A 41,133-nucleotide genomic window follows, 5' to 3' on the forward strand; every position below is an offset into this window, starting at 1 on the left:
AACATCCGGAACCGCTCTATTCGGTTCCGGATGTTCTATTTTTTCATATGCTCCGAGGGAGGGCGCTGCACGAAAAAAGGAATAGACCCGTGCAAACTTAAAGGGTTTTGTACATCCAGACGTGCGGGCAGCCCTCGTCCAGAAAGTGTTCTCCGGCCTCGGTATAGCCGTACTTTTCATAGAAGGCTTTGACACGTACCTGGGCGGCGAGACAAAGGGTTTTTCCCTGCAAGGAGCGGACCAGCTGTTCTGCTTCCTGCAGCAACTGCCCGCCAAAGGAACGGCCGCGGAATTCTTTGCGAACGGCCACCCGGCCAATCACGTGGGAGTTTTTGCTGCTGTTCCAGTACACACGGCAGGTACCGGCGGGGGCTCCGTCTTCGAATAAAACGATATGCCGCGCGATCGGGTCGATCTCGTCGAACTCAACCGCAAAGCCCTGTTCCTCCACAAAGACCTCCTGGCGGATCTGTGCCGCCTCCCGCGGAAGTTTTGTATACTGCCTGCATGCCAACATGGTATCGCCTCCTGCCGGAACCCCGGCCTGTATTGTTTTACTAATGTACCATGAAGCAGCACAGCAATGCAAGAGAACGGGTTATGTCTGCGGTACAAGCATATCGGCAGGAACTTGACAAAAGCATATGTATCGGATATAAGTATATATAGATAATCTATATATGGGAGGCGAGCCAATGCCCATCGAGAAAAGCCTTTTAACCGGGAGCACCACTACACTGATCCTTAAGCTGCTGGAAGAGCGGGATATGTACGGTTATGAGATGATCGAAACGCTGGCAGAGCGTTCCGACCATACCTTTGATTTCAAGGCTGGGACCCTTTATCCCATTCTGCACACGCTGGAAAAGCAGGCACTGGTGGAATCTTACGAAGAGCGAGCCCCGCAGGACCGCATTCGCAAGTACTATCATCTGACGGAGGCAGGGCGTCTGCGTTTGCAGGAAAAGCAGCAGGAATGGACCAGCTTTGTTACCGCCATGGAAAAAATTTTGAAAGGTGGTGCCGCGCATGCTGCCCAATGACAGAATTGCAGAGTATTGCAGGCAGGCGGCGGAGCAGATTCGTTGGAGGCGGGCCCGCCCGGCAGTGATGTGGGAGCTGGAGCAGCACCTGCAGGACCAGCAGGAGACCTATATCAGGCAAGGCTATGAACAGGAGCAGGCGGCTCGAATGGCCATCGAGCAGATGGGCGATGCCCGGGAAGTAGGCCGGGCACTGGATCGGGCACACCGTCCGCAAACACCCTGGTTCCCGCTGATTGCCGTGATAGTTCTGCTGGCACTGGGAGCGGCGCTCCAGGTTGCTTTGACGCAGCAGATGATGCCGCTGGCTTCCTATGCAGTGGCGGCGGGCCTGTTTGCCCTTGGCTATTTCGGGGATATTTCCTGGCTGGGTAAGCATGCAATGGAGCTTTATCTGGGTGTTCTGATCATTGCGGCCGCATTGTTGATTGGGGCTGAACCGGTGGCAGGAACTGCGGTTTTTCACTTGGACCCCATTTCTCTGCATCTTTGCTATATGGCACTCCTGTTCCCGCTGGTTTACGGGTTGTTTCTTTACGGGATGAAGGGGCTGGGTATGCGTGGAATTCTGTTCAGTGTTTTGGGATATCTGCCGTTCGCGCTGATTCTTTGGCTGGTTCCTACTCTGTCCGGGCTGCTGATTTACAGTGCATCGGCAGGAGTCATGCTGGCTGCGGCCATTCGAAAAAACTGGTTTGGAGCAAAGCTGGGCCACCCTGGGCTGCAAATCGCTGCACCGGTGCTGCTTCCGGTCGGTGCGCTGGCTGTCGCATTGTTATCTGTGGGAGGTGCGCGCCTGCAGGTGTTTTTGAACCCCTGGCAGGATGCGGCGGACGCTGGCCTGGTCTATTGCCGCTTGCGGGATGCTGTTGCGAAGGCTGCGTTCTGGGGAGAGGGCAATGCCGACCTTTCGATGATTCCGGACCTTTCCGAAAATTACGCACTGCTGTATGGAATCCAGGAATTTGGTCTGGGGGCTTTTGCCGGATTGATGCTTCTGGTGCTGGCGTTCGGGACATTCTGTATCATCGGGGCGATGCGGCAGCGAAGCATGCTGGGAACGCTGCTGGTATTGGCTGCCGCACTCACCGTTACATTGCAGGCCTTTGTGTATGCCTACGCGAACCTGGGCTATGGGCTCTGGGATACGTTGTCCTTTCCGTTTTTGTCCCGTGGCAACACGGCCCTGCAGTTGGATGCACTTCTGGTGGGATTGATGCTGGGAGCAATGCGCACAGGCGCATGGATAGGGGACCCAAAACAGCCGCAGCGAACCGTACGTTTTTTGCGGATTGAACGCTGAACACCACCGCATAGAAAACGGTGAAAAACAGATAAGGCTGGCGTTTTCTCTGCTGCTTGAGAAAACGCCAGCCTTGTGTTATTCGGCAGAGGGAATGCATTCCCGCACAAGAGCCTCAAAGACCCGGGCAAATTCCGCATCCTGTTCCTTGGTTCGTTTGGCAGGTCCCTTGGGGTGCTTGCCTGCCCGCAGAAGCCTTTTGTTCTGCCACTGGCGGTCCAGCAAAAGGTCGATGTTGTCTGCCGTATATTCCAGTCCGTTCTGGTTGAGTACGCGGGCCCGGCGCGCCAGACACATGCTGGCAAGTCCGTAATCCTGGGTGATAACGATGTCTCCGGGGCGGACCCGATTGACCAGCGCGAAATCCACGCTGTCCGCGCCTTTGTCAAAGACCAGTGTCTGCGCGTCATCCCGCTGAATCTGGTGAGCGGTATCGCATAAAATCAGCACGGGAACCTGCAGTGAACGGCAGATGCGCAGGGTGCAGTCCACCACGGGGCAGCCGTCGGCATCAATCAAAACAGTGAGCATTGTTATTCCTCCCGGAAATATTACCGGCGAACCGGCGGTGGGGCTGTATACAGAGTAGTTGCTTTTTAGTATACCACAGGAAACGGCGATTTGAACTGGAGAAAAAATTGTGCTATCATGCGAAAGGAATAATGTGTTACGCTGTGCCACGCAAATCGGCGGCGTTTCTGGAATCGAGGAATCAAATCGCATGCAAACAACGGAATCAAAATGGAGTGAACCGGGTTATCTGACCTGTGAAAAAAGGTGGATTTATTTCGCACTGATCACGGTGGCAGGCTTTTGGGGTGCCTATACCTATCTGCTGCGGGGCAACGTCTTCTGTAACGCGCAGACCGGCAATGTGGTGCTCATGGGCCTTGCTCTGGGCGCGGGAAAATGGAAGGAAACGCTGTACTATGTGATCCCCATCTCGGCCTATCTGATGGGAGCGTTTCTGTCCGAGCTGGTGCCGAATCCGGTCAAACACCGGCTGGCCATCCGGTGGGATACACTGCTGATTCTGGTGGAGATGCTGACGGTGTTGTTCCTGGGCTTTTTGCCGGACTCTGCCCCGGTGCAGATCACTCAGGTAATCATCAATTTTGTGGCATCCATGCAATACAATACATTCCGCCAGGCGGAGGGGATTCCGGTCGCCACCACCTTTGCCACCAACCATATCCGGCAGATCGGCATCGGCCTTGCAAGGGAAGTGAAACGCCGGCATACCGGCGATCATTCTCATCGGGAAAAACTCTTTGTTCATCTGCGGATGCTGCTCTTTTTCTTCTCAGGTGCATCGGTGGGCAGTCTGTTTGCACACCGGATGGGCGGTCGTTCCATCTGGCTCACACTGATTCCCCTCGCAGTGGTTTTTGTGGCTCTGCTCAAGGCGGATCTGGGCGAAGAGAAGGACCGCATGGAACAAAAACCGGCCGGGCATTGACCGGATCAATAGCAAGAACCCCCCGGTATCTTATGCCGCGGGGGTTCTTGCTTTCAGCAGGGGAGGCTGCGTATTTACGCGCCGTATTCGCCGTACTCACAGCCTACGCTTCCAGCCTCCATCTCATCAATGAACTGCCACCGGCCCTGCCGTTTTTCATACAGGCGCACGGTACCAAAGCCGTTTCCGCAATTCCAGAGGCGTGTATGCCGCTTGAAGCCATCGGGGGATTCGTAACTGATGAGCAGCATTTCCTCCTTGTTGCATGCAATTTCCGCTTCCATTTTGGCGCGGAAAGTGGTCTGTGTGACCTTCCAAAGAATTTGGGTATCGGTTTCGGTACAATCAAAAAAGGTTCGGCTTCCGGTCCAGAACTTGCTGAAATTGAATTCATAATCCCGGCCCTCGTAATAGAACTGCCCCAGAAGCTTGCGGTTCAAAGCGAAACCGAATACCTTTAATTTTGCAAGGTTTTATCGATTCCGTCCATACCGGGCAGATGAATAATACACCGGCCACGGCACCTCAGATGCCGGCATCAATGTTCGCTGGCTCCAGCTCCACGATGCGATCCAAAGAGATCTGGGTACCATCGGTGAAAAACAGGAGTCGGGCGGTTGGCTCGAATGTTCGGATTTTCTTGACAGCGGTTACATACGCCCCGCCTGCTTTGCGTTCATCCGGCACAAAATACCGAAGCTGGACCGCGGGCCTCTGGTCCAGCTGACGAAGCAGCTGCTGCATGACCCGATCCAGCTCAGCCTTCCGGTCCTCGGTCAGTACAATCTGCGCTTCGGTCTGACGCGCGGTTTCGTCAATGGCTGCATCGTATCCCACAAGGGCTGCAAAGGGCGAGAACTGTGCCGCCCGGTCCTCCATGGGCATCCGGGGCCGGGTGAGGGAAACATGGTGAGGAAGATGCAGAATGTCCTCATAGTGGTTTGTCATGCCTTGTGGCCTCCGATCTGTGCATTGCGCTCCCGTGCGGTTGCGCCCTCTTCCAGGCTCATGCCCTTGAGAATGGCGTTTTTGCCAAACTTCTTTTTGATGGACATCATCGTCTGCTGCATACGGTGTTCCTTTTCCAATTCGGCCTGGCGCGCTTTTTCCTCCTGTTCCCGAGCGGAATAATCGGTGAACAAATCCAGCTGTTCCGGGCCACTGTCCTTTTTCACGGCCTGCGATTCCGGAATCACATGATTGGCCGAAAGACTCAGCTTGCGGACCAGAAGCTCCGGTGGAGCGATTCGGTCAAAAAGAGCAGTGGCGGCTTCCAGCAGCTGCTTGCCGGAGGAGGTATGCCCGCCCAGATTCTCACTGCCGTGACCGTGTTTTGGGACCTGGCGGCCGTAGTGGTCGGTCACCACCGGACCCTGGTAACGCTTGCGGCGGGCCGGGTCGGTCAGGTTTTCAATATCAAAGCCCACGGTAAGCACCAGCTGGTCAGTCACAAGACCTTTGTCCACCAGGTCAAGGGCCAGCTGCTCTGCCATTTCCCGAAGTACCAGCCTTGCCTTCTGATGCGGGTAGGGGCATTGCAGCACCTGCCCGGAGCCAAGGCTGTTGCTTTGAGGCTTATAAGCCTTGATAGCTGCAATGGTGCAGGGCTCCCAGCCCCAGGCGTGGTCGATCAAAAGCTCGGCATTTTTGCCGAACAGGCTGTAAAGCAGGTCCTCGTTTTGCACGGAGCAGCGGGCCACATCGCCCATGGTGAAGATGCCGCATCGCTCCAGCTTGCGAGCATATCCTGGGCCAACACGCCAGAAATCCGTGAGCGGGCGATGGCTCCAGAGCTTTTGCCGGTAGCTCAGCTCATCCAGCTCGGCAATGCGCACACCGTTTTCGTCCGGCTGGATGTGCTTCGCACCGATGTCCATTGCCACCTTACTCAGAAACAGATTGGGGCCAATGCCCGCGGTGGCGGTGATGCCGGTGGTTTGCAAAACATCCAGAATCATTTTCCGGGCAAGCTCCCGGGCAGAGAGACCGTAGGTGTCCAGATAGCCGGTCACATCCATAAAGACCTCATCAATGGAATACACCACGATATCCTCGGGCGCGATGTATTTCAGATAGATGTTGTAGATCCGGGTGCTGTACTCCATATAATAAGCCATGCGAGGCGGGGCGATGATGTAATCCACCGCCAGAGCAGGGCAAGCCTTCAGCTCGCTGGCAAAGCAGGAGTTTCCCGTCAGCTGGCGGCCCGGAGCCAGAAGACGACGCCGGGCATTTTCCGCATTCACATGCTGAATCACTTCAAACAGCCGGGCCCGGCCGGGAATGCCGTAGGCTTTCAGCGAGGGGGTCACAGCAAGGCAGATGGTCTTTTCCGTGCGGCTTTCGTCCGCCACCACCAGATTGGTGTTCATGGGGTCCAGTCCCCGCTCCCGGCATTCCACCGAAGCATAGAAGGATTTCAGATCGATTGCAATATAGGTGCGCGATTTCATGTGTGGAATGCCTCCTTTCCGGCAGCTTGCCGTGCTTTCTCAGCAAAATTATAACATAAAAGATAAAAAGGAGTGAAGCCGGGGCTCACTCCTTTTTCGGCAGTTCCAAATCAGTCCAGCCCTTCGCAGGGGTAGGCTACGCCCATCTGAGCACGAAGCTGGTCCATCAGCTCCATGATGTGGACGGTTTCTCGGTGGGGCATGGAGGGACATTCCGGTTTCCCTTCCCGGATGCACTGTGCGGCTTCCAGTACTTCGTATTCGTAGCCGGTGAGCTGAGCAGGGCAGGAGAGCTGCCGGATCAGCCGGTGGTCGGCGTCGTAAACCGAGATGCTTTGAGGATTGTTGATGTTCTCCACCACCAGATAGCCACGGTCACCATAAATGCAGCCGTTGCGGTCGGATGCCACAGTAACGCCTGCAGTCAGGTGCGCGGCCCGGCCATCCTTCCAGGTCAGAACAATCTGATCGGTCATGTCCACACCACGCTCGTTTTTGGTGCAGCTGGCCTGGGCCTCGTCGGCAGGGCCGAATACCATCTCGGCGAAATTCAAGGTATAAACGCCCACATCCAGCAGTGCGCCGCCTGCCAGTGCCGGGTCCACAATTCGCGGCCGGTCACTCACCGGGTAGCACAGGTTGGCAGTAATCAGACTGGGCGTACCAATCAGCCCTTCGCCCAGAACCTGCCGGATCATCTGACGCATGGGCTGGTATCGGGTCCAGATGGCCTCGGTTACCAGTACGCCCTGCGCTTCGGCATAGCGGAGTGCCTCCTCTGCCTGGCGGGCGTTTACGGTGAACGCCTTCTCGCACAGTACATGTTTGCCGTGGGCGGCACAAAGCTTAATGTGCTGATAGTGGTGAGAATGAGGCGTTGCAATATACACCAGATCCAGCGCCGGGTCGGCCAGCATCTCTTCATAAGAACCGAAGGCCTTCTGCACACCGTATTGAGCGGCAAAAGCCTGCGCACGGGGAAGATCCCGGGCTGATACGGCGTAAAGGGTAATGTCTTTACAGCCGGATTCGGCAAGCATTCGGACGGTTTGGGCCATAGTTCCGGCAATGGAACCGGCCCCCAGAATACCAAAATTCATAAAAACTCCCTCCCTGCGGGTAACTGTACACAATGGTTTCAGTATACCCGAAGGGAGGGGATTCTGTCAAAAATCAGGTTGCACCAGGGAAGGGATTATTCCACATCCTGCAGCGCCTGCACACCTTCTTCGCCGGTGCGGACCTTCACAACCTGATCCACACTGTAAACGAAGATCTTACCGTCGCCCACATGGCCAGTGTACAGCACCTTTTTGGCTGCTTCGATCACATCGGCCACAGGAATGTGAGCCACAACGACCTCTACTTTTACCTTGGGCAGAACGGTTACGTCCATCTCAACGCCGCGGTATTTCTCGCCGGCGCCCTTCTGGATGCCGCAGCCCATTACCTGGGTGACGGTCATGCCGGTCACGCCCAGATCGTTCAACGCATTCTTCAGCCGCTCGTAGCGGGACAGGCGAGCAATGATGACTACCTTGTGGATGCCGGTGTTCAGGTCGGTGCTCTTCACAACCGGAACGGCAGCCGCTTTCTGGGCCTCGCTGGCAACGTGATAGTCCGGGGTACCCAGATCGGTGTTCTCATTTTCTACCATGCCACCAGCGGTAGCGTCCATGATGCTGAAGCCTGCATAAGCGGAGGCCAGACCGTGCTCCTTGGAATCCAGGCCTTCGATCTCTTCTTCCTGACTGACCCGCAGACCGATGGTGTGGTCAATGATCTTGAAGACAATGAACATGGTAACAGCGGTCCAGATGCCAACGGCCGCAACGCCCAGCAGCTGGACGCCCAGCAGGCCAAAGCCGCCGCCGTAGAATACGCCGTCCAGGGTGGATTCGGGGGCTGTGCTGGTGGCGAAGAGGCCGACTGCAATGGTGCCCCAAACGCCGTTCATGAAATGGACCGCAACCGCGCCGACGGGATCATCTACGTGCAGAACGTAATCGCAGAACCAGACACCGAAGACTACCAGCAGACCCGCCACCAGGCCGATGATGAACGCACCGAAAGCGTCGGTCACATCACAGGAAGCGGTAATGGCTACCAGACCGGCCAGAGAAGCATTCAGACACATGGATACATCCGGCTTGCCGTAACGAACCCAGGTGAAGATCATGCAAGCCACGGTAGCCACCGCGGGTGCGATGGTGGTGGTCATAAAGATGGATGCCAGTTGGGGACCGGTGGTGGCGGCAGCGCCGTTGAAGCCGTACCAGCCGAACCAGAGGATAAAGCAGCCCAGTGCGCCGATCACCAGGTTGTGGCCGGGAAAGGCGTGTACCTTGGTGACCTTGCCGTTTTTATCACGGCTGAACTTGCCGATTCGTCCACCCAGCATGGCCGCACCGATCAGTGCGGTGAGGCCGCCGCAGAAGTGAATGGCACAGGAGCCGGCGAAATCGTGGAAGCCCAGGCGGCTCAGCCAGCCACCGCCCCAGATCCAGTGCGCCTCAATGGGGTAGATCACCGCCGAGATTACAGCGGAGTACACGCAATAGGCAAGAAATTTGGTGCGCTCTGCCATTGCACCGGAAACGATGGTCGCCGCAGTGGCACAGAATACCAGGTTAAATACGAAGTTGGACCAATCGAAGTTGGCATAGTCAGTGAAGATTCCCAGGGTGGGCAGCCCCATAAAACCGCCCAGGGCATCCTCGCCCAGCAAGAGGCCGAAGCCCAGGAAGATGAACACCACCGTACCGATGCAAAAATCCATCAGGTTTTTCATGATGATGTTGCCTGCGTTCTTAGCGCGGGTGAAGCCGGTCTCCACCATGGCAAAGCCGGCCTGCATCCAGAATACCAGAGCCGCGCCGATCAAAAACCAGATTCCGAAAACCTGGTCGTTCACGCTCTGCGTGATCATGGTTATAAGTTCCTGCGTCATAACTTTCCCTCCTCAAACTCATTGCGGGCAAAACAAAAACGGCGTGCTGCGCGGTCAGGCTCCAAAACCGCGCAGCACGCCGTTGTGCTGCCTGCAGGGTGTGTGTCCACCGTGCCGGAAACGGCAAGTAGGCGAATAAAACGACAAAGGCGCTTTGCGGGGATTCTGTTCCCTTCAAAGCGCCTTTGCTGCCCTTATTCTAGTCCTGGAAAATGGGAAAGTCAAGAGATAATTTAAAAGAATAATGCATAGAAGCGATAAAGTGGTGAATTGAATAAAATGTATCCACCAGAGAGGAGTGGCCTTGTGAAACCGGCCGATGAAGGTTACGGTTCAGCAGCGCACAGCAACCTTGATGACCCCGTCCCGCCGGTGTTCAAACAAGTCGTAGGCAGCCTCGATGTCCGCCAGGGGATAGGTGTGAGTGATGAGCGGAGTGGTATCCAGCTTGCCCTGTGCGATCAGCTCCAGAGTTTCATGACAGTTGCAGCCGTCCACACCACCGGTTTTGAAGATCAGATTTTTGCCGTACATATCCGGCAGCGGCAGCGTCTGCGGCCCGTCATAGAGCGCTACAATGGTCACAATGGCGTTGGGCCGGGCACATTCCCAGGCAAGGCGGAAGGTTTCCGGCGCTCCGGCTACCTCCAGAACCACATCTGCGCCGCCGTGGTCGCTGTTTGCCTGCACGAATTCCGGCAGATTTTCGGGCTCGGCAGTGAGCACATCGGGATAATGCTCCCTGACAAAAGCCAGGCGTGCCGGGTCAATGTCGCACAGAATGACCCGCTTCGGATTTGCCAGTAAAACGCACTGCAGGGTACAAAGTCCAGTGGGGCCGCCACCCAGAATCAGGACGGTATCCTCTGGCTTAATCTCAGAGATCTGCGCCGCCCAATAGCCGGTGGCCAGCACATCCCCCACAAAGAGCGCTTGTTCATCGGTCACATTGTCCGGAATACGGTCCAGCCCCTGGTCTGCAAAGGGCACCCGTACATATTCCGCCTGACCACCGTCAATGCGGCAGCCCAGCGCCCAGCCGCCATTGGGGTCGGTGCAATTGTTGACCCAGCCGTTTTGGCAGAAAAAGCACTCGCCGCAGAAGGTCTCCACGTTCACGGTCACCCGGTCACCGGCGTGCACCTTGGTTACGGCGGACCCCACCTGCTCTACGATTCCCACCATCTCATGACCCACGGTGATACCCGGCACCGCCCGGGGCACCGAGCCGTGCTTGATGTGCAGGTCGCTGGTACAGATGCTGCAAAGAGTCACCTTTACAATGGCGTCACGGTCACTCTGCAGCTGCGGCAGCGGCTTTTCCTTCAGTTCAAATACGCCGGGGCGCACATAAGTATAAGCCAGCATGTAAAACACTCCTTTTCTTTGCAGGAAGAAATCTGAATATCTTGTTACCAGTTTACACCGGAATGCGGATTTTTTCCATACCTGTCAGAGTCGGCAAACCGCAGCTCCACGCAGCGTAGGTTGTTGTAGCCGGGGCGGTTTGCTATAATGAACCCTGCAAACAGAACGAAACAAGGAGAGCGAATATGGACGCATACGTAACCGGAGCCACCATCCGAAAACTGAGGGAAGCCAAAAAACTCACGCAGACACAGCTGGCTGAAAAACTGGATGTGAGCGACAAAGCAATATCAAAATGGGAAACCGGAAAAGGACTGCCGGATATCACATTGATCGAGCCCCTTGCGGCAGCATTGGGGGTCAGCCTGATGGAGCTGCTTTCCGGAGATAAAATCAGCAACCACAACCGAGCGGCGAATATGATGCGCACGGTGTTCTATGTCTGCCCTGTTTGCGGCAACGTGATTCCTGCCGCCGGGCAGGCGGCCATCAGTTGCTGTGGCATCCCGCTGCCGCAGCTTGAGCCGGAAGAAATGAACGGGGAACATATGGTGCAGATCGAATCTGTGGAAGATGAGCAGTTCATCACGTTGGATCATCCCATGAGCAAGACCCATTTTATTTCTTTTATTGCATGGATCTCCGGCGACCGGGTGGAGCTGGTCAAGCTGTATCCGGAAGGGAACGCCCAGTGCCGGCTGCACATGAGAGGACATGGATATCTGTATTTGTACTGCAACCGGCATGGGTTATTGCGCAAACGGCTGTGACAGCTTACCTGAGGGCAGAGCCCTTTCACAAAAAGCAGGGGATGGCATATAGTGGGATAACCAACACCAAAGTGTGGGGAATTCACATCACGGAGGTAATGAACCATGTCTATGCCGAGCATTGCACGCAATCCTGATCCCGTTACCATGCACCAGGCGATCACCGACCTGCTGGAAAGCATCGCTCTGGAGGAAACCGCCATGAGCCATATTCTGAACGCCGAGGGCGAGAAGCTGCAGAAAGCCATCGCCATGGAGGACATTGACTTCTGTCAGCTGATGGAGGTCAATGAGTCGGTGGCCAATATGGTCAACGTAATCGGCGGCCTGGAGAATATTCTGAAGGATAAGCTGGAATTCGTGGCCAACAACCTGTATTACCCCAATTGCGGCTGCGACGATGGCTGTAACAACAACTGTGGCTGCTGCTGAGTCGTAAGTTTTCCCGCGCCGGGTGTTCAGAGCCCGGCGCGGGATTTTTTTGCATAAATTTGAAAAACAGGTGTTGACAAGCGGCACAAAATCCGGTATGATATACAAGCGCGGTTGACGCGCACTGAAATACAGATGGAAAGATGGCTGAGCTGGTCTAAGGCGCACGACTGGAAATCGTGTGTGGGCCATAAACCCACCGAGGGTTCGAATCCCTCTCTTTCCGCCAGAAAATCCGTAGGCTGAGAGGCTTACGGATTTTTTTTTTTTGAAAAAAGTTAACCGGGGATTCGAACCCGAAAGGGTGATTGCCGTGAAGAAAACCTGCCGGTGGCAGGTTTTTAGGCGATCTGCGCGCCGGGGCTATGCTCCAAGTGCGGGAAGCTTTGCGCAGCAAAGATTTCCAAATCCCTCTCTTTCCGCCAGAAAAATCCGTAAGCTGAAAGGCTTGCGGATTTTTTCATTTGAAACAAAACACATGAACGACATATATGAAAATATCCCCCGGCGGTAAGGCCGGGGGATATTTAAAAGGCGGAGATTACTTCTCAGCGATGGCTTCGATCTCGCACAGTGCGCCCTTGGGCAGGTCCTTCACGGCCACGCAGCTACGGGCGGGCTTGGAGGTGAAGTACTTGGCGTACACTTCGTTGAAGGCGGCAAAGTCGCTCATGTTGGCCAGGAAGCAGGTGGTCTTCACGACCTTGTCCAGGCCGGAACCGGCAGCCTCCAGAATGGCGCCAACGTTCTTGCAGCTCCACTCAGCCTGAGCAGCGATGCCTTCGGGCATGGTGCCGGTAGCGGGGTCAACAGGCAGCTGGCCGGAGGTGATCACCAGATCACCCACAACAAAACCCTGAGAGTAGGGGCCAATGGCGCCGGGAGCGTTTTTGGTATCAATGATAGTCATGATAGAAGTCCTCCTTGGATCAAATCTTAGGGCAGTCCATTATGTGAAAAACACAATAATGAAGCTGCTTAACTACGTCTATAACTATAGCAACTTTGCAGTCAAAAAGCAATAGGTTTTGAGGCCGGTTCCGATTAAGCGGCTTCGCCCTTTGCCTTCACGGCCTTTACCAGCCAGTCCTTGCCCTCGACCATACGGGCTACCATCATGGAAGCGATGGTATCGCCGGAGGCGTTCAGGCAGGTGGCAGCGGGGTCAAACAGGAAGCCCAAGGTGGCGATCAGGGGGAAGGCCTCGGCGGGGAAGCCGAACATGCTTACGATGAGCATCTCGCCAACCAGGCCGCCGCCGGGAGCACCGGACAGAACGAATGCGGACAGAATCGCAACCACAATGGCCATGGCATAGGTGCTCACGCCGGTGAAAGACATGTTGAACACGCCGAACAGGAAGGCGATTTTTGTAATGGAGCTCAGCACAGAGCCATCCATATGCATGGTGCAGCCCATGGGCAGGACCAGGTCGCTTACGTCCTTGGGAACGCCGATCTTATCGCAGGTTTCTTTGTTAACGGGCAGAGTTGCGGCAGAGCTCTGGGTGGCAAAGGCAGTCACAGCGGGGGTGAAGATGTATTTCAGCATCCGTTTTACACCCAGCTTACCGGCGGCAAAGAAAGCATACAGGGGGAAGAATACCACCACATACAGCAGGCACAGGGGGTAGTAAACCACCATGGAACGGCCGTAGTCGCCGATGATCTGGGGGCCGTACTCGGCTACCAGGTTGGCAAAATAGGCACCCAGACCGATGGGGGCAATGGCCATGATCAGGCCGATGAACTTCATGATGACTTCATTCAGGTTGGCCAGCAGCTTGCCCACCGGGCTTTCATCGCCGCCGCAGGCGGAAACACAGAAGCCAAACAGAATAGCAAAGATGATCAGCGGCAGCATGTGATCCTTGCTCAGCAGGCCGGAGAAATCATCCACGGTGAGAGAACCGACGATCATATCGCTCACGCTCTGCATTTCACCCATTTCGCTGGTGCCCATCTGAATGTTGGTTCCGGCGGAGGGGCTGAACAGATTGACCCATACCAGAACGCAGACGCCGGCAATGGCACCGGTGGCCAGGAAGCTGAAGATAGTGCTGCCCAGAATTTTGCCCAGACGCTTCATGTTGGCCATGCTGCCAACGGCGGAAGCGATGGATACAAATACCAACGGTACAACGATGGTGAACATCAGGTTCAAAAAGATCTGGCCCACAGGCTTCAGAGCCTGACCCAGGCTGGGGGAGACCACGCCGATGATGGAACCGATGCCGATGCCGCCCAGCAGCAGGATGGGAAGTTTGTACTGCTGCCACAAGGACGCTTTCTTGGTGGTAGTGTTAGACATGATGATTCTCCTTTTCCTTTATCGTCCCGTCCGCACGGAACGTTGTTACGGGTTATAATGCCTTCACGGCCTCTTCCAGCTGCTTCATGGCCTGTTCCAGAACCTTGCGGGAGCAGGCGGCGTTCAAACGCATGAAACCGTTCAGGCTTCGGCCGAAGCTCCAGCCCTCGTTCAGGCCAAGACCTGCTTTTTCAATCATGAAGCGGCGCAGTTCTTCGTTCGTCATGCCCAGCTCCCGGCAATCCAGCCAGACCAGATAAGTGGCGTCCGGCAGATTGGGTTTGATCTGGGGAATGTGAGCGGCGCAGTAATCCCGAATGAAGTTGAAGTTGCCGTCGATGTACTCCAGCAGCTGATCCAGCCATTCCTCGCCTTCATTGAATGCGGCCTCCATGGCGGTCAGACTGAAGGCGTTGTTTCGATGGATGTCCATGTTCATCCAGGCTTTGTCATACAGCTCCTTCATCCGCATGTTGGGGAATACGGTGGTGGAGGCCTGCAGGCCCGCCAGGTTGAAGGTTTTGGTGCCGGAGATGCAGCTGATCACTTCACCGGCCACCTGCTCAGACAGGCTGGCGGTGGGGATATGGGTCTTGCCGTGGAAGATCAGGTCGGAATGAATCTCGTCGGAAACCATCAGCACGCTGTATTTGCGGCACAGGTCGGTCATACGGGTCAGTTCTTCGCAGGTCCATACGATACCCAGGGGATTGTGAGGACTGCACAGCAGGAACATGCTCACCTGGGGCAGCTTGGACTCAAAGTCTTCCCAGTCCACGGTCCACTTGCCGTCCTTTTCCACCAGTTGATTCTCCACCACGGTGCGGTTCCAGGCTTCGGTCACGTCGTAGAACTCACCGTAAACAGGGGTCTGGATCAGCACCTTGCTGCCTTCCGGAGTGAACAGCTTTACCAGCATGCTCAGTGCGGGCACAACGCCCAGGCTCCAGCTCACCAGGCTGCGGTCGATGGTCCAGCCATGGCGGCGCTGCTGCCAGTTGCAGATGGCCTCAAAGTAACTGGCCGGACGGCTGGTGTAACCCCAGATACCTTCCTGGGCTCGGGCTGTCAGGGCATCAATTACCGGCTGGGGCGACTTGAAGTCCATATCCGCAATCCACAGGGGAATTACCTTGTCGGTGCCGAATTTCTTGATTCGTTCATCGTACTTGGCGGCATTGTTTTTGCTGCGGTCCACAACGGTGTCAAAATCGTATTTCATAAAATCGGTTCCTGCCTTTCTGTTTGGGCACTCGGCCACGTTTCTCTGACCAGATTATAGCAAGGGGCGTGCCAAAAGCGAAAATGTGGGCAGGGTTACCAGCTATTTTGGCGTTTTAACAGTTTTAGACGGATACTTTGCAGCAGGTTGACGGCGGATTTCACGCAATGGGGAATTGTTTGGGAATAAGAAAAACGGGCCGGTCCGCAGAAAGCATCACGCGGTACCGGCCTGTTCCTTATATAAAAGGGAATCGATATTCAAAAATGGTTAACCAATAGATAGGGAATATTGGTCGTTTTTGAAATAATTATGGATTATTAAATGGTCGCAATTGGTTGTTAGTTGGATGATCGGCTAGCAATCGAAGGCCTTCTTCGGTCAGATGGCTGCCGCCGCGCCCACGCTCAATGCGCAGATAGCCCAATTGGGCCAGCTCACTCATCAGGCGGCGGACCTGTTGCTGGGAGAGCGGCCGATTCATATGCCGGGCGGCAGCGAGAAGACTGTCTCGCCCGGCGGGACGGCCCTGGCGTGCAGCCTGGTGAATCAGCTGCAGAACCATCCACTGCTCTTCGCTCAACTGAGGCGGAGGGGAGACCGGTTCCGGCGAAGAGGCTGGAACTGCCGCCGCCACGCTTACTGCGGGTGAAAGCCTGCCACTGGTGCTTCCGGCAGGCAGATAGTGAAAGGTGGGAGGCAGGTCCTCCGGCGTGATAACCTGGCTGCCGGTGTAGCTGAAATATTCCACCACGTTGCGCAGCTCCCGGATGTTTCCCCTCCACTGATGGGCCAGCAGCATCTGTTTCAGCTCCGGAGAAAGGGTGAATTCCACGCCGCTTTTCTTGCGGAAATGCTCAATGAGCAGCAGTAAATCACCCTCCCGCTGGCGCAGCGGAGGGATGAGGGCGGGCAGGGTGTTCAGCCGGTAGTACAGGTCCCGGCGGAAGCTGCCTTCCTCCACACGCTGCTCCAGGTCCTCGTTGGTGGCGGCTACAATGCGCACATCCACTCGGACGATTCGGTTACCTCCCACCGGCATGATTTCGTGTTCCTGCAGCACACGCAGTAATTTGCACTGCAGTGCAGGGCTCATGCCCTCCACCTCGTCCAAAAACAGGGTGCCTTGGTGTGCGAATTCGAACAAGCCGGGCTTTCCGCCTCTCCGCGCTCCGGTAAAGGCGCCATCCTCATAACCAAACAGTTCGCTTTCCAGAAGATTTTCAGGCATGGCCGCACAGTTGATGGCCACAAAAGGTCCCTGTGCCCGGGGGGATGCATTGTGCACCGCATGGGCGAACAACTCCTTGCCGGTGCCGGTTTCGCCAATCAGCAGAACAGGTAGGGAGGTGGCTGCCATCTTTTTCAGAATCTCGATGGTCCGCCGGATTGCAGGGGAGTCGCCGATTACATTTTCAAAGGTGTATTTGGCCCGGTATCCCTTGGGACTCAACTGACTGCGCAATTCGTTTTGCCGTTGCTCTGCGTCGCTGAAACGCTGGACCGTGGCGAATGCACCCAGGCAGACCCCGCCCCGCAGTACCGGAGCAACGGTCACAGTAAGGTTGGTGCCACCTGCCCGCACAACCTTGGCGGGAATTGCCTCCTTGCTTTTCAGGCATTGTTTGAAGGGAATAAAGGGATACACATCGCTGGCCCGGCGATGCAGCGCCAGGGAGTTGCTCACCTGGGTGATCTGCTCCAGCTTTTTGTTGCAGGCGAATACTTCGCCCTTCTCATTCACACCCACCAGCCCTTCGTCCAGAATGTCCATCAGGATATCGAACTGGCTTTCCAGCCGGCGGCTGCGGTTGAACAGCCGGTCAAAGCTGTAGGTGTTGGTGGCTACGATCTCCTGATAATGGTGGAAACGGGGCGTTTCCAGCAGATCCTCCAGGCCCAGCTTCAAAGCGGCTTCGGTCATGGTGGCGCTGGTGCAGACGCGCTGTCCGATATCAATAATTTCCTTCGCGCCTTCCGGAACATAGCGCTGCTCGCTGGGCGTAATTACATAATCATAAAGCGCCATGTCCGGTTCCGGGCAGCCCGGATGATACAGATCAAACTGCAGCTGATTCACGCCCAGCTGATTCAACCGGCTCACCGCTTCACGGCTCATCTTATCGCTCAGATTGACAAACAATACCCGGCTTCCGGCAGGAAGTTTTTGCAGGCGACGTACCACATCCCACAAAAAGGTCAGTTCGATCTCGGTAATCTCCGCGTCCAAAGGCAGATACTGACGTAAATCGTTTCCGGACTCAAAGGCGTCGGTGGAGGTCATATACAAATCATAGCGCCGCCGGGGCAGCTGATTCACGGACCCGTCGCGTACGCTGTAGACCTGTACGCTTACCTGGTCTCCAAACAGGTCTTTTACCTGTTTGCCGTAAAACCGGCCTGCCAGCGGGTCCCAGGAAATTACAGCAATGTTTTTCATGAACAACTCTCCTGTAACCAGTTTTTGCAACCAAATAAACCAATTATGCTTTCATTTTTAACCTATTCCATCCTTTTTGTCAAGAAGAAATTCCCGTAGAAATGTTTCTTCGTACATCGGCAATGTTGGCATGATTCTTGCTACAATGGGAGCAGAGAAATCAAACCGCGATACGGCGGCAGAACATAACAGGAAAAAGGAGAGCGAACAAAATGCTTACAAAACAGGAAATGCTGGATCTTCTTCATCAGGAAGTGGTACCCGCCCTGGGCTGCACTGAGCCCGTGTGTGTGGCCCTGGCCGCAGCGGATGCCTACCATGCCATCGGTGGGCAGATCGTATCGGTGAAGATGCAGGTGAATCCGGGCGTTTATAAAAACGGTATGTCGGTGGGCATTCCCGGCTTTGACCGGGTCGGCCTGAAATACGCCGCTGCCCTGGGTGCCTGCCTGGGAAATCCGGAAAAGGGACTGCAGCTGCTGGAAGAGATCACGCCCATTGTGAGCAAGGAAGCCACCCGTCTGGTGGAGGAAAAGCAGGTGAGTGTGACCATCGCGGAAGAGGAGACTCAGCTGTATGCTCACGCCGAGATCATCACCACCCGTGGCATCGGCATCAGCACCATCCGCAACACCCATTCCAATATTGTTTACACCAGTGCCAACAATCAGGTATTGTTTGAGAAGGAATATACTGTGGGCGGTGAGGACGAGCTGCACGAGAAGCTGAAGACCATGACCGTTGCGCAAATCCGTGAACTGGTGGACAGCGCCACTGAAGAGGAATTGGCCTTCATGCTGGATGGTGCCAAGATGAACGAAACCCTTGCGGACTACGGCCTGGAAAACCGGTTGGGCATCGGCATTGCCGACACCCTGAAGGCTCAGCTGCAGGGCGCCATGGGCGATAACCTGTTCAGCAACACCATGGTCCGTGTGGCTTCCAGCGCTGAGGGGCGTATGTCCGGCTGCCCCTACGCGGTCATGAGCAGCGCAGGCAGCGGCAACCATGGCATCACTGCCATCATTCCGGTTGTGGAGATGGCTAAGCACCTGAATGCCAGCCAGGAAGCGACTGTAAAGGCACTGGCCTTTTCACATATGCTGAACGTTTACATCAAGCTGTTTACCGGTAAGCTCAGCGCCACCTGTGGCTGCGGTGTGTCCGCCGCGGCTTCCGCCTCTGCCGCCATGGTCTGGCTGATGGGCGGCAACGATGCCCAGATGGGCGCAGCCATCATTAACATGAGCGGCAACCTGACCGGTATGATCTGTGACGGCGGCAAGATCGGCTGCGCGCTGAAACTGGCCACCGCATCCAACGCGGCGCTGATGAGTGCTTACCTGGCTATGGGCGGTGTTGTGGTCAGTGCCAGCGACGGCATCTGCGATACCACTCCCGAAAAAGCCATTCGCAATATGGGCCGCATCAGCAACCCGGGCATGACTGCTACCGACAAGACCATCCTGGATATCATGATGGAAAAAGACCGGGGCTGAACCTTTTTGATTATTTCTTTTCCCTTTCTCTCTTCTCATAAGAAAAACTGCCGCATCGGGCAAAACCGGTGCGGCAGTTTTTCGTTATATCAAAAAGAATGGTTTCACAACGGAAGAATCAGCTTTCCTGCTCCAGCAGGGCCAACAGTTCACCGGCGTTCTCGTCCGGCTTAACCTTTTCCTTGGCCCAGCGGATCACGCCTTCCTCGTCAATCAGATAAGTGGTGCGTACCACACCCATGCTTACCTTGCCGTAGAGTTTTTTCTCCTTCCACACATCATAAGCCTGAATGGCCTGCAGTTCCGGGTCGGAAAGCAGCACAAAGGGCAGATCATATTTCTGGGCAAATTTCAGATGAGAAGCAACACTGTCCTTGCTTACGCCGATTACCACGGTGTTCTTGGCGGAAAAATCCGAATGACGGGAGGCAAAGGCGCAGGCCTGACGGGTGCAGCCGGGGGTGTTGTCCCGGGGATAAAAATAAAGGACCACCTTTTTGCCCTTGAAATCCGCAAGGCTTACCGAGTTGCCGTTCTTGTCGGTCAGGGTGAAGGCGGGGGCTTGGGTTCCGATTTGCAGCATAAACAGTCGCTCCTTTTCGCTTTTTGATTTGGAAAATTAAATGGTCAAAATTGGTCAGTCAGACTTCCAGTTGGGGTCCTGTACAAAGACTAAATGGTCGGGGGAGGAGTGCTCAAGGGAATAGGCAAACCCAAACCGGCAGAAGGAACGCAGCTCCTCTGGGGTCTTGCAGTTCTGTTCTGCCGCATGGCGCACCATAGCACCCCGGGCCATCTTGGCGAAGGTGGCCTTCTCCTTCAGCTTTCCGCCGGTTTCCTGGGCGAAGGTCACCTGCACCCGGCGCACAGAAGCGGGCAGCTTGCCCAGCACGCATTTACTGTATTCCTTGGAGGCCAGGTCCACCAGACAGTCGGTTTCTTCGGCCAAAGCGTCTGCCAGGCGGCTGCTCCAGAATTCATACAGGGTTTTGCAGCGAAAGCCCACCGGTTTTGCCTGCATCTCCAGCCGGTAGGGAGTCACGCCGTCCATGGGGCGCAGCAGGCCGTACAGGCCGGAAAGAATTCGCAGATGCTCCTGTACATAGGAGAGTTCTTCTTCGGTGAACACACCGGGGGCCATGTACTGGTATTGAATGCCTTCGTAGGCAAAAAGCGCGGGGGTCAGCGTACGGCGTAAATCCATCTTCTGCAGACGCTCAAAGTTCGGCTCTGCCAGGGCGTCGCTGCAGTTCCAAAGGGCCTTACAGGCAGCATAGTCCAGACTTTGCAGATAGTTCTTCAATTCCTCAGCCTGCTCCAGAAAGCGGGGCAGATCGCGGGGCGCGAAGGAATCGGTATCCACATTCATGGTTTTGGCGGGGGAAATGATGAACTTCATGGCAGAGCCTCCTTTTCGTTCCTATTGTAGCAGAGGTGCGCAAAGTAAAATGTTGCCGTGGCAAAATCAGAAGCGCAGCCGCATATCGTACCAGACGGCACCTCCGTGCTGGGAGGCGGAAACACCCTCGTTTTCAAAGCCGAACCGGCGGTAAAAATCCAGCAGCTCCTGCTTGCAGGTAAGCACCACGCCCTGACGGCCCTGGGCCTTGGCGTCAGCAATCATCCGGCGCATCAGTGCGCTGGCATAGCCCTTGCCCTGGGCGGCGGGATGGGTTTCCACGCCGAAGAGCATCTGCCAGGCGCCCTGCTCGTTGTGCAGGCCTGCATTTTCGAACATCTCATCCTGCAAAAGGGGCGAGTCGCTTACGCAGCCGTTCACACAGGCCAGAATCTGCCCGTCCTCCTCCGCCAGCCAGAAATGCTCCGGAAACACCGCCAGCCGCTGGGCAAAGGAGGCGCGGGTAGCCGCCTCCACCGGCGGAAAGCACTGCTGCTCCAGTGCATCCAGAGCATCCAGATCGGTGGAACGAGCATATCGAATGGTCATAACAGGTCATCCTTTCGGTTAAGATCGATTATCAGTATACTACAAAATGGTTGAAAGGGGCAGGCCTTGCAGCCGCTTTTTCATGCACTTATGGTATAATGTGGGCTGTGAACAAACAAAAATAGGGAGTGCAAACCATGAACATCCAGATTTTCGGAACGAACAAAAGCTTTGACACCAAAAAGGCCCAGCGCTGGTTTAAAGAACGGGGAATCAAATTCCAGATGATCGACCTGAAGGAAAAGGGAATGAGCCGGGGCGAGTTCGACAACGTGTGCCGCGCACTGGGCGGCTGGCAGAGCCTGGTAGATGAGAACGCCAAAGACAAGGACACCCTGACTTTACTGCGTTTCCTGGCCCCGGAGCAGCAGGCGGACAAGCTGTTTGAAAACCAGCAGCTAATCCGCCAGCCCATCGTGCGCAACGGCCGGCAGGCCACCGTGGGCTGCTGCCCGGAGGTTTGGCAGACCTGGGAATAAAACACCAGACACCCAAAAATCTTTGCTGTTTCGCACAAGGAAGTGGGGGCTTTCTTGGTGGTTTCGCCGTTCCATTTTCGGTCCGTTTTTTGGTATCATGAAAGAAAAGAGCCCGCGACGGACGCAGAACGCACGGGCTTTCGGGAAGAAGGGAAATGCTCATGTCCAGAACACCACATTCCGGTTCGCTGCTGCCCGGGCGGCTGCATGCCACCGGCGAGGTGAACGGTTTTCAGATTCGCCCGGGCTTGTTTTTGTCCAATGGAGCCACGCTGGTGCCGGGAGGCGTCAGCTTTACCATCCATTCCTTTAACGGCACCGCCTGTGAGCTGTGTCTGTTTCACCAGGCGGACCAGGAGCCCTTCGCGGTGCTCCCTTTCCCGGAGGAGTGCCGAATGGGCGGCACCTATTCCATGATCGTGTTTGATCTGGATATTCAGGATATCGAATATGCCTACCGGATGGACGGCCCCTCTGATCCTGCCCGGGGTCTGATTTTCGACCGAACCAAATTCCTGCTGGACCCCTATGCCCGGGCGGTGACAGTCCAGAGCATCTGGGCGGGCGGCGAGCGGCTGGGACGCACCTATCATGCCCGGGTGGTGGAGGACACCTTCGACTGGGGGACGGTTCATAATCCACGCATTCCGTTTTCGGACATGATTATCTACGAGATGCATGTGCGCGGCTTCACGCAGCATGCCAGCTCCCAGGTGAAATTCCCCGGTACCTTCGCGGGCTTGGAGGAAAAGATCCCCTATCTGCTGGAGCTGGGGGTGAACGCGGTGGAGCTGATGCCGGTATTCGAGTTTGATGAAAAAGCCGAGGAGCGGGTGGTGAACGGTCAGAAGCTGCGAAATTACTGGGGATATAACCCCATCTGCTTTTTCGCGCCCAATCTGGACTACACCGCTGAGCCGGAGCTGAACCGGGAAAGTATGGAGCTCAAACGCCTGATCCGCAGCCTGAATGAAAACGGGATTGAGGTCATTCTGGACGTGGTGTTCAACCACACTGCCGAGGGCGACGAGACCGGTCCGTTCTTTTCCTTCAAGGGCCTGGATAACAACATCTATTACATGCTCACGCCGGATGGCCGGTACTACAATTTTTCCGGGGTGGGCAATACCCTGAACTGCAACCACCCTCAGGTGCGCCAGTTTATTCTGGACTGCCTGCGTTACTGGACGGTGGAATACCGGGTGGACGGCTTCCGCTTTGACCTGGCCTCCATTCTGGGGCGGGATGAGACCGGCAGCCCGCTGTCCAAGCCGCCGCTGCTGGAAAGTCTGGCCTTCGACCCGGTGCTCAGCCACGTGAAGCTCATCGCGGAGGCCTGGGACGCGGGCGGATTGTATCAGGTTGGAAGTTTCCCCTCCTGGAACCGATGGAGCGAATGGAACGGCAAATACCGTGATGACCTGCGCAAATTCTTAAAGGGTGACGGGGGAATGGCCGAAGCGGCGGTGCAGCGCATCTGCGGCTCGCCGGATCTTTATCCGCCGGACAAGCGTCCAAACGCCACGGTGAACTTCATCACCTGCCACGACGGCTTTACCCTATATGACTTGTACGCTTACAACGCAAAGCACAACGAGGCCAACGGCTGGAACAACACCGATGGCTTTGACGACAACAACAGCTGGAACTGCGGAGAGGAGGGCCCCAGCCAGAATCCTGCGGTGAATGCACTGCGGGATCGGCTGCGTAAAAACGCCCTGACCGTGCTGCTGTGCAGTCGGGGCGCGGCCATGTTCCTGGCAGGAGATGAGTTCGGCAACAGCCAGAGCGGCAACAACAATGCCTATTGCCAGGACAACGAGATTTCCTGGTTGAACTGGGAACAGCTGGAACGAAACCGGGATTTCTTCGATTTTACCCGGCGTCTGATCGCGCTGCGCAAGGCGCACCCGGTGCTGCGGGCAGCCACCGCGCTCAGCCGCTGCGGCTGGAAGGATCTTTCGCTGCACAACAACGGCAAGGCCTGGAACAGCGAGTTTTTGCCTGAGACACGCCAGATTGGCGTGTTGTTCGCCGGCAGAGATGCGGCCGATGAAAACGACGATATTCTGTTGCTGGCGCTGAATATGCACTGGGAAACCCATACGCAGCAGCTGCCCACGCCGCCCAAGGGGTTTTGCTGGCATCTGGTGCTGCACACCAGCGAGGAGAATCCCTTTGAACCTGCTGGCTTCAACGGCGCTTCGCTGGAGATGGGGCCCCGCAGCGCGGCGGTGTTCCGGCTGATTCCGCCGGGCGGTATAATTTGATGCAGGCGCGAAAATGGTGTATACTATACCATTGAGGTGAAAAAACAAATGGCAACTTATCTGGTTGATACCGAAAACGTGGGCACCGCCTGGCTGGCCGTGGCGGAACGGATGCGCCCCGAAGATAAAATGTGTGTGTTCGCCTTTTCCGGCGACGCAAAGCTGAGCATCAATTTTTCCATGCTGGAGACCTGTATGCGGGCCTCCGGTCAGATCGAGATCGTCTGGTGCGGCGAGAAGGTCCGTACCAAAAACGCAATGGATTTTGCCATCGCGTCCTATGTGGGCCTGTGCGCCGCCGGCGGCGAAGGTGAAATTTACATCGTCTCCAACGACAGCGACTACGAGGTGCTGTCCGGCTTCTGGGCCCAGCGGGGTGTAACGGTGGAAAAGCTGGCGGTGGGCCAAGGCTATGCCCACGCCAAGGAGATGGCTGCCCGTCCGGCTCAGCCGGTGCGTGAGCCGGAGCTGAACCCCCGCAAAAAGCGCATCCGGGTGCTGCTGAACGGCGACAGTGAGGCCGCCGAACTGGTTTACCGGGTGTGCGAAACGATCCCGGAAAACGCCAAGAAGAAGGGCAAGCGCTTTCTGGAGGCGCTGGAAAAGGAACCCCGCTTCAAAAAAATGGCCGAGAAGAAGAAAAAGAGCATCATGGAAAAAGCCAACGGAGTCACCGGCATCTACTTCGACCGGCAGGAAAAGCTGCGGGAGCCCTGAGCAGGCTTTCCGCCACATACAACGAAAAAGGACTGGCAGCATAATCGCTGCCGGTCCTTTTTTGTATGAATCAGAATCCCAGGCATTCCGGGCATTCGGCCCACAGGCGGGGCAGAATGGCGGCCAGATTGGAGAATTCCTTGATGTTGTGGGCAAACAGGCCCTGGGGCACGATCTCGGGCAGACGCACGCCCTCCGGCAGAATCTTTTTGTAAACGCCGTCAATCAGCGCGTAGCCGATCCAGAACCGGGAGCAGAACATCACGCCGTCCTTGTAGGGATACCACTTGTGGGTCATGGCGGCGGCACAGTTGCCCTCGCCGATGGCGCACACCAGCGACTGGCACTGTTCACTGCCCACCAGCGCCGGATCATAACCGAAGTCCGCCGGGCTCTTGAAGCATAGCTTCAGAAATTCCGGGCCGGGGCCCACATCCTCCAGGATGTAGTGGTTTACGCCCCAGGTCTTCTGGTTCACAGGCACCGCCGGGTCGCAGACGTAGTCCGCACGGTCTGCCCGGGCAAAATAGTGGTCCTCCTTGTCCCAGATCTTGTAGCGCAGGTCGGAACCCACACTGTGCCAGGGGAACCACCAGTCCAGCATCTCGCTTGTTACACCGGGCATGTAGGTCTGGTTGCACACAAAACCAGTGCCGTCCGGCATAACGCCGTAGCCCAGCTGGCAGAATTCGCCGTCCTGCCCGGCCAGGAACAGGTTACGCTGCTCAAAGGGTACCGCGGGCAGGGCAGAGGGGCCGCTTTTCAGGATTTCCAGCTTGTCTGTCGGAATCTCGGCCAGCGGCTGTTCAAAGAATTTGTAGTAGGGCAGAGCCATTTCCTCGCGGCTCACGCCGACTGCTTTGTTCATACCATGTCACCTCTTGGAATCGGAGTTTTTGTCAAACAGACGCATCAGCTGCTTTTGGACCAGGTTCAAAAACACGCCCACATACCACACACCCACCAGCATGGCCACGCCGATCTGAATGGGCAGGCTGCCCATTCCGGCAAAGCCTACGGGGGAAAGGATGGTCAGCCCGATGGCCCAGCCGCACAGCCAGGCGGGGCAGAAGATGAACCGGGGTGCCAGCGCGCTCAGCAGCACCGCCAGACCGCCCAGCACGAACAGGGTGCAGAACAGGTTCAGGTCCGCGCCCAGAGGCAGGTGATCCATGAGCCAGAGCGCCAGGCAGGCCCAGGCATCACCCAGAAGAAACCCTGCGGAAATACGTCCCGCGTCGCTGGCCTTGTCGCCGTTGGCGGCGCACAGCCCGGCACAGATCAGTGCCACCGCGCCGGTAGTCACGTTCAGGTAGGGCGCTGCCACCGCCCAGATGGGCGGCAGCAGCGCGATGCAGAATGCAAGGGTCAGAGTTTGTGCTTTGTTATGCATGCCGGCCCCTCCGGTTACTGGCAGTCGGCAATGTACTGGGCAGCACTTTCGCCCGCCATACGGCCGGTGTTCACCGCGAAGCCCATGGAGTTGCCGGGCAGGGTGAAGTTGTAGCTGTCGCCGTAGATGGTGTTGGCGTCGGAACCGGCGCTGTACAGGCCCTCGATGGGCATGTGGTTCTTGTCCAGAACCTCGCAGTACCGGTTGATACGCACGCCGCCCACGGTGCCGTAGGCGCCCAGGTAATATTTGCCCACCAGGTACTTGCCCTTGCCGGTGATGGGGTGCAGGTACTTCTGGGACTTATGGAACTTGCTGTCCACGCCGCAGCGGCACATAGCGTTGTACTCGTCGATGGTGTTCTGCAGCACATCCGGGTCAATGCCCAGCTTCTCGGCCAGCTCGCGCACAGTGGTTGCCTCGAAGTAAGCCTCGTAGCCTTGCTCCACAGCCTGTGCGGCCTGACCCTCGAAGGCCAGGAAGGCCTCGGCGGGATGCACGATGTCCACGATGTCAGGGCCATTCTTCTTGTACTCCTTCAGAATGCCCTCATCCATGATGCAGTAGCCGTAGTTGCCGGGCTGCAGAGCCAGGGCGTTGCCCGCATAGGTGGTGTTGCCCAGGTAACCCTCGTTCATGAAGCGCTCGCCCAGCTGGTTTACCATCAGGTTGGGCTGACGCAGCACGGCGTCCAGCAGGAACCAGTTCAGGTTATCGGGCAGCTGGTAGATGGCTTCGATGTTGGCGCCGAACTTCTCTGCGCCCACTTCCCACATCATCTTCAGACCGTCGCCGGTGATGCCGGGAATGCGGAAGGGGAAGTAGTCCTGACCGATGTGCAGGCCGAATTCCTTCTCGATCATCTCGGGGTTGTTACCGAAGCCGCCGGTGGCCACAATCACAGCCTTGCCGCGCACTTCCAGGCCGTTGCCGTCCTTGTCCACGGCCACAGCGCCGCAGACCTTACCCTCTTCGGTGATCAGGGAGGTGGCAGCGGTCTCCAGCAGGATCTCGCAGCCCAGCTCCTTGGCGCGCTGGGTCATGGCCTTTACCATGGCGCTGGCGGCACGGGGACCGATCACGCCGTTTTCCGGCTTGACAATGTGCCAGGTGGCTTCGGATTCCTTGAAGTAGCGGAAGGCGCCGGCGAATTCCACGCCCATCTCCTCCAGCCATTCAATGGTGTCGGCACTCTTGTGGAAGTAAGCCTGCACCAGATCCTCGTCCGCCCGGTAGTGGGTGTATTCCATGTGCATCTGAATGGCCTTGTCCACGCCCAGGTTGTTGAAGGCGGCCTTCTGGATCTTGGTGTCGATGCCAAGGGGGCCCATGCCCATGTTGGCAGCGCCGCCGGTGGCGCTGGATTTCTCCAGGATCACAGTCTTCATACCCTGCTCGCCCGCGGCGATGGCAGCGGCCAGACCGGCGGGGCCGCCGGCCACGATGACGATATCAGTTTCGATGGTTTTCATGATATTCACCTCAATATGTTTGGGTTGGTTGACGGGAGCCGCCGGGGTTTCCACCGGGGCGGCCTGGGGCTTGGCGGAGCGGGCGAACACCCGCTTGCGCTTGGCGGCGGCAGGCAGAGGAGCGGACTCGCTTTCCGCCTGTGCGGCGGGAGCCGCGCCCTTCACGGGAACGGGGGAGGAGGGCAGCTTGGGCAGGCGGCCGCTGGTGCGCTTGATGGCCTGCTGTTCGCAGACGGTCAGACATTCGCCGCACCGGCTGCAGTCGAAGCTGTCGATCACGGCCACCAGTCCCTCGCCGCCCTCGATGCACTGCTTGGGGCAGGCGGGCAGGCACTTGCCGCAGCCATTGCACAGCTGAGGGTCCACATAGAACTGGGTCAGCGCCAGGCAGGCATTGGCGGCACATTCCTTGCGGCGCACGTGAGCCTGGGTTTCGGCGGCAAAGGCATCCATTGCGCTGAGGGCAGGCAGAGCGGCCTCCTCGCCCAGTGTGCAGTTGCAGGAAACGGTCATCGCCTGGCCGATCTCCTCCGCCAGGTCCAGATCACCGGCCTTTGCGCGACCCAGCGAAATGCGCTCGAAAATTTCATTCAGCTGATACAGGCCCTCCCGGCAGAAGGTGCACTTGCCGCAGCTCTGGCGGCGCAGGGTGAGCATCTCCTTTTTGGCCAGGTCCACCGGGCAGTCCCGGTCGGTCATGGGGCGCAGCACGCCGCTGCGGCTGGCAAGGCTGGACAGCGTCATGCCCTCCAGCTGCTGGGTGGAATAGAACCGATGATCGACCAGCAAGCCCTTGCCGGCGGGAACAATCTCAGTCAACAGGGTATCAGCAGGTAACTCAGTGGGAGTGGCATCACCCACGGCCACGAGGAGGCCGGGCTGTGCACCGGTCAGCCGGTCGGCCATGGCGGCCAGCTGCTCCAGATCCAAAAACAGGTCGGTCTTGTGCAGCGCCTTGTTCACCAGCGCAGCCTGGGTGATTTCCAGCGGCAGATCCACCGTGCCCGCGTTGGCCAGCAGAGTCTGGCGGTCCACCTCACAGCGAACCACCAGCTCTGCGCCGGAGGCTCCGGTGAGCAGGGCGGCAATCTTCAAACCGGCCACCACACCGGCGGGATTGGTGTGCAGCAGCATGTTCTTCATGCCTTCGGTGTCCGCATTGTACAGTGCGCCCACCACCCGGCCGGATACCGGGGCCATGGTGCCGAACAGCTCTTCCAGCCGGGCGCGGTCGCAGCCGCGCAGCTGAACCAAAGCATCGGTGTTGTTCATCAGCAGGCTCATTGCTGTGCCTCCTTTCCGTTCTGATCGTAATCGCTCCAGATGCGGGGCGGGGTAATGGTGAACCGCAGGTCACACTGCAGGCAACGACCGGCCTCCTGGCGCACGCCGTCATCGGCCAGACCGAAGCTTACCGCGTCGAAGTTGTTCTCGCGCAGCGCCGCCTCACGTACAACCTCGGGCTGGCGGGTCTGATGGCCGAAGCCCTCGATGCGGCCCAGGAAGGCATCGGGCATCTCCACCGGAGCAAGCACCTCGGAGATGTCGCCGCTGCCGCCCAGGGCCTTGTCAATCTCACTGGCAGCGTCACGACCGGCGGCAACCGCCTGAATCACAGTGCGGGTACCGTATACCGCATCGCCGCAGGCGTAGATGCCGGGCACGCTGGTGCGCAGGCTGCCGGGCTGCACGGCGATGGAATTGCCGCGGCCCAGCTCCAGGCCCGCTTCGGGACTGATCTGGGTACGCTGGCCTACCGCGAAGATCACGGTGTCGGCTTCGATCACATGCTCGGAGTTTTCTTCCTTTTCGATCACCGCGCGGCGGTTTTCATCAAAGGTGAAGGATTTTACATTGCAGAACCGCACGCCGGAAACCCGGTCCGGGCCCAGAATGGCCTCGAAGGTGTGGGCGGGATGAATCTGAATGCCCTCCTCCTGGGCCTGTTCGATTTCCTCCTCGTCGGCGGTCATCTTCTCCCGGGCTTCCAGGCAGGCCAGGTGAATTTCCTCGGCGCCCAGGCGGCGGGCAGTGCGGGCGCAGTCAAAGGCAACGTTGCCGCCGCCCAGCACGATGACCCGCTTGCCCATGCCGGTCTCCACGCCCATGGAAGCATCCCGCAGGAAATCGCTGTTCAGCAGCACGCCCGGCAGCTCGCTGCCCTCCATGGGCAGGCGAACACCTTGGTGGGTGCCCAGAGCCAGCAGCACGGCGTCATATTCCGCGGCCAGTGCCTTGAAATCGCTCACGCGGCAGCCGGTCTCCACCGAAACGCCTGCATCGGTCAGGTAGGCGGCTTCCTTGGCCACCACCTCGCGGGGCAGACGGTAGGAGGGGATGCCGTAGGCCATCTGGCCACCCAGGGTGGGGTAGGCCTCCTTCAGGGTCACGCTGTGGCCCTGCTTGGCCAGGTAATAAGCAGCGGTCATACCGGCAGGACCACCGCCCACCACACAGACCCGCTTACCGGTGGCGGGCAGATGCTTACTGTTCTTCTTCCACAGTTCTCCGCCCGCATGCTCGGCAGCGTAGCGCTTGATGTTCCGGATGGAAACCGGCTCGTTCACCTCACCGCGGCGGCAGTTGCTCTCGCAAGGGTGAGCGCACACGCGGCCCAGGCACTCCGGGAAGGGCAGTCGCTCGTGAACTACGGCCAGAGCCTTTTCCCAGCGGCCTTCCTTGGCCAGACGCACATAGCGGGGCACATCGGTGTGGGCCGGGCAGGTGGCCTGGCAGGGAATCAGGGTATCCTTTTTCTCCACAGGGGTGAACTCCACCAGATCCCGGATGGTGCCGGTGGGACAGACCTCGGCGCAGGCGCCGCAGAAGCGGCAATCCGCGTCGGTGAGCAGCTTGTCGTGCAGGGTGCCCACATAGGTTTCCAGCTCTTTTTTGTTGTACTGCAGCACACCCACGCCCCGCAGATCGCCGCAGGCCCGCACACAGCGGCCGCACAGCACGCAGCGGTTCATGTCGTGGATGAGCAGCGGGTTTTTGTCGTTCTGAGCGAAGCCCTTGATGCGGGTGCTCATGCGGGTGGCGGAAACACCCATGTACTGAATCAGGGTCTGCAGCTCGCACCGGCCGTATTTTGGGCAGGTGGAGCAATCCTCCGGATGGGCAGCCAGCAGCAGCTCCATGGCCAGCTTGCGCAGGTCGTGGATGCGGGGGCTGTCGGTGGTGACCTTCATGCCCTCGGTTGCCTTCAGCTTGCAGGAGGGCTGCACGCCCTCCATCTCCTCCACCTCAACGATGCACAACCGGCAGGAGCCCAGGTCCGGCAGATCGGGGTGGTGGCACAGATGGGGAATATAGATCCCGTTCTGCAGGGCAGCTTCCAGCAGATTCATGCTCTCGGGCACGGTCAGCTGTCTGCCGTCAATCTCGATCGTAACGCTCATGTTTGGCGCTCCTTTCCAGGGCTCAGTCAATGCCCTTGAATTTCTTTTCCACGTACTTCTGCTTGCGCTGCTGTACCAGCTGGATTTTGGCAGGGTCGGAGAAGAAGCCGCCCTGAGTCTGGGCAATCTCTTCCAAATGCTTGGCGCGTCCGGCCACGGTGGTGCGGTCCTTCAGCAGGCCGTCCTCCTGGATCACAAACTTCCACTTGCCGTCCTCGGCCTGCTCCAGGGTGCCGCCCGCGCCGCACACCTGGCACTCGATGGGATAGTGCAGGCCGTCCCACTGCTTTTCGCCCAGCACCAGAGCGTTGCAGTGGCAGTTGGGGCACCAGCCCATGTCTTCCTCGCCCAGCCACTTGCGCTCCTCAGCGGGAGTGGCGGCAGCCTGCATGATGTGCTCACCCAGCAGGCGGGCGCGGGCCATCAGCTCATCATCCAGCAGGCACTGAGCGGGAGCGGGAACGCGGGTGGCCAGGACCATATCAACAACCTTCATATCGGTGGTGAACATGGTGGCCTGCAGGCCTTCCAGCGCCATGGACTGCCAGGCGCGGGTGGAACCGCCCACCGAGATCAGACCCACCACACGGTCGCGGTGCTCAATGGCGCCGATGGTTTCCAGGAAGGAGGTTTCGTAGCTCAGGCTGCGGTGAGCAAAGGTCAGGTAAGCGGAAGCGGGCATCAGGTCGTAGGTGGGTACCGAAAAAATCACCGCGTCCTGGGCGAGCATTACGTCCATAATCTTCTTTTTGTCGTCTTTGGCATCCAGGGTGCAGCCTACGTATTTGCCCTGAGACATGGCCTTGGTGCAGGCGGTGCAGCCGGTGCAGTCCAGGATGTTGAAATCCCGCAGGTTGATCATGATCACCTCAGCGCCGGCCTCCTCGCAGGCAGTGAGGGCTTCCTTCAGCAGAATCTCACTGTTGCCGTTTTTGCGGCCGGCGGTGATACCCATTACTTTGATACTCATTGGTCGTTGTTCTCCTTTCTCTCTCAAACACAGGATGGCAAAAAAACGAAAATATGCTATACTGAAAACAGTTGCACAGCATCTTTGCGATTATTTTAACAGCGATTTTTTCGCTTGAATACCATTAAAACCCGAGGCTTTGCTGCTTATCCAACAAACGCCTGCGGGGTGTTGCTTATCTCGAAAAAAGCCAAAGAAAGAGGTCGGATCGTTCATGAATAAAACGGATTTGCGCGTGGTCAAAACCTTGGCACAGATTGACCGTGCGCTGCTGGAATGCCTGGAGCAAACACCCCTGCAAAAGCTCACGGTGGACCAGCTGTGCCAGCAGGCACTGATCAACCGGTCCACCTTTTATAAGTATTATCAGGATAAATACGACCTGATGGACCAGTACCTGGCCCGTACGCTGCAGGAGTTTCGCCGCCAGATGGATGTGGCCTTTGTGGAGGCCTCGTCACAGAACATCCACAGCCTGGTGTACCAGAAGAATTTTGAGCGGGCGCTGCAATATCTGCACAAAAACAAGGCCCGCTATACGCTGCTGTGGAGTGGTGCCATCAACCGGCCGGTCTTCACCGAGATGGTGCAGGTCATCCACGACAACATTCTGGAAAAGCTGCGCTCCTGCGGGCTGCAGGGCACGCAGGAGCGATATGTGGATTTGTATGCCCAGATGTTTGCCTCCAATACCATGACGCTGGTGCGCTGGTGGTTCCAGTACGAGAGCGAAATCAGTATGGAGGAAGTACAGCAGATTATGGTGAACAACATGAAGGAGGGCATTTTCGGCGCGTTCCGCCAAACAGTGGACAGCGCACAGAAAAGCCCGCGGAAATAAACGAAAAACCAGAGCCGCCCTGCGAACATCGCAGAGCGGCTCTGGTTTTATTTTGCAAGAAACAGAAAGAGAGGCGGGTTTGTCAGGCCAGCGGCAGTGTGACCTGGAACTGGGTGCTATAGCCGGGCTGAGGAGGCTGCACCAGCTGAATCGTACCGCCGTGTGCGGTTACAATTTTATGGCTGATGGCAAGGCCCAGGCCAGAGCCCTGCCGGGTGTTGCGGGATTCATCTCCCACAACAAAGGGGTCGAAGATCCGGTCGGCCAGCTCCGGCGGAATGCCCACGCCGTTGTCGGCTAAGGTCAGCACAGCCTGACCGTTCCGGCATTGCAGCTGGAAAAACAGGGCGGTCCCGGAGGGATTGTGTTTTATGGCATTGGACACAATGTTTTCCAGCACCCGAAGGAAAGCGGTCTTGTCCAGCATGCACCAGATGGCTTCATCCGGGATCTCAATCTCGGGCACAAATCCTCCCAGTTCCAGCTCGTTGTATTTGGAGGCCAGATACTCCCGCAGCACCTCGCACAGATCCAGCCGTTTGGTCTGCAAGGTGAATTGAGGGTGTTCCAGCTTGCTGTACTCATGGAAGGTATCAATCAGCCCGGTGAGCCGGTTGGACTTCTGATAGATGGTGTCCAGATAATCCGGCAGCTTTTCCGGAGGGATCAACCCATCACAAATGGCCTTTGCATAGCCCTGAATCACCGTGATCGGCGTCTTCAAATCATGGGAAATGTCGGCCAGCAGCTTTTGTCGGTTGTCCTCCAGGGCTTTTCGCTGGCGTTCGCTTTCAGCAAGCTGGGCGGAAAGCTGATTGAATGCGCTGCAGATCTGCTCAAACTCCCGTGGTCCTCGACACTGAATAGGCTCCGGGTCGTTCTGCTGGGCCAGTTCGGTAAATCCCTGCTCCAAGCGTTTCAGAGGACCGCATACCTTGCGGCTGAGCCAGAGGGCCATTGCAAGCAGTACCAGAACATAAAGCCCCAAAAATAGAAGCAGGGTACGGCTCCAGATCATATCCAGGTGAGCATATTCCTCGTTGCGCAGAATCTGTTCGTACAAGATCAGCCATCGGCTTTGGCCATCTGCGCTTTCGAAGGGGTATTTCCAGATGTAGTAGCCTTGAGGCAGCGTTTGTGTCAGGTAACCATAGGCCTCATCACTCAAAACCTCGGTATTCACACCGGGAATGGATCCGTATAGAATTTTATGGTCAGCATCAAGTACCACGGGCGTCTGATGGAATATGCCGGAATAGCCGTCGCTTGCCACCAGTGTCATCTGGTGGCCATGTTCATCGTACCAATGAGTGACCGTAGGGTAGACATACTGCCCCTGCAGGGGGATGCAGGCCAGCGCTTCCGGGGGGATATCCTCATGGGACTTTCCGTACAAAATCCGACCGGTATTGTCCGTTACCGCAATGCTTCCGGTTTTTCCCAGAAGAGTGCGCACCGGGAACTGGTCATACTGTTCTGCCTGCAGAATGTCGTTGTATTCGCTCAGATCCCGCTCGGAAAGGCTGATTACCGTAGTGCTGCTTTCCATCAGTGCCCAAAAGAGCAGGGCGATTGCTGCGATTACCAGAAACAGGGTATAGGCCCCGAAGCAGCGCAGCAGGACCGAAAAATAACTGGATTTAGTACGTTTACACCGCTTCAATTTTATATCCCAACCCTCTCACAGTTTTGATGAAGCACGGATGCCGCGGGTCATCTTCGATCTTGTCCCGCAGTTTGGAGATGTGCACCATCATGGTGTTTTCGTCGCTTTCAAAATAGGCTCCACTTACGGCTTCGTAAAGCTGGACCTTGGTGAAGATCCGCCCCGGCGAGCGCATCAGGCAGCAGAGAATCTTGTATTCGGTAGGAGTCAGCGCGATGGGGACGCCGTTTTTGGTCAGGCTCATGGCATCCAGGTCCAGCCGCAGCGGCCCCAGTAAAAGCACATTGCTGCCGGACGGAACAGGGGAGACAGGGTTCAGCTGATAAAAACGGCGCAGGTTGGCTTTGACCCGGGCAGTGATCTCCAGCGGATTGAAGGGTTTGGTCAGGTAGTCATCCGCCCCCAGCTCCAGGCCCAGAATCTTGTCGTTGTCGGTGTTCTTGGCGGAAAGAATCAGAATCGGCATATTGCTGATGGCCCGCAATTCGCGGGTGAGCTCATAGCCATTCATGCGGGGCATCATGATATCCAGCACCGCCATGTCGATGAGTTCGGTGCGCGCCAGCTCCAGAGCAGCGGCTCCATCCGGAGCGCAGAGCACCCGGTAACCGCTGCTTTCCAGATACAGCTTGACCAGATTGGTGATGTCCTGGTCGTCTTCCGCGATCAAAATGGTGTGCGGCATAAATCGTGACCTCCGTTTAAAAATCGGGCCGGAGCCATTGCTCCGGCCCGTTACTTTTATTGTACATCAGGCAGCAGCCTGTGAAAAGAAAAACTTATTCGTACCGCAGCGCGTCGATGGGGTCCAGCCGGGCGGCACGCTTGGCGGGGTAGTAGCCGAAGAATACACCGATGGCCATGGAAAAGAGCACAGCCACCAGCGCGGCGGTGAGCGAGGGCTTGACCGGGTAGTGCATCATCATGGCGCCGGCGCTGCCAAGGCCCACGCCCAGGATTACGCCGATCAAGCCGCCGATCAGGCAGATGATAATTGCCTCCACGATGAACTGAAACAGAATCACCCGTCCCTTTGCGCCCAGAGCCATGCGAATGCCGATCTCCCGGGTACGTTCTGTCACCGAAACCATCATAATGTTCATCACGCCGATGCCGCCTACCAGCAGGCTGATGGCCGCGATGGCGCTGATGCCAAGCTTCACACTCTGGGTCATCTTGTTCATGGATTTCACGATATCGTCCAGACTGGAAACCGAGACGGTGAAGTTGGGATTGTGGCTGTAGAAGCTGTTGAAGAACTCCCGGGTGCGGTCCATAAAGATCTGATTGTTCACATCCTCCCGGGACTGCAGGGTTACGGTCTGATAACCGCTGTCCCGCTGCAACAACTGGAAGCCGCTGCCCACCGGGATATAGATATTGGTGTCCAGATTCCGGGTTACAGTCTGACCTGCCGGCGGTTTGTACTCGTAGACACCCACAATATAAAGCCGCAGGGGAATGCCGGAAACGTCAGTTTTGAAGCTTTTTCCCAGTGCACCTTCCGGAGTGGTTTTGTTGCCGAAATACTGGGTAACAAAACGATCACTCACCACGGCAACTGCCCGATGGTTAGCGCTGTCTGCGTCGGTAACAAAGCGCCCGGCCAACAAAGTCATTTTGTCCAGAGTTTGCTGTCCGGGGGAAACGCCCATCAGCTGGCCGGAAGCCTTGTGGCGGCCGGAAACAACACTGATGCTGCCGAAGCTTTCGTTCACAGCCAATGCCTGCAGCTGATCGGCAAATTTTTTCTGATACTCCTGCAGCATAGCATCGGTGATGCGGTCGCCGGCAGAGGGCTCCTTATATTCATAGGATTCCAGTGCCTTGTCCAGATCTTCACTGTCCTCAAAGGAACCAAATGCAAAGGGGTCGTCCTTCTGTACTACAGACAGGGTCACGTTCCGTGCGCCAAAGCCGGACATCTCTTCGGCCAGAGAGCCGGAAAGCGAGTCGCCTACCGTAATGATGGCAATCACCGCGCTGATGCCGATGATGATGCCCAGCATGGTCAGCAATGCGCGAAGCTTATTAGCCCGCAGGCTGGTAAGCGCCAGACGTACATTTTCAAAGATTGGCATGCCCGTACGCCTCCTTTCGCTGGTCAGATATGATATTGCCGTCTTTCAGGGTGATCACCCGGGGACATTCTGCGGCAAGCTCTTGGCTGTGGGTAATGAGAACAATGGTCTTGCCCTGCTGGCGGTGCAGGGTATGGAAAATATCCATCACATGACGGCTGGTTTCGGAATCCAGCGCGCCGGTGGGTTCGTCCGCCAGCAGGATGGCCGGGTCGTTTACCAGACTGCGGGCAATAGCCACTCGCTGTTTCTGGCCGCCGGAAAGCTCGTTGGGCTGATGAAAGCGGCGCTGCTCCATGCCCACCATAGCCAACAGTTCCCGGGCGCGCTGTTCCCGTTGCCGGGCACCGACTCCGGCGTAGAGCATGGGCAGCTCCACATTCCGCTGCGCAGTAGTACGCCCGATCAGATTGAAGTTCTGAAATACAAACCCGATCTTCTTGTTGCGAACCTCGCTCATCTCGTCGCGGCTGGCCCGTTGAACGTCCACGCCGTCCAGCCGGTAACTGCCCGCTGTGGGCTGATCCAATACGCCAATGATGTTCATCAGAGTGGACTTGCCACTGCCGGATTCACCGACGATGGCGACAAATTCACCGGGATATACGGTCAGGTCGATGCCGTGCAGAATCTCCAGCTCGTTTTCCTTGCCCACGTTATAAGTTTTTACAATGCCCTGCATCTCGATCAGCGGGGCCTGGAAGGACTGGTTCATTCTGCCACCTCCCCGGTGGAAGTGCTTTCAGCGCTTGCAGAGGTTTCAGCACTGGAGCTGTCTGCATCGCCCATGGGCATGGGAGCGCCGGTATCCGGCATCTGGGAGGCATCGGCCAGAACCTCCAAGCCATCCTGCAGGGAAGCGCCGCTGACCTCGATCGCATAGTCGTTTTTCATGCCGGTGGTCACGGTTACGGGGGAGAAAGTTCCTTCACCCTGGCGGACATAGATCACATCCTGACCGTCATCACCGGCCGTCACCGCGTCCAGAGGCACGGAATATACATTGCTCTTGGAGGCCAGAATGATCTCGGCTTTGGCTTTGCTGCCGATAAAGATATTTTCCGGGGTCTGGATAGCGATATCTGCCGCAAAACCGGACGAGGAACCGCTGCTTTCTCCATCGCCGCTTCCGGCAGTGGGGGAAATACGGGATACGGTACCCTGAATTGCGCCGCTGGCCGCATCGCTGGTAATGGTGGCGGGCATACCTACCTTCACTTTGTTGATGGCATATTCCGGAATGCTCACCGAAAGCACCAGCTGATCGGTGGACTGGATGGTAGCCACATCACCCTTGCAGATGCTGCCCACGTTTACCTTCAGATCGGTGATCTTGCCGCTGGTTTCTGCTTTCAGAACGGTGTCCTCCAGGCTTTTCTTCAGATCGTCCAGCGCCTTGCTGTCTACACCTTTTTTCAGCTGTTTATCCGCATCCTGCAGGGCAGTGAGCGCAGTGTTGATGGTAGTGTCGCAGGCGTCCAACGCCTGGAAACGGGCCGCATCCGCCTGTTTATAGGCGTTTTCCGCGGTATCCCGTTCCGCTGCGGCTGCGTCATAAGCCTCTTTGGCGGTGTTATATGCCTGGGTATAGCTGTCGTAGCTGTACAGGGTGCGGGCGCTTTCCAAAGCGGCATTCTTCTCATTTAGAACTGTATCTGCATTCTGATAGGCAAGGTAGGCATCGCCCTCGGTAGCGCCGCCCGCAGCGATCCAGGCGTCATAGGCCTGCTGACGTGCGTCTGTTGCCGCATCCACCTCTCTCTGTGCACCGGACACTGCCTGTTCCATTACCTGATAGTTTGCTTTGGCCGCATCGTAGGCGGGGGTAACGGCGCTTAACGCACTGGCCGCCTTATCCCGGGCAGCGCGTGCTGCCTCTACCAGCGTATCCTGATTCTTCTTTTCGTTATCCTTGGCTCGGCGGGCTTCCTCCACCTGAGCAGCTGCTTTGTTGTAGGCGTCCTGCAGACGCTGCTTTTCCTCGCCGATTTCCTTTTCTTTATCTTGAATGGCTTTTCGGATGTCGGCATCATCCAGCGTGCAGATCACATCGCCCTTGTTCACTTGGTCGCCCACCTTCACGTTCAGTGCAGTGACCTTGTTACTCAGACCGGTGGTCACCGAGGAAACCTGTGCGCTCTGTACGACACCGGAAACGTTTACGGACTCGTTCAAGTCCTCTTTTTTCAGGAACACTGTGCGTGCATAGGCCAGATTTTCCTCCGTATTGTCTTTAGAGGCGGAGATCCGGGCCCGCAGTGTGAAAGTGCCGCCTGCTGCCAGAATGGCCACTACCAGAATCGCGGCTGCCGCACGCTTGTGTTTTAAAATAGGGGAGAATATCTTGATCGCCATATCGCTTCGACTCCTTTTTGTGTGGGTTTTGCTTTCTACAGCAAAAAGGATATCGCAGTAATCTTTAGCAGGCCTTTAAAGAAATCTTAAGATTTGTAAAGATTTGACTCCTGTCGGGTCTCTTGGGTAAAAGCAATGAAGTTTTTGGCCGCGGCTCCGGTATAATGCCCTCGCAGCGTTACAGCGCAGATTTCACTATAAAGCTCTTTTGTCTGCAGGGGATGCATCTCTGCGCCGGGCCAGAGGTCACGTGCAGCAGACAGCGGTGCACATGCTACACCCAGTCCCTCCTGTGCCAGCCGCAGGGCAGTGCGGGAATCTTCACTGCAGCAGAGCACCGTGGGTTCGAAACCAACCTCGGCGAAATAGCGCATCAGCACAGGCTCCCAGCGCCGGTAAAGCAGCAGCGGCATGTTTGCCAGCGCAGACGGGGCAATCGGTCCGCAAAGGCCCTGGAAGAAATGCGCCTGTCCCACGGTGCACATGGGCTCACTGCAAATGGGATGAATTTCCAATCCCTGGCCGGAGAAAGGGCGGCGCACCAAAGCCAGATCGATGCGATGATTGCGAACCAGTTCCAGCAGCTGGTAGGAATCCCGTTCGGTCAGCTCCAGCCGCACTTGCGGGTAACTGTTGTGGAACAAGGCTACCCAGCGGGGCAAAAGAGTGGTGTTCAGCGAGGAGACCGACCCGATGCGCAGCAGTCCCCGGCCTCCGGCCTGAAGGTCTGCCATCTCCCGTTTCAGGTCGGCACATTGCTGCAGAATGCCTTGTGCCCGTTCGTAAAAAAGTTCACCGGACGGAGTCATGCGCAGATGGCGGGTGTCACGTTCAAATAATGGACAGCCCAGTTCCTCCTCCAGTTTTTGCAGCTGCAAACTGAGCGGAGGCTGCGACATGTGCAGTTTTTGTGCGGCTGCAGTGATGGTTCCAGACTGGGCAATGGCAACAAAATAGGCAAGTTGACGCAGTTCCATAAAAGCACCTCATTATTTATATGGATAACATATAAATAACACATAAATAAAATGTTTTCAATATTGCTTTGAATGTGCTATCATGGTACCGTGAAATCAAATAAGGGAGGCTTCTTTTCGATGAGGAACATGAAGATCCTGGGCGAGCTGTTTCTTACCTTTATGCAGGTGGGCGGTCTGACTTTTGGCGGCGGCTATGCCATGCTGCCGATCCTGCAGCGCGAGGTGGTGGAAAAACGAGGATGGGCTACGGATGAAGAACTCACCGACTATTTTGCGGTGGGGCAATGCACTCCCGGCATCATTGCGGTGAATACCGCCACATTCGTGGGACAAAAGCAGGCGGGAGTGCTGGGCGGCATCGTGGCGACTCTGGGAATCGTGGCACCGTCGCTGGTGATCATTTCCGTCCTGGCCGGCTTCATCAATACCTTCGCAGAGCTGGCGGTGGTAAAAAATGCTTTTGCCGGTATTCGTGTTTGCGTTTGTGTGCTGATTTTCAACGCAGTCTGCAAGCTGTGGAAGGGCTCAGTGAAAAGCAAGTTGGCGCTGGCAATTTTTGCGGTGGTCACGCTGGGGTCGCTGTTCTTTGATCTTTCCCCGGTACTCTTTGTGGTAGTGGCTGCTGTGTTGGGGATTTGTCTGGAGCAGTTCGCCCCGGCAGCCCGCAAAAGTAAAAAGGAGGGAGAGGTATGATTCTGCTGCTGCGGCTCTATTGGGAGTTTTTCAAAACCGGTCTGTTTGCAGTAGGCGGTGGTTTGGCCACGCTGCCCTTTCTTTCCCAGATGGCGGATAAAACCGGCTGGTTTACGCAAGGTCAGCTGATGGACATGGTGGCGGTGTCGGAATCTACCCCCGGTCCGATTGGCATCAATACAGCCACCTACGTGGGTTTCACTACAAGCGGCGTTCCCGGTGCACTGGCGGCAACTCTGGGGCTTGTTACGCCGTCCATCCTGATTATCCTGGCCATCGCCTCGTTTCTGAAGGCGTTCCGCTCCAACCGTTATGTGGATGCAGTGTTTCGCTGTTTGCGGCCTGCTTCCACCGGACTGATTGCAGCATCCGGCCTTTCGGTGGCGGCCATTACCTTTTATACGGCCGCCCCGGCGGGAATTCTGGCGGGCATTCAGTGGAAAGCCGTTATCCTAGCGGTTCTCTTGCTGCTGGTTACACGAGTGATTCCACAAACAAAGAAGCTTCATCCGGTGGTTTGGATCGCATTGTCCGCGCTGGCAGGGATTGTGTTTTCCTTTGCGGGAGTATAACACTATAAGATATAGAAAAAAGGCGCAGCTTACAAAAAGCTGCGCC

General features: G+C 56.9%; 39 protein-coding genes and 1 tRNA gene. 14 read left to right on the forward strand and 26 right to left on the reverse strand.

Annotated elements, in window-relative coordinates:
- Window positions 1-97: 97 nt before the first annotated feature.
- Window positions 98-451 carry a GNAT family N-acetyltransferase gene (locus PH256_RS13855; protein ID WP_270914642.1) on the reverse strand — a complete coding sequence of 118 codons (354 nt, stop codon included), beginning with the start codon at window positions 449-451 and terminating at the stop codon, window positions 98-100.
- A gap of 244 nt (window positions 452-695) precedes the next feature.
- Between PH256_RS13855 and PH256_RS13860 the strand changes: the two genes are divergently transcribed.
- Window positions 696-1,043, forward strand: a complete 348-nt coding sequence (locus PH256_RS13860) for a PadR family transcriptional regulator (protein WP_270914643.1) — start codon at window positions 696-698, stop codon at window positions 1,041-1,043.
- A complete protein-coding gene (locus tag PH256_RS13865; protein ID WP_270914644.1) occupies window positions 1,030-2,346 on the forward strand; it encodes a permease prefix domain 1-containing protein in 1,317 nt (438 codons plus the stop codon). The genes PH256_RS13860 and PH256_RS13865 overlap by 14 nt, the downstream gene beginning before the upstream one ends.
- Window positions 2,347-2,424: 78 nt before the next feature.
- Here the strand turns inward: PH256_RS13865 and PH256_RS13870 are convergent, their stop codons facing one another.
- Window positions 2,425-2,877 (reverse strand): YaiI/YqxD family protein, encoded by a 453-nt coding sequence (locus PH256_RS13870; RefSeq protein ID WP_270914645.1) that lies wholly within the window; start codon window positions 2,875-2,877, stop codon window positions 2,425-2,427.
- 190 nt (window positions 2,878-3,067) lie between these two features.
- Here PH256_RS13870 and PH256_RS13875 point away from each other — a divergent pair, with 190 nt between their 5' ends.
- Window positions 3,068-3,805 carry a YoaK family protein gene (locus tag PH256_RS13875; RefSeq protein WP_270914646.1) on the forward strand — a complete coding sequence of 246 codons (738 nt, stop codon included), beginning with the start codon at window positions 3,068-3,070 and terminating at the stop codon, window positions 3,803-3,805.
- 74 nt (window positions 3,806-3,879) lie between these two features.
- Here the strand turns inward: PH256_RS13875 and PH256_RS13880 are convergent, their stop codons facing one another.
- From PH256_RS13880 to PH256_RS13905, 6 genes are all read right to left on the reverse strand, one after another.
- Window positions 3,880-4,245, reverse strand: a complete 366-nt coding sequence (locus PH256_RS13880; RefSeq protein ID WP_270914647.1) for a hypothetical protein — start codon at window positions 4,243-4,245, stop codon at window positions 3,880-3,882.
- A gap of 85 nt (window positions 4,246-4,330) precedes the next feature.
- Complete coding sequence (locus PH256_RS13885) at window positions 4,331-4,753, reverse strand: hypothetical protein (protein WP_270914648.1); 423 nt, start codon at window positions 4,751-4,753, stop codon at window positions 4,331-4,333.
- The gene (locus tag PH256_RS13890) at window positions 4,750-6,258 is read right to left on the reverse strand and encodes a Y-family DNA polymerase (RefSeq protein WP_270914649.1); all 1,509 of its coding nucleotides are present in this window, start codon (window positions 6,256-6,258) and stop codon (window positions 4,750-4,752) included. Before PH256_RS13890 ends, PH256_RS13885 begins: the two co-directional genes overlap by 4 nt.
- A gap of 110 nt (window positions 6,259-6,368) precedes the next feature.
- Window positions 6,369-7,358: a Gfo/Idh/MocA family protein gene (locus PH256_RS13895; RefSeq protein ID WP_270914650.1), complete on the reverse strand. Its 990-nt coding sequence runs from the start codon at window positions 7,356-7,358 to the stop codon at window positions 6,369-6,371.
- A gap of 95 nt (window positions 7,359-7,453) precedes the next feature.
- Window positions 7,454-9,208, reverse strand: a complete 1,755-nt coding sequence (locus PH256_RS13900) for an ammonium transporter (protein ID WP_270914651.1) — start codon at window positions 9,206-9,208, stop codon at window positions 7,454-7,456.
- Window positions 9,209-9,541: 333 nt separating this feature from the next.
- A complete protein-coding gene (locus tag PH256_RS13905) occupies window positions 9,542-10,576 on the reverse strand; it encodes an alcohol dehydrogenase (RefSeq protein WP_270914652.1) in 1,035 nt (344 codons plus the stop codon).
- Between the two features lie 185 nt (window positions 10,577-10,761).
- On the opposite strand from PH256_RS13905, the gene PH256_RS13910 reads away from it, so the two are divergent.
- From PH256_RS13910 to PH256_RS13925, 4 genes are all read left to right on the forward strand, one after another.
- Window positions 10,762-11,346, forward strand: a complete 585-nt coding sequence (locus PH256_RS13910) for a helix-turn-helix domain-containing protein (protein WP_270914653.1) — start codon at window positions 10,762-10,764, stop codon at window positions 11,344-11,346.
- A 105-nt stretch (window positions 11,347-11,451) separates the two neighbouring features.
- On the forward strand, window positions 11,452-11,778 hold the full coding sequence (locus PH256_RS13915; protein WP_087185482.1) for a hypothetical protein: 327 nt from the start codon (window positions 11,452-11,454) through the stop codon (window positions 11,776-11,778).
- A gap of 137 nt (window positions 11,779-11,915) precedes the next feature.
- A tRNA-Ser gene (locus PH256_RS13920) sits at window positions 11,916-12,007 on the forward strand.
- 39 nt (window positions 12,008-12,046) lie between these two features.
- Window positions 12,047-12,292, forward strand: a complete 246-nt coding sequence (locus tag PH256_RS13925) for a hypothetical protein (protein ID WP_270914654.1) — start codon at window positions 12,047-12,049, stop codon at window positions 12,290-12,292.
- Between the two features lie 27 nt (window positions 12,293-12,319).
- On the opposite strand, the gene PH256_RS13930 is transcribed toward PH256_RS13925, so the two are convergent.
- The 4 genes from PH256_RS13930 to PH256_RS13945 form a co-directional block, all read right to left on the reverse strand.
- Window positions 12,320-12,688, reverse strand: a complete 369-nt coding sequence (locus PH256_RS13930) for a RidA family protein (RefSeq protein WP_058963076.1) — start codon at window positions 12,686-12,688, stop codon at window positions 12,320-12,322.
- A gap of 134 nt (window positions 12,689-12,822) precedes the next feature.
- Window positions 12,823-14,088, reverse strand: a complete 1,266-nt coding sequence (locus PH256_RS13935; protein WP_270914655.1) for a dicarboxylate/amino acid:cation symporter — start codon at window positions 14,086-14,088, stop codon at window positions 12,823-12,825.
- A gap of 52 nt (window positions 14,089-14,140) precedes the next feature.
- Entirely contained in the window at window positions 14,141-15,310 is a 1,170-nt protein-coding gene (locus PH256_RS13940) for a MalY/PatB family protein (protein ID WP_270914656.1), read from the reverse strand.
- A gap of 310 nt (window positions 15,311-15,620) precedes the next feature.
- Complete coding sequence (locus tag PH256_RS13945; protein ID WP_270914657.1) at window positions 15,621-17,750, reverse strand: sigma-54 interaction domain-containing protein; 2,130 nt, start codon at window positions 17,748-17,750, stop codon at window positions 15,621-15,623.
- Window positions 17,751-17,962: 212 nt separating this feature from the next.
- Here PH256_RS13945 and PH256_RS13950 point away from each other — a divergent pair, with 212 nt between their 5' ends.
- Window positions 17,963-19,249 carry an L-cysteine desulfidase family protein gene (locus PH256_RS13950; protein ID WP_270914658.1) on the forward strand — a complete coding sequence of 429 codons (1,287 nt, stop codon included), beginning with the start codon at window positions 17,963-17,965 and terminating at the stop codon, window positions 19,247-19,249.
- Window positions 19,250-19,367: 118 nt separating this feature from the next.
- On the opposite strand, the gene bcp is transcribed toward PH256_RS13950, so the two are convergent.
- The 3 genes from bcp to PH256_RS13965 all read right to left on the reverse strand — a co-directional run bounded on the left by bcp (window position 19,368) and on the right by PH256_RS13965 (window position 21,197).
- Window positions 19,368-19,832: a thioredoxin-dependent thiol peroxidase gene (gene bcp, locus PH256_RS13955; RefSeq protein WP_270914659.1), complete on the reverse strand. Its 465-nt coding sequence runs from the start codon at window positions 19,830-19,832 to the stop codon at window positions 19,368-19,370.
- Between the two features lie 54 nt (window positions 19,833-19,886).
- Window positions 19,887-20,648: a peroxide stress protein YaaA gene (yaaA, locus tag PH256_RS13960; RefSeq protein WP_270914660.1), complete on the reverse strand. Its 762-nt coding sequence runs from the start codon at window positions 20,646-20,648 to the stop codon at window positions 19,887-19,889.
- Between the two features lie 66 nt (window positions 20,649-20,714).
- Window positions 20,715-21,197 carry a GNAT family N-acetyltransferase gene (locus PH256_RS13965; protein ID WP_270914661.1) on the reverse strand — a complete coding sequence of 161 codons (483 nt, stop codon included), beginning with the start codon at window positions 21,195-21,197 and terminating at the stop codon, window positions 20,715-20,717.
- A gap of 137 nt (window positions 21,198-21,334) precedes the next feature.
- Here PH256_RS13965 and PH256_RS13970 point away from each other — a divergent pair, with 137 nt between their 5' ends.
- The 3 genes from PH256_RS13970 (at window position 21,335) to PH256_RS13980 (ending at window position 24,663) form a co-directional block, all read left to right on the forward strand.
- Window positions 21,335-21,676 (forward strand): arsenate reductase family protein, encoded by a 342-nt coding sequence (locus PH256_RS13970; protein WP_087184416.1) that lies wholly within the window; start codon window positions 21,335-21,337, stop codon window positions 21,674-21,676.
- Window positions 21,677-21,837: 161 nt separating this feature from the next.
- On the forward strand, window positions 21,838-23,946 hold the full coding sequence (gene glgX / locus PH256_RS13975) for a glycogen debranching protein GlgX (RefSeq protein ID WP_270914662.1): 2,109 nt from the start codon (window positions 21,838-21,840) through the stop codon (window positions 23,944-23,946).
- A gap of 48 nt (window positions 23,947-23,994) precedes the next feature.
- Entirely contained in the window at window positions 23,995-24,663 is a 669-nt protein-coding gene (locus PH256_RS13980; protein WP_087184414.1) for a PIN domain-containing protein, read from the forward strand.
- Between the two features lie 70 nt (window positions 24,664-24,733).
- Here the strand turns inward: PH256_RS13980 and PH256_RS13985 are convergent, their stop codons facing one another.
- Genes PH256_RS13985 through PH256_RS14010 form a run of 5 tightly spaced genes read right to left on the reverse strand, consistent with a single transcriptional unit; the run spans window position 24,734 to window position 31,899 of the window.
- A complete protein-coding gene (locus PH256_RS13985) occupies window positions 24,734-25,531 on the reverse strand; it encodes a DAPG hydrolase family protein (RefSeq protein ID WP_270914663.1) in 798 nt (265 codons plus the stop codon).
- A 6-nt stretch (window positions 25,532-25,537) separates the two neighbouring features.
- Window positions 25,538-26,056 carry a DUF1097 domain-containing protein gene (locus PH256_RS13990; protein WP_270914664.1) on the reverse strand — a complete coding sequence of 173 codons (519 nt, stop codon included), beginning with the start codon at window positions 26,054-26,056 and terminating at the stop codon, window positions 25,538-25,540.
- A gap of 14 nt (window positions 26,057-26,070) precedes the next feature.
- On the reverse strand, window positions 26,071-28,812 hold the full coding sequence (locus PH256_RS15280) for an FAD-dependent oxidoreductase (RefSeq protein ID WP_333766446.1): 2,742 nt from the start codon (window positions 28,810-28,812) through the stop codon (window positions 26,071-26,073).
- The gene (locus PH256_RS14005; RefSeq protein WP_270914665.1) at window positions 28,809-30,929 is read right to left on the reverse strand and encodes an FAD-dependent oxidoreductase; all 2,121 of its coding nucleotides are present in this window, start codon (window positions 30,927-30,929) and stop codon (window positions 28,809-28,811) included. Before PH256_RS14005 ends, PH256_RS15280 begins: the two co-directional genes overlap by 4 nt.
- 22 nt (window positions 30,930-30,951) lie before the next feature.
- Entirely contained in the window at window positions 30,952-31,899 is a 948-nt protein-coding gene (locus PH256_RS14010; protein WP_270914666.1) for a flavodoxin family protein, read from the reverse strand.
- A gap of 214 nt (window positions 31,900-32,113) precedes the next feature.
- Here PH256_RS14010 and PH256_RS14015 point away from each other — a divergent pair, with 214 nt between their 5' ends.
- A complete protein-coding gene (locus PH256_RS14015; RefSeq protein ID WP_270914667.1) occupies window positions 32,114-32,740 on the forward strand; it encodes a TetR/AcrR family transcriptional regulator in 627 nt (208 codons plus the stop codon).
- Between the two features lie 82 nt (window positions 32,741-32,822).
- Here the strand turns inward: PH256_RS14015 and PH256_RS14020 are convergent, their stop codons facing one another.
- The 6 genes from PH256_RS14020 to PH256_RS14045 form a co-directional block, all read right to left on the reverse strand.
- A complete protein-coding gene (locus PH256_RS14020) occupies window positions 32,823-34,403 on the reverse strand; it encodes a HAMP domain-containing sensor histidine kinase (RefSeq protein ID WP_270914668.1) in 1,581 nt (526 codons plus the stop codon).
- Complete coding sequence (locus PH256_RS14025; RefSeq protein ID WP_087184407.1) at window positions 34,390-35,091, reverse strand: response regulator transcription factor; 702 nt, start codon at window positions 35,089-35,091, stop codon at window positions 34,390-34,392. Before PH256_RS14025 ends, PH256_RS14020 begins: the two co-directional genes overlap by 14 nt.
- Window positions 35,092-35,185: 94 nt before the next feature.
- Window positions 35,186-36,487: an ABC transporter permease gene (locus tag PH256_RS14030; RefSeq protein ID WP_270914669.1), complete on the reverse strand. Its 1,302-nt coding sequence runs from the start codon at window positions 36,485-36,487 to the stop codon at window positions 35,186-35,188.
- The gene (locus tag PH256_RS14035) at window positions 36,474-37,202 is read right to left on the reverse strand and encodes an ABC transporter ATP-binding protein (RefSeq protein WP_087184405.1); all 729 of its coding nucleotides are present in this window, start codon (window positions 37,200-37,202) and stop codon (window positions 36,474-36,476) included. The genes PH256_RS14030 and PH256_RS14035 overlap by 14 nt, the downstream gene beginning before the upstream one ends.
- The gene (locus PH256_RS14040) at window positions 37,199-38,842 is read right to left on the reverse strand and encodes an efflux RND transporter periplasmic adaptor subunit (RefSeq protein WP_270914670.1); all 1,644 of its coding nucleotides are present in this window, start codon (window positions 38,840-38,842) and stop codon (window positions 37,199-37,201) included. The genes PH256_RS14035 and PH256_RS14040 overlap by 4 nt, the downstream gene beginning before the upstream one ends.
- Window positions 38,843-38,928: 86 nt before the next feature.
- Entirely contained in the window at window positions 38,929-39,819 is an 891-nt protein-coding gene (locus PH256_RS14045) for a LysR family transcriptional regulator (protein WP_270914671.1), read from the reverse strand.
- A 129-nt stretch (window positions 39,820-39,948) separates the two neighbouring features.
- Between PH256_RS14045 and PH256_RS14050 the strand changes: the two genes are divergently transcribed.
- Window positions 39,949-40,515 (forward strand): chromate transporter, encoded by a 567-nt coding sequence (locus PH256_RS14050; RefSeq protein WP_270914674.1) that lies wholly within the window; start codon window positions 39,949-39,951, stop codon window positions 40,513-40,515.
- The gene (locus PH256_RS14055; protein ID WP_442866665.1) at window positions 40,515-41,087 is read left to right on the forward strand and encodes a chromate transporter; all 573 of its coding nucleotides are present in this window, start codon (window positions 40,515-40,517) and stop codon (window positions 41,085-41,087) included. Before PH256_RS14050 ends, PH256_RS14055 begins: the two co-directional genes overlap by 1 nt.
- Window positions 41,088-41,133 lie beyond the last annotated feature (46 nt).

The sequence above is a fragment of the Allofournierella sp. CML151 genome, assembly GCF_027853465.1.
In the GTDB taxonomy this organism is placed as follows: domain Bacteria; phylum Bacillota; class Clostridia; order Oscillospirales; family Ruminococcaceae; genus Allofournierella.

Coding starts and splice junctions, on each gene's coding strand:
- PH256_RS13930 (WP_058963076.1), bottom strand. CDS start 12,688: ATGACTATCATTGATACCAAAAACGCTCCCGGCGCCATTGGCCCCTAC.
- PH256_RS15280 (WP_333766446.1), bottom strand. CDS start 28,812: ATGAGCCTGCTGATGAACAACACCGATGCTTTGGTTCAGCTGCGCGGC.
- PH256_RS14025 (WP_087184407.1), bottom strand. CDS start 35,091: ATGCCGCACACCATTTTGATCGCGGAAGACGACCAGGACATCACCAAT.
- PH256_RS14015 (WP_270914667.1), top strand. CDS start 32,114: ATGAATAAAACGGATTTGCGCGTGGTCAAAACCTTGGCACAGATTGAC.
- PH256_RS13940 (WP_270914656.1), bottom strand. CDS start 15,310: ATGAAATACGATTTTGACACCGTTGTGGACCGCAGCAAAAACAATGCC.
- PH256_RS14050 (WP_270914674.1), top strand. CDS start 39,949: ATGAAGATCCTGGGCGAGCTGTTTCTTACCTTTATGCAGGTGGGCGGT.
- PH256_RS13885 (WP_270914648.1), bottom strand. CDS start 4,753: ATGACAAACCACTATGAGGACATTCTGCATCTTCCTCACCATGTTTCC.
- PH256_RS13895 (WP_270914650.1), bottom strand. CDS start 7,358: ATGAATTTTGGTATTCTGGGGGCCGGTTCCATTGCCGGAACTATGGCC.
- PH256_RS14030 (WP_270914669.1), bottom strand. CDS start 36,487: ATGCCAATCTTTGAAAATGTACGTCTGGCGCTTACCAGCCTGCGGGCT.
- PH256_RS14035 (WP_087184405.1), bottom strand. CDS start 37,202: ATGAACCAGTCCTTCCAGGCCCCGCTGATCGAGATGCAGGGCATTGTA.
- bcp (WP_270914659.1), bottom strand. CDS start 19,832: ATGCTGCAAATCGGAACCCAAGCCCCCGCCTTCACCCTGACCGACAAG.
- PH256_RS14005 (WP_270914665.1), bottom strand. CDS start 30,929: ATGAGCGTTACGATCGAGATTGACGGCAGACAGCTGACCGTGCCCGAG.
- PH256_RS13990 (WP_270914664.1), bottom strand. CDS start 26,056: ATGCATAACAAAGCACAAACTCTGACCCTTGCATTCTGCATCGCGCTG.
- PH256_RS13860 (WP_270914643.1), top strand. CDS start 696: ATGCCCATCGAGAAAAGCCTTTTAACCGGGAGCACCACTACACTGATC.
- PH256_RS13900 (WP_270914651.1), bottom strand. CDS start 9,208: ATGACGCAGGAACTTATAACCATGATCACGCAGAGCGTGAACGACCAG.
- PH256_RS13985 (WP_270914663.1), bottom strand. CDS start 25,531: ATGAACAAAGCAGTCGGCGTGAGCCGCGAGGAAATGGCTCTGCCCTAC.
- PH256_RS13965 (WP_270914661.1), bottom strand. CDS start 21,197: ATGACCATTCGATATGCTCGTTCCACCGATCTGGATGCTCTGGATGCA.
- glgX (WP_270914662.1), top strand. CDS start 21,838: ATGTCCAGAACACCACATTCCGGTTCGCTGCTGCCCGGGCGGCTGCAT.
- PH256_RS14040 (WP_270914670.1), bottom strand. CDS start 38,842: ATGGCGATCAAGATATTCTCCCCTATTTTAAAACACAAGCGTGCGGCA.
- PH256_RS13980 (WP_087184414.1), top strand. CDS start 23,995: ATGGCAACTTATCTGGTTGATACCGAAAACGTGGGCACCGCCTGGCTG.
- PH256_RS14045 (WP_270914671.1), bottom strand. CDS start 39,819: ATGGAACTGCGTCAACTTGCCTATTTTGTTGCCATTGCCCAGTCTGGA.
- PH256_RS13870 (WP_270914645.1), bottom strand. CDS start 2,877: ATGCTCACTGTTTTGATTGATGCCGACGGCTGCCCCGTGGTGGACTGC.
- PH256_RS13865 (WP_270914644.1), top strand. CDS start 1,030: ATGCTGCCCAATGACAGAATTGCAGAGTATTGCAGGCAGGCGGCGGAG.
- PH256_RS13950 (WP_270914658.1), top strand. CDS start 17,963: ATGCTTACAAAACAGGAAATGCTGGATCTTCTTCATCAGGAAGTGGTA.
- PH256_RS13915 (WP_087185482.1), top strand. CDS start 11,452: ATGTCTATGCCGAGCATTGCACGCAATCCTGATCCCGTTACCATGCAC.
- PH256_RS13905 (WP_270914652.1), bottom strand. CDS start 10,576: ATGCTGGCTTATACTTATGTGCGCCCCGGCGTATTTGAACTGAAGGAA.
- yaaA (WP_270914660.1), bottom strand. CDS start 20,648: ATGAAGTTCATCATTTCCCCCGCCAAAACCATGAATGTGGATACCGAT.
- PH256_RS13970 (WP_087184416.1), top strand. CDS start 21,335: ATGAACATCCAGATTTTCGGAACGAACAAAAGCTTTGACACCAAAAAG.
- PH256_RS13875 (WP_270914646.1), top strand. CDS start 3,068: ATGCAAACAACGGAATCAAAATGGAGTGAACCGGGTTATCTGACCTGT.
- PH256_RS13890 (WP_270914649.1), bottom strand. CDS start 6,258: ATGAAATCGCGCACCTATATTGCAATCGATCTGAAATCCTTCTATGCT.
- PH256_RS13910 (WP_270914653.1), top strand. CDS start 10,762: ATGGACGCATACGTAACCGGAGCCACCATCCGAAAACTGAGGGAAGCC.
- PH256_RS13935 (WP_270914655.1), bottom strand. CDS start 14,088: ATGTCTAACACTACCACCAAGAAAGCGTCCTTGTGGCAGCAGTACAAA.
- PH256_RS14010 (WP_270914666.1), bottom strand. CDS start 31,899: ATGAGTATCAAAGTAATGGGTATCACCGCCGGCCGCAAAAACGGCAAC.
- PH256_RS13945 (WP_270914657.1), bottom strand. CDS start 17,750: ATGAAAAACATTGCTGTAATTTCCTGGGACCCGCTGGCAGGCCGGTTT.